General features: G+C 41.6%; 58 protein-coding genes and 1 tRNA gene (1 of these 59 cut by a window edge). 33 read left to right on the top strand and 26 right to left on the bottom strand.

What is annotated here, in order from left to right:
* Positions 1 to 433: 433 nt before the first annotated feature.
* From AAW12_RS25245 to AAW12_RS25220, 6 genes are all read right to left on the bottom strand, one after another.
* Positions 434 to 1,600: an alpha-hydroxy acid oxidase gene (locus AAW12_RS25245; protein ID WP_046676335.1), complete on the bottom strand. Its 1,167-nt coding sequence runs from the start codon at positions 1,598 to 1,600 to the stop codon at positions 434 to 436.
* Positions 1,601 to 1,699: 99 nt separating this feature from the next.
* Positions 1,700 to 2,470 (bottom strand): SDR family NAD(P)-dependent oxidoreductase, encoded by a 771-nt coding sequence (locus AAW12_RS25240; RefSeq protein ID WP_046676334.1) that lies wholly within the window; start codon positions 2,468 to 2,470, stop codon positions 1,700 to 1,702.
* Positions 2,471 to 2,527: 57 nt separating this feature from the next.
* Positions 2,528 to 4,171, bottom strand: a complete 1,644-nt coding sequence (locus tag AAW12_RS25235) for a sodium:solute symporter (protein ID WP_046676333.1) — start codon at positions 4,169 to 4,171, stop codon at positions 2,528 to 2,530.
* 9 nt (positions 4,172 to 4,180) lie between these two features.
* Positions 4,181 to 5,401, bottom strand: coding sequence for an enolase C-terminal domain-like protein (locus AAW12_RS25230; protein ID WP_046676332.1), 1,221 nt, complete (start codon positions 5,399 to 5,401; stop codon positions 4,181 to 4,183).
* Positions 5,402 to 5,449: 48 nt separating this feature from the next.
* Positions 5,450 to 6,496, bottom strand: coding sequence for an alpha-L-fucosidase (locus tag AAW12_RS25225; RefSeq protein WP_046676331.1), 1,047 nt, complete (start codon positions 6,494 to 6,496; stop codon positions 5,450 to 5,452).
* A 45-nt stretch (positions 6,497 to 6,541) separates the two neighbouring features.
* On the bottom strand, positions 6,542 to 6,970 hold the full coding sequence (locus tag AAW12_RS25220) for an L-rhamnose mutarotase (RefSeq protein ID WP_197084175.1): 429 nt from the start codon (positions 6,968 to 6,970) through the stop codon (positions 6,542 to 6,544).
* Between the two features lie 186 nt (positions 6,971 to 7,156).
* Here AAW12_RS25220 and AAW12_RS25215 point away from each other — a divergent pair, with 186 nt between their 5' ends.
* Complete coding sequence (locus AAW12_RS25215; RefSeq protein ID WP_046676330.1) at positions 7,157 to 8,035, top strand: AraC family transcriptional regulator; 879 nt, start codon at positions 7,157 to 7,159, stop codon at positions 8,033 to 8,035.
* A 23-nt stretch (positions 8,036 to 8,058) separates the two neighbouring features.
* Here the strand turns inward: AAW12_RS25215 and AAW12_RS25210 are convergent, their stop codons facing one another.
* The gene (locus AAW12_RS25210) at positions 8,059 to 9,576 is read right to left on the bottom strand and encodes an FAD-dependent oxidoreductase (RefSeq protein ID WP_046676329.1); all 1,518 of its coding nucleotides are present in this window, start codon (positions 9,574 to 9,576) and stop codon (positions 8,059 to 8,061) included.
* Between the two features lie 218 nt (positions 9,577 to 9,794).
* On the opposite strand from AAW12_RS25210, the gene AAW12_RS25205 reads away from it, so the two are divergent.
* Both AAW12_RS25205 and AAW12_RS25200 read left to right on the top strand, forming a co-directional pair.
* Positions 9,795 to 10,568, top strand: a complete 774-nt coding sequence (locus tag AAW12_RS25205; protein WP_046676328.1) for an SDR family oxidoreductase — start codon at positions 9,795 to 9,797, stop codon at positions 10,566 to 10,568.
* A gap of 68 nt (positions 10,569 to 10,636) precedes the next feature.
* Positions 10,637 to 11,128, top strand: a complete 492-nt coding sequence (locus tag AAW12_RS25200) for a low affinity iron permease family protein (RefSeq protein WP_046676327.1) — start codon at positions 10,637 to 10,639, stop codon at positions 11,126 to 11,128.
* A 73-nt stretch (positions 11,129 to 11,201) separates the two neighbouring features.
* On the opposite strand, the gene AAW12_RS25195 is transcribed toward AAW12_RS25200, so the two are convergent.
* The 3 genes from AAW12_RS25195 to AAW12_RS25185 all read right to left on the bottom strand — a co-directional run bounded on the left by AAW12_RS25195 (position 11,202) and on the right by AAW12_RS25185 (position 13,159).
* Positions 11,202 to 12,194 (bottom strand): SDR family oxidoreductase, encoded by a 993-nt coding sequence (locus tag AAW12_RS25195; protein WP_084823325.1) that lies wholly within the window; start codon positions 12,192 to 12,194, stop codon positions 11,202 to 11,204.
* A gap of 83 nt (positions 12,195 to 12,277) precedes the next feature.
* Positions 12,278 to 12,508 carry a hypothetical protein gene (locus AAW12_RS25190; protein ID WP_046676326.1) on the bottom strand — a complete coding sequence of 77 codons (231 nt, stop codon included), beginning with the start codon at positions 12,506 to 12,508 and terminating at the stop codon, positions 12,278 to 12,280.
* Between the two features lie 54 nt (positions 12,509 to 12,562).
* Positions 12,563 to 13,159, bottom strand: a complete 597-nt coding sequence (locus AAW12_RS25185) for a ferritin-like domain-containing protein (protein WP_046676325.1) — start codon at positions 13,157 to 13,159, stop codon at positions 12,563 to 12,565.
* 262 nt (positions 13,160 to 13,421) lie between these two features.
* Between AAW12_RS25185 and AAW12_RS25180 the strand changes: the two genes are divergently transcribed.
* A complete protein-coding gene (locus tag AAW12_RS25180; protein WP_046676324.1) occupies positions 13,422 to 13,808 on the top strand; it encodes a hypothetical protein in 387 nt (128 codons plus the stop codon).
* A gap of 61 nt (positions 13,809 to 13,869) precedes the next feature.
* On the opposite strand, the gene AAW12_RS25175 is transcribed toward AAW12_RS25180, so the two are convergent.
* Positions 13,870 to 14,523 (bottom strand): response regulator transcription factor, encoded by a 654-nt coding sequence (locus tag AAW12_RS25175; protein WP_046676323.1) that lies wholly within the window; start codon positions 14,521 to 14,523, stop codon positions 13,870 to 13,872.
* Positions 14,524 to 14,925: 402 nt separating this feature from the next.
* Between AAW12_RS25175 and AAW12_RS25170 the strand changes: the two genes are divergently transcribed.
* Both AAW12_RS25170 and AAW12_RS25165 read left to right on the top strand, forming a co-directional pair.
* Complete coding sequence (locus AAW12_RS25170; protein WP_046676322.1) at positions 14,926 to 15,534, top strand: DUF4142 domain-containing protein; 609 nt, start codon at positions 14,926 to 14,928, stop codon at positions 15,532 to 15,534.
* Positions 15,535 to 15,610: 76 nt separating this feature from the next.
* On the top strand, positions 15,611 to 16,111 hold the full coding sequence (locus AAW12_RS25165; RefSeq protein ID WP_046676321.1) for a hypothetical protein: 501 nt from the start codon (positions 15,611 to 15,613) through the stop codon (positions 16,109 to 16,111).
* A 6-nt stretch (positions 16,112 to 16,117) separates the two neighbouring features.
* On the opposite strand, the gene AAW12_RS25960 is transcribed toward AAW12_RS25165, so the two are convergent.
* The 5 genes from AAW12_RS25960 to AAW12_RS25140 form a co-directional block, all read right to left on the bottom strand.
* Positions 16,118 to 18,238, bottom strand: a complete 2,121-nt coding sequence (locus AAW12_RS25960) for a mechanosensitive ion channel family protein (protein ID WP_053004017.1) — start codon at positions 18,236 to 18,238, stop codon at positions 16,118 to 16,120.
* Between the two features lie 68 nt (positions 18,239 to 18,306).
* Positions 18,307 to 18,513, bottom strand: coding sequence for a hypothetical protein (locus AAW12_RS25155; RefSeq protein ID WP_046676320.1), 207 nt, complete (start codon positions 18,511 to 18,513; stop codon positions 18,307 to 18,309).
* Between the two features lie 160 nt (positions 18,514 to 18,673).
* Complete coding sequence (locus AAW12_RS25150; RefSeq protein WP_046676319.1) at positions 18,674 to 18,910, bottom strand: hypothetical protein; 237 nt, start codon at positions 18,908 to 18,910, stop codon at positions 18,674 to 18,676.
* 25 nt (positions 18,911 to 18,935) lie between these two features.
* Positions 18,936 to 19,607, bottom strand: coding sequence for a DUF6766 family protein (locus tag AAW12_RS25145; RefSeq protein WP_046676318.1), 672 nt, complete (start codon positions 19,605 to 19,607; stop codon positions 18,936 to 18,938).
* Between the two features lie 61 nt (positions 19,608 to 19,668).
* A complete protein-coding gene (locus AAW12_RS25140; RefSeq protein WP_046676317.1) occupies positions 19,669 to 20,154 on the bottom strand; it encodes a DUF421 domain-containing protein in 486 nt (161 codons plus the stop codon).
* Between the two features lie 232 nt (positions 20,155 to 20,386).
* Here AAW12_RS25140 and AAW12_RS25135 point away from each other — a divergent pair, with 232 nt between their 5' ends.
* A complete protein-coding gene (locus AAW12_RS25135) occupies positions 20,387 to 21,130 on the top strand; it encodes a nucleotidyltransferase domain-containing protein (protein ID WP_046676316.1) in 744 nt (247 codons plus the stop codon).
* Between the two features lies 1 nt (position 21,131).
* On the top strand, positions 21,132 to 21,866 hold the full coding sequence (locus tag AAW12_RS25130; RefSeq protein WP_046676315.1) for a metallophosphoesterase: 735 nt from the start codon (positions 21,132 to 21,134) through the stop codon (positions 21,864 to 21,866).
* A 2-nt stretch (positions 21,867 to 21,868) separates the two neighbouring features.
* Here AAW12_RS25130 and AAW12_RS25125 read toward each other — a convergent pair whose 3' ends face one another.
* Complete coding sequence (locus AAW12_RS25125; protein ID WP_046676314.1) at positions 21,869 to 23,362, bottom strand: MFS transporter; 1,494 nt, start codon at positions 23,360 to 23,362, stop codon at positions 21,869 to 21,871.
* Between the two features lie 226 nt (positions 23,363 to 23,588).
* Between AAW12_RS25125 and AAW12_RS25120 the strand changes: the two genes are divergently transcribed.
* From AAW12_RS25120 to AAW12_RS25100, 5 genes are read left to right on the top strand one after another with little or no spacing between them, the layout of a single operon-like run.
* A complete protein-coding gene (locus AAW12_RS25120; RefSeq protein WP_046676313.1) occupies positions 23,589 to 24,545 on the top strand; it encodes a glycosyltransferase in 957 nt (318 codons plus the stop codon).
* Complete coding sequence (locus tag AAW12_RS25115; RefSeq protein ID WP_046676312.1) at positions 24,542 to 26,401, top strand: glycosyltransferase; 1,860 nt, start codon at positions 24,542 to 24,544, stop codon at positions 26,399 to 26,401. The genes AAW12_RS25120 and AAW12_RS25115 overlap by 4 nt, the downstream gene beginning before the upstream one ends.
* Positions 26,398 to 26,982, top strand: a complete 585-nt coding sequence (locus AAW12_RS25110) for a D-glycero-alpha-D-manno-heptose-1,7-bisphosphate 7-phosphatase (RefSeq protein ID WP_156167774.1) — start codon at positions 26,398 to 26,400, stop codon at positions 26,980 to 26,982. Before AAW12_RS25115 ends, AAW12_RS25110 begins: the two co-directional genes overlap by 4 nt.
* Positions 26,960 to 28,453: a PfkB family carbohydrate kinase gene (locus tag AAW12_RS25105; RefSeq protein WP_046676311.1), complete on the top strand. Its 1,494-nt coding sequence runs from the start codon at positions 26,960 to 26,962 to the stop codon at positions 28,451 to 28,453. The genes AAW12_RS25110 and AAW12_RS25105 overlap by 23 nt, the downstream gene beginning before the upstream one ends.
* A 1-nt stretch (position 28,454) precedes the next feature.
* Complete coding sequence (locus AAW12_RS25100; RefSeq protein ID WP_053004015.1) at positions 28,455 to 29,546, top strand: glycosyltransferase family 9 protein; 1,092 nt, start codon at positions 28,455 to 28,457, stop codon at positions 29,544 to 29,546.
* On the opposite strand, the gene AAW12_RS25095 is transcribed toward AAW12_RS25100, so the two are convergent.
* A complete protein-coding gene (locus tag AAW12_RS25095; RefSeq protein ID WP_046676310.1) occupies positions 29,500 to 30,477 on the bottom strand; it encodes a glycosyltransferase family 9 protein in 978 nt (325 codons plus the stop codon). The two genes, AAW12_RS25100 and AAW12_RS25095, sit on opposite strands and share 47 nt — an antisense overlap.
* A gap of 164 nt (positions 30,478 to 30,641) precedes the next feature.
* Here AAW12_RS25095 and AAW12_RS25090 point away from each other — a divergent pair, with 164 nt between their 5' ends.
* Positions 30,642 to 31,196, top strand: a complete 555-nt coding sequence (locus tag AAW12_RS25090) for a type 1 glutamine amidotransferase domain-containing protein (protein WP_197084174.1) — start codon at positions 30,642 to 30,644, stop codon at positions 31,194 to 31,196.
* An 88-nt stretch (positions 31,197 to 31,284) separates the two neighbouring features.
* Positions 31,285 to 31,536, top strand: a complete 252-nt coding sequence (locus AAW12_RS25085; RefSeq protein ID WP_046676309.1) for a Rho termination factor N-terminal domain-containing protein — start codon at positions 31,285 to 31,287, stop codon at positions 31,534 to 31,536.
* 108 nt (positions 31,537 to 31,644) lie between these two features.
* Here the strand turns inward: AAW12_RS25085 and AAW12_RS25080 are convergent, their stop codons facing one another.
* The gene (locus AAW12_RS25080; protein WP_046676308.1) at positions 31,645 to 31,848 is read right to left on the bottom strand and encodes a hypothetical protein; all 204 of its coding nucleotides are present in this window, start codon (positions 31,846 to 31,848) and stop codon (positions 31,645 to 31,647) included.
* 31 nt (positions 31,849 to 31,879) lie between these two features.
* On the bottom strand, positions 31,880 to 32,536 hold the full coding sequence (locus AAW12_RS25075; RefSeq protein ID WP_046676307.1) for a response regulator transcription factor: 657 nt from the start codon (positions 32,534 to 32,536) through the stop codon (positions 31,880 to 31,882).
* 214 nt (positions 32,537 to 32,750) lie between these two features.
* On the opposite strand from AAW12_RS25075, the gene AAW12_RS25070 reads away from it, so the two are divergent.
* The gene (locus AAW12_RS25070) at positions 32,751 to 32,966 is read left to right on the top strand and encodes a hypothetical protein (RefSeq protein WP_046676306.1); all 216 of its coding nucleotides are present in this window, start codon (positions 32,751 to 32,753) and stop codon (positions 32,964 to 32,966) included.
* A gap of 138 nt (positions 32,967 to 33,104) precedes the next feature.
* Here AAW12_RS25070 and AAW12_RS25065 read toward each other — a convergent pair whose 3' ends face one another.
* The gene (locus AAW12_RS25065; RefSeq protein ID WP_046676305.1) at positions 33,105 to 33,665 is read right to left on the bottom strand and encodes a DUF4230 domain-containing protein; all 561 of its coding nucleotides are present in this window, start codon (positions 33,663 to 33,665) and stop codon (positions 33,105 to 33,107) included.
* Positions 33,666 to 33,867: 202 nt separating this feature from the next.
* On the opposite strand from AAW12_RS25065, the gene AAW12_RS25060 reads away from it, so the two are divergent.
* Positions 33,868 to 33,941, top strand: a tRNA-His gene (locus AAW12_RS25060).
* 62 nt (positions 33,942 to 34,003) lie between these two features.
* Here the strand turns inward: AAW12_RS25060 and AAW12_RS25055 are convergent.
* Positions 34,004 to 34,783, bottom strand: coding sequence for a class I SAM-dependent methyltransferase (locus tag AAW12_RS25055; RefSeq protein ID WP_084823323.1), 780 nt, complete (start codon positions 34,781 to 34,783; stop codon positions 34,004 to 34,006).
* A gap of 173 nt (positions 34,784 to 34,956) precedes the next feature.
* On the opposite strand from AAW12_RS25055, the gene AAW12_RS25050 reads away from it, so the two are divergent.
* The 12 genes from AAW12_RS25050 (at position 34,957) to AAW12_RS24995 (ending at position 47,215) form a co-directional block, all read left to right on the top strand.
* Positions 34,957 to 35,913 (top strand): helix-turn-helix domain-containing GNAT family N-acetyltransferase, encoded by a 957-nt coding sequence (locus AAW12_RS25050; RefSeq protein ID WP_046676304.1) that lies wholly within the window; start codon positions 34,957 to 34,959, stop codon positions 35,911 to 35,913.
* Positions 35,914 to 36,044: 131 nt separating this feature from the next.
* Complete coding sequence (locus tag AAW12_RS25045; protein WP_231585353.1) at positions 36,045 to 36,599, top strand: RNA polymerase sigma factor; 555 nt, start codon at positions 36,045 to 36,047, stop codon at positions 36,597 to 36,599.
* Positions 36,580 to 36,852 (top strand): hypothetical protein, encoded by a 273-nt coding sequence (locus AAW12_RS25040; RefSeq protein WP_046676303.1) that lies wholly within the window; start codon positions 36,580 to 36,582, stop codon positions 36,850 to 36,852. Before AAW12_RS25045 ends, AAW12_RS25040 begins: the two co-directional genes overlap by 20 nt.
* Positions 36,853 to 36,864: 12 nt before the next feature.
* Positions 36,865 to 37,548, top strand: a complete 684-nt coding sequence (locus tag AAW12_RS25035; protein ID WP_046676302.1) for an ATP-dependent Clp protease proteolytic subunit — start codon at positions 36,865 to 36,867, stop codon at positions 37,546 to 37,548.
* Positions 37,549 to 37,643: 95 nt separating this feature from the next.
* On the top strand, positions 37,644 to 38,054 hold the full coding sequence (locus tag AAW12_RS25030; protein WP_046676301.1) for a VOC family protein: 411 nt from the start codon (positions 37,644 to 37,646) through the stop codon (positions 38,052 to 38,054).
* Positions 38,055 to 38,132: 78 nt separating this feature from the next.
* Positions 38,133 to 39,233 carry a DNA alkylation repair protein gene (locus AAW12_RS25025; RefSeq protein ID WP_046676300.1) on the top strand — a complete coding sequence of 367 codons (1,101 nt, stop codon included), beginning with the start codon at positions 38,133 to 38,135 and terminating at the stop codon, positions 39,231 to 39,233.
* Positions 39,234 to 39,351: 118 nt separating this feature from the next.
* The gene (locus AAW12_RS25020) at positions 39,352 to 40,893 is read left to right on the top strand and encodes a M20/M25/M40 family metallo-hydrolase (RefSeq protein WP_046676486.1); all 1,542 of its coding nucleotides are present in this window, start codon (positions 39,352 to 39,354) and stop codon (positions 40,891 to 40,893) included.
* Positions 40,894 to 40,959: 66 nt separating this feature from the next.
* Positions 40,960 to 41,376, top strand: a complete 417-nt coding sequence (locus AAW12_RS26420) for a nuclear transport factor 2 family protein (protein WP_046676299.1) — start codon at positions 40,960 to 40,962, stop codon at positions 41,374 to 41,376.
* A gap of 237 nt (positions 41,377 to 41,613) precedes the next feature.
* Positions 41,614 to 42,966: a DUF3472 domain-containing protein gene (locus AAW12_RS25010; protein WP_046676298.1), complete on the top strand. Its 1,353-nt coding sequence runs from the start codon at positions 41,614 to 41,616 to the stop codon at positions 42,964 to 42,966.
* 233 nt (positions 42,967 to 43,199) lie between these two features.
* Positions 43,200 to 44,393 (top strand): serine hydrolase domain-containing protein, encoded by a 1,194-nt coding sequence (locus tag AAW12_RS25950; RefSeq protein ID WP_053004008.1) that lies wholly within the window; start codon positions 43,200 to 43,202, stop codon positions 44,391 to 44,393.
* 245 nt (positions 44,394 to 44,638) lie between these two features.
* On the top strand, positions 44,639 to 46,159 hold the full coding sequence (locus AAW12_RS25000; RefSeq protein ID WP_053004006.1) for a glycoside hydrolase: 1,521 nt from the start codon (positions 44,639 to 44,641) through the stop codon (positions 46,157 to 46,159).
* A gap of 336 nt (positions 46,160 to 46,495) precedes the next feature.
* Positions 46,496 to 47,215 carry a DUF3575 domain-containing protein gene (locus AAW12_RS24995; RefSeq protein ID WP_053004005.1) on the top strand — a complete coding sequence of 240 codons (720 nt, stop codon included), beginning with the start codon at positions 46,496 to 46,498 and terminating at the stop codon, positions 47,213 to 47,215.
* Positions 47,216 to 47,562: 347 nt separating this feature from the next.
* Here the strand turns inward: AAW12_RS24995 and AAW12_RS26560 are convergent, their stop codons facing one another.
* On the bottom strand, positions 47,563 to 47,760 hold the full coding sequence (locus AAW12_RS26560; RefSeq protein WP_046676297.1) for a hypothetical protein: 198 nt from the start codon (positions 47,758 to 47,760) through the stop codon (positions 47,563 to 47,565).
* 207 nt (positions 47,761 to 47,967) lie between these two features.
* On the opposite strand from AAW12_RS26560, the gene AAW12_RS24985 reads away from it, so the two are divergent.
* Entirely contained in the window at positions 47,968 to 48,204 is a 237-nt protein-coding gene (locus AAW12_RS24985; protein WP_046676296.1) for a hypothetical protein, read from the top strand.
* Positions 48,205 to 48,873: 669 nt separating this feature from the next.
* A complete protein-coding gene (locus AAW12_RS24975) occupies positions 48,874 to 49,719 on the top strand; it encodes an alpha/beta hydrolase-fold protein (protein ID WP_053004004.1) in 846 nt (281 codons plus the stop codon).
* 10 nt (positions 49,720 to 49,729) lie between these two features.
* On the opposite strand, the gene AAW12_RS24970 is transcribed toward AAW12_RS24975, so the two are convergent.
* Together AAW12_RS24970 and AAW12_RS24965 are read right to left on the bottom strand one after the other, a co-directional pair.
* On the bottom strand, positions 49,730 to 50,815 hold the full coding sequence (locus tag AAW12_RS24970; protein WP_156167773.1) for a hypothetical protein: 1,086 nt from the start codon (positions 50,813 to 50,815) through the stop codon (positions 49,730 to 49,732).
* A 357-nt stretch (positions 50,816 to 51,172) separates the two neighbouring features.
* Positions 51,173 to 51,673, bottom strand: coding sequence for an RNA polymerase sigma factor (locus tag AAW12_RS24965; protein ID WP_046676293.1), 501 nt, complete (start codon positions 51,671 to 51,673; stop codon positions 51,173 to 51,175).
* Between the two features lie 408 nt (positions 51,674 to 52,081).
* Here AAW12_RS24965 and AAW12_RS26415 point away from each other — a divergent pair, with 408 nt between their 5' ends.
* Positions 52,082 to 52,234, top strand: a complete 153-nt coding sequence (locus tag AAW12_RS26415; protein ID WP_115048587.1) for a lmo0937 family membrane protein — start codon at positions 52,082 to 52,084, stop codon at positions 52,232 to 52,234.
* 300 nt (positions 52,235 to 52,534) lie between these two features.
* Complete coding sequence (locus AAW12_RS24960) at positions 52,535 to 53,008, top strand: ankyrin repeat domain-containing protein (RefSeq protein WP_046676292.1); 474 nt, start codon at positions 52,535 to 52,537, stop codon at positions 53,006 to 53,008.
* 94 nt (positions 53,009 to 53,102) lie between these two features.
* Here the strand turns inward: AAW12_RS24960 and AAW12_RS24955 are convergent, their stop codons facing one another.
* On the bottom strand, positions 53,103 to 53,314 hold the 3' portion of the coding sequence (locus tag AAW12_RS24955) for a catalase (protein ID WP_046676291.1). 1,978 nt of this gene lie beyond the right edge of the window; only the last 212 of its 2,190 coding nucleotides appear in the window; the start codon falls outside the window, past its right edge; its stop codon occupies positions 53,103 to 53,105.

Genomic DNA, 53,314 nt, shown 5'->3' with positions numbered 1-53,314 from the left:
TAACGATAAGCATTATGAAGGAAAAATACTCATGCCAAATGTGATGAATCAACAATATTTAATCAATAATTGGACAGTAATTAGTCATTGTTCATTCAGTCTTCACTGAGCAAGCACTGAACGAGCACTCAACAAGAACTGAATGAGCACTGTACAAGCCCTGAACGAGCACTGTTCAAATAGCGAATTTAGTCACCGACTGATTTCCGTTTGCTGTATATAGAACTTAAAGGAGAAAAAGCGAAATCATGCCAATTATCTAATCCGAGAATTTCATATTAAGTGAAAGCTAACGACCTTTTATGTCAAACTATAAAATAAAAAGCATGTCTCCTACATTTGCTTCATACAAACATAAGAGACATGCTCTCTTTCTATGGTAGGTTTGATTCCCACCTCAACGCTGGATCGAAAACTCGACCTGCTACAACGGTTACAGGACAGCCTGTAGTCGTTGCGGCAAATCTTCAATCTTTGAAAGACTCAATTGCTTCATAACCTGATACAAATGTGTCTTGAACATATTGATTGTATGTTCCCCACCTTCATTGCCCAATGCGCCAACGCCATACATAAATGGTCTTCCCATAAAATTGAAATCCGATCCAACCGCATGGGCGCGGGCTAGGTCAACTCCCGATCGAATACCACCATCTAACATGATTTTTATCTTATTTTTATATTCTGGGTTGCTCGCCAAATGGATCAATGAATTGATCGAAGATTCACTTGCGTCGAGCTGTCGTCCACCATGATTTGAGACAATGACTCCATCCACGCCCAATGCGATAGAAGCCTGCATATCTTCGTCGGTGGCAATCCCTTTAAGCACCAATGGCCCTTTCCAAAGATCCCGAATAGCTTTAATTTTCTCAACATCTACCTTACCGGTAAATGTTCTATTCATAAACTGTCCCAGCTGAGCTAAATCAAGACCTTTTTCCATATAAGGCTTCAATGTTGCAAAAGAAGGAATTCCATGTCTTAATGTTTCTATCCCCCAAGTCGGGCAGGCAAAAGTTTGCAAGATATTGGCGATACTCATTTTAGGCGGCATAGACAATCCGCTTTTTATTTCGCGATAACGAAGTCCAAAAGCAGGAACATCGACCAAAACTACCAATACGGGACATTCAACAGCCTGTAGACGTTGAATAATATCATCGCGCAACCTGTTTTCTGTCGGATGATAGAGCTGGAACCACGCTTTCCCATCAGATACCTCGGCAATACGTTCAATACTACTTGTTGATACAGTACTCAAAATATAAGGAACATCATTTTTTGCAGCCGCTTTCGCAAGAATCTCTGGCGCATTCGGCCACATCAATCCCTGAAGTCCAATAGGCGAAACCCCAAAAGGCGCACTGTAACGGCGACCGAATAGTTCGACCGAAAGGTCTATTTCTTCACTCGCAAGCAGATATTGAGGCTTCAACAGAATATTATCAAAATCGTTTTCATTTCTGGCAAGGTTCAATTCTTCATTGGCTCCTCCGGTCAAATAATCAAATGCAAATTTGGGAATCCTTTTCTTCGCTTTAATCTTTAGATCTTCAACAGAAGGATAACGGGTATTATATATAAATTTCTGGCTCATGATTGATGTATTATTTGTAAGCAGTCTACAACTGCGCGCCAAACTTAGATAAATTGCTTTTCAAATGCAAGCTAATTATAGTTAATATAAAAAAATCTGTCACACATTTCTGCGGTAGCCCAACTCAGCACCTCCACTTACAGGTAGATTTACCCCTGTAATAAAGCGCGCTTGGTTTGACAGCAGAAACACACAGGCATCAGCAATGACATCACCTTCAGGGCAGTATCCAAGCAAATGAATATCTTTCAAAAAATCAAAAACCTGTGTCGGCTGTGTTTGCTCCAGTGTCCATTTGTTGAGCATGGGTGTCATAACAGCTGCAGGCATAACCGAATTGACACGTATGCCGACAGACGCATAGTCTATGGCCATCGATTTTGTCAACGCATTGATAGCCCCTTTTGTGGCAGCATATGCCGCATGGTTCTCCTGGCCTATTTCCCCTACCAAGCTACTCGTATTTAGAATACAACCGACAGATTCCTTTAAATGGGGGTAGCCATACCGTGTAGTCAAAAGAACACTTTTCATGTTGGTATCCAGTAACCTTATCCATTCATCGTCCGTCGTTTCATGCAAAGGTTTTGATGGACTTGCCAAGCCAGCATTGTTATGGATTGCATCAAGCCGCCCAAAAATAGCAACGGTCTTTTGGATAGCTAATTCAACATCCCTGGCCTGCGTGACATCCGCACAGATGCCCATATGTGGTGCTCCGATCAGTTCAGCTGTTTCATCTACAGATGCTTGATCGAGACCAACAAAGGCAACCTTTGCCCCTGCTTTGACATAGGCTTTTACACATTCCAAACCGATACCAGCACTTCCTCCGGTAACCAATATGATTTTATCTTCTAAGGTTTTCACGTTTTATTATTCTTGTATTTAGCATCAAGTTCCAAAGCATTGGAACAAATTAAAAAATCAGTTGAAAATTACATATAAAATCACGACAATAGCGAGTAGCAATGTCGACAAAATGCGGTAACTCCCGATACCCGACCAGGCTTTACCCCGAAGTGGGTCCATGGGATTCTTCCAGTACAAATCCCGACTTTGTGCAGTGTGCTGTACGGGATACTTATACGATAGTAATACCTGAAGTACCATACAGATCAAAAACAGATAAAAAGCCATCATCATAAATGGAGTCTGGCCTATCCACGAGTCAGGCAGCAGCTTGTTCAGTAAAAATACGGCAACCCCCAAAACAGAACCTATCCACAAGGTAAGTTTTGCAGCTGTTGCCGATGCCCCTTTCCAAAACACACCTAAAAGAAATACGCAGGTTATTGGTGGCGCAATGTGTGCTATCACATCATTTATGCCGTAGAAAATACTCTCATAGCGATCCAATAGTGGCAAAAGAGCCAAAGAAAATCCCATGGCAATAACTGCAGCAATTTTCCCGGTACGAATCAACTGACCATCGGAAGCAGTAGGTAACCGCTGTCTAAAGATATCGTAACTCACCATGGTCGATATCGAATTTAGCGCACCCGATATCTGACTCATCAGACCCGACAGGAGCGCTGCGACCAAAACACCGATCAATCCGGAAGGCAAAAGTTGTGTAATCATAAGTGTATAGATGCCTTTTGAATTGACCTGCCCTTGATGGTCCACGCCGAGACTGCTTAAATCCAATTGACCTGTTCTAAACAAGGTATACGCAAATAGGCCTGGAAGCACAAAAATAAAAACAGGCAAGATTTTTAGAAAACCACAAAAAAGAGCGCCCACACGTCCATGGTTTTCATCTTTCGCCCCTAAAACACGCTGAACAATGGTCTGATCGGCACACCAGTACCAAATACCCAAAATCGGATAGCCAAACAAAACGGCATACCAAGGCATTCCACTTCCATCATTGCTACTGCGAAGCATAGATAGACGATCAAGAGCATTGTCCTGTTCCAGTACAGCTTTCATTGGCGTCCAACCGCCCATCTTGTCAAAAGCCGCAAAACTGATAATGAAAGCCCCCGCAAGCAACACAATTGTCTGTATAGATTCCGTCACCACAACAGCACGCAATCCGCCCAAAATCGTATATATTCCAGTTATCACACAGATTACTGTAATACTTAAATACATATTAAATCCAAAAAGTGTGCGCAGCACAATCCCTCCGGCCAACATCGAAAAAGCGATATGAATAACAATTGCCGACAGTATAGAGATAAACGTAAGCCAATCTCTGCTGGCACGATCATAGCGTCGTTCCAGAAAGTCGGGCAAGGTGGCAACACCCGACTTGAGGTAAAATGGCACAAAAAAAAGCGCCAGTAAGATTAAAGTAAAGGCCGCCATCCATTCAAAGTTGCCATTAAGCAAACCGGTATCGAATCCGCTCTGTGCCAAACTGACCAGATGGACTGTTGAAATATTGGTTGCAAAAAGCGCTAGTCCAATAGCTGGCCAACGGAGCGTCTTTCCAGCCAAAAAATACCCCTCTGCGCTTGTTTCCTTCACTTTCTTAAATCGCGCCGATCCTGCCAATACGCCGACAACTAAAATCAACAGTATATAAAAGATGGTGATACCTAAATCTAAATTTCCTAACATAATGTCAACTTATAACAAATCACAACTGCTTCCCACATCCATTGGGGTACGATAAACGCCATTCTCTATAGCCACTGGATGTACAAAATGAGACTTTAGATGCGGAATATGCTCCAAAAACAAAGCCTCATGCCCCAAGCTTATGTGGTTAAATAAAACCAGGTGCTGATGGAGCTGCCCCATATCCCCAACATGTGGTACAACAGGGATATTATATTTTCGACAAAGTAGACTCACGGATATAAACTCGCTTACGCCGCCAACGCGAACAGCATCGACCTGTACAAATCCCGTCGCACCCATTTGAAGATAATTTTTAAACAAAATGCGGTTCGGCACATGCTCACCCATGGCAACTTTTATCGGCGCAATGTGTTCGGCCAAGCGTTTATGACCAACAATGTCGTCCGGGTGTGTCGGCTCCTCTACCCAAAACGGGTTCATCTCTTTAAGCTCTTGACAGATGGATAGCGCCTGCGGCAGCGTCCATTGCTGATTCGCGTCGAGCATTACTTTAGCTTCATCACCAGCAACCTCACGCACGATATGCGCACGACGAATATCCCGCAAGGGATCTTCACTGCCCACTTTGAGCTTCATTGCGGAGAAGCCGTTTTCTAAAGCACGCTTACAATTCTCCCGTACCTTTTCATCAGAATAGTTAAACCAGCCTACTGACGTATCATAGCCCACATAGCCCTTTTCAATAATCCCCATTCTTTTATGACCTGTAGCCATATTTGACTCCAGTAAGCTGATGGCCTCCGCCTTTGTCAACTCATCTTCCAAATAGGAAAGATCCAGCGTATTGACAATCTCTTCGGCGCTGAGGTCCGTTAACAGTTTCCAAAGCGGAACTCCTCTTGTTTTAGCCCAAAGATCAAAACAGGCATTTGTTACCGAAGCTAAGGCCAAATGAACAACCCCTTTATGGGGACCCAACCAACGATATTGCTGTTCATTGCTCAACCTATTAAACAATTGACCAAAATCTGCCATAAGATCCTCAATTGGAATCCCTTTCAGTCGTTCGGCATAAAAAGCTGCGGCACGACAGACCAGCTCGTTCCCTGCACCCAGTGTAAAAGCCAGACCTGTCCCAACGCGCCCTTTATCATCGGCCAATCGGGTCACTGCATAGGAATAGATCGGATCTTTGTGTATCGCATCACTGCCTGCACCTGTAGCCAAAGGAAATCTTCGATCCTGAATATCAAACGTCTTTATCATAAAATCGTAACGTGCTTATTTTTAGTAGTTAGGTTAATTTATTTTGAATTATAACTTTAATCTCTCTTTTAATTTGCGTAAAATGTCAACATCCGAATCCTTTATGCGTCCCATTCGATTGGGACCAACGTTTAAGATCAAGATATTGTCTTGCGCAGTTGCCGTCTGATAGATCCCCGCAAGCTCTTCCAAAGGCTTATACTTCTTGTCTGTGGTATTATAGAACCAGCGTTCTCCAAGTACCACTGTTGTCTCAAAAGGCATATAATAGGTATTCCCCTGTGCCATAAAAAGCTTAGGGTCAGGATCGACCGGAAGATAAGGGTCGCCTAGCCTAAAGTCACTTGGAAAATAACGTATTGGGTAATAATTCTGCTGGTCTTTCGGCAAAACAATGTGTTTGTCCGTATTCTCAGGCGATCCGATGCTCCAGTTTATACCAATTTGACATCCAGGAACCTTTTTCTTGATTAAATTATAGATCTCCTGCGTGGGCCATCGATAATTCTCTTTTTCCCAGCCTCCATCCAGCCAAAGCTCAACGATATCCGTATACTTTTTGGTCATATCCACCAGCTCACTGAGCTGGTTCAACATATATTGATTATAGGCTGCATCTGCAGACCTGTCTTTAACATTGGGGTTCTGCTTTCGGTCCCATAAAGAATAATACAAGCCGAGTCGCATTCCCTGTTTGGCGCATTCTTTAGCCAGCTCCAGTACAACATTTGTTGCGTTCGAAGAGTTCGCTACATCATAATCCGTATACTTGCTATCCCATAAACAAAAACCCTCGTGGTGTTTCGTTACCAAAATCATGTACTTCATCCCGGCTTCCTTTGCTGTCGAAACCCATTGTTTAACCTCAATTGCTGATGGAGCATATGTGCTGGCGGGTTTAGATCCGTCTGTCCACTCCTGATCATGAAATGTATTCATGCCAAAATGAACGAACATGCCATATTTTCGGTCAATCTGCGCCCGTTGATATGCATTGGGCCGTACCGATGGAACAGGTACAATAGCCTTTGTTTGAGCACCGACATGTATACCTAAAACAGCGAGTGCCAAACTAAATATTATTTTTTTTCTCATGGTTACATTCTTTTGGTTATTACAGCGTTTATTAATTTTCTTTCTTTAGTCCGTATGGAATACTTCCGCCATACCAAACCAAATCTCCCCTTTCTCCTGTGCGTCGGCCAAGGGTTGCTGACAAGGATCCGTTTCCTTCCACCAGCGCTGTGTCTCAGGATCGGAAGCCATTTTTTGCATATCAAGCTTGAAATTTTGTCCTGCATATTCAAAATAGCTGAAAAGAAAAAATTGACCATCTATCTCCTTCAAAAAAATAGAATAATTGCGGATATGACATGCCTTGATCTTTCGAAGTACTGTGGGCCAAACTTTGGCATGAAGCTTTTTATAATATGCTACTTTCTCAGCTTTCAACCCTGTTATAGATGCATAGCGAGTCACCGTGCCACTTCTTTCCGCAGACCGAAAGGCTGTTATACAGAGTACGACAAAGAAGATTACAAGGATATAAGGATATAATTTAGGATACATAAGTTCTGCGTTATTGTATAGTTATACGTAGTTGTATAGTACTACTAAATTACGCGCTTAGCAGGACGGAGACTACTGCTAGATTGCTCATTTCTCCCACTATATTAACAATTTTACACATGTTTACTTATTTTTAAGGCAAAATAGGCTATATTGCTTGTTCTTAATTTAAAAATAACCAAACGCATGAAACCTGTTTTCGCCAAAATTTTGGAAGGTGCAGCTATCACCACTTTTGCAACCAAAGATGTGCAGCGCCCTCTCTTCTCAACTGAATTTCACTTTCATAGCGCCTGCCAGATGACCTATATTGTGGAAAGTGAGGGAAAGCGGATTATTGGCGACAATGTGAGTAACTTTGTTTCCGATGAACTTACTTTTGTAGGACCTGATCTGCCACATGTCTGGCACAATAACACTATAAATTGCGCAGGCTCTACCATTGCGGAGACAAGAACTTCCCGTTCTTTAGCCTTGTATATAGAACCTAAATTAATGATCCAACTTTTAGGGTATTTCTTTCAAACACACAAAGTCGAAGCCTTCTTTTCGGCCTCTAAACGTGGTCTTCTCTTCCGTGGCGCAACAAAGGAACAATTGAAGGTAAAGCTGAAAAAGATCGTCCAGCTCGATTATGGCTTTGAGAAAACTATTTTGTTATTAGAGATTATGGAGCTAATGCTGTCCACTGATGAATTTGATTACCTCTCCAGCGCTGGATACACCCACAACTATAGCCCTGTCGATAATAGTAAAATTGACAGCATCTTTAAATTCGTATTCAACAACTATAGAGGAGAAATTCAATTAGAACAGGTTGCGCAGCTCGCTAATATGTCAAAACATTCCTTTTGCCGTTACTTCAAATCCCGTACGCAGAAAACCTTCGTCCAATTTGTCAATGAGGTTCGCATTAGTGAATCCTGTAGATTGATTGTCGAAAACAAGCATCAAATCACACACATTGCTTATGCCTGTGGCTTCAACAGCCTTTCAAACTTCAATAAAATTTTCAAATCAATTAAAGGGATCACGCCAAGCCAATATAAGTCCCAGATATGTTAGGAAAGCGTCTAAACAAGGTTGCATTAATCAAAATTGACACGACCAAGATCTACACTAGCAGGACCATTCAAAAGCTTTCCATTCATTCCGAACCGCGAACCATGACAAGGACAGTCCCAGGACATTTCGGATGGGTTCCAGCTTACCGTACACCCCATATGTGGACAGACTGAGTTTACAGCATGCAACTCCCCTCCCATATCTCGACAAATAGCCAGTTTTCCGTCCTTATAGTGAACAATTTTACCTTCCGCTGGCTGTAAGTCTTCTATTTGCTTAAGCGTTTCAGCCGAAAATTTGTCCATGATAAAATGTTTTGCAGCATTGACACCTTCCGATAATACCTGCTGTGCGCTCGCAACAGGTTTGATACGGCTTGGTGACAGCAATTCAGCCAGCGGATTCTCCTTTCCTTCCAATAAGTCAGGGATCACAAGCGACGCCATTGACCCAAATGTCATTCCATTACCGCCATAACCGGTGGCTATATACACATTATTTTCATTTGGCATACTGCCGATAAAGGGTAAGCCATCTGCTGAATCATAATATTGCGACGACCAACTTGCAGTAATTTCATCATAGTCGAAATGCTGATCAACCCAAAGTTTTAGGTCGACAAAATGTTGCTCTGTTTGTTGGTCGTCGCCAGTTTTATGATCAAAACCACCCACGATGAGGTAATGTTCTCCTTTATCAGACCGATGATACCTAAAATAATGGTAGGGATCATACAGATCCGCAGCTTGTCCCAATGCTTCAGGTTCTCCATGAAGCTTTAACGTCAGGACGTAACTTCGATAAGGTGCCAGCAAAAAATTGAATCTGTTTTTGCCTGGTGGCACATGGGTAGCCCAAATGATATTCTTTGCTGTATAAACCTCTTTTCCACTCAGCTTCAATTTGACCCTTCCATCTTCATTGCTATAGGCTTCAATTCCTCGACCCGTCAGTATTTCGCCGCCCTCACGACGATAGGCTTCGATCATGCCCGAAATATATCTCATGGGATGAAATTGTCCTTGTCCCTCAATGCATATTGCTTTTTCGAAAGGTATATCAAAAGGTATGGTTTCGACATAATGGGTAGGCAATCCCAATTGCTGATGGGCCGCGTAAATTTGCTCAAGCTGCTCGTTCTGTCCAGATTCTGCGCTAAAGAGAAAAAAGTCACATGTCGAATACGCACACTGTATGGAATATTTGGAAATGTTATCTTTTATATAATCTAAGACCTCAAGCGTCGCATTCAGAAGCAGTTGAGCGGGATCCTTTCCAAAATTTTCAATAATCTCATTGTAAGAAGCGTCATAAAAGTTATTGATATGGGCGGTGGTTCCTCCGGTTGTGCCAAACCCTGGATTCTCCTTGTCCAACAGTAGGCATTTTATGCCTCTATTCTGAAGTTCCTTGGCCAATGTTACACCAGTTATACCTGCCCCCACAATAATGGTATGGAAATCTAAAATGGCAGGGGCAGTCGAAAAATTTTCAATGTCAACATCCTGCCAAAAGCTCTTGTTCGTTCCGTCACGCTTCATAATCATTATATTAAATTCAAAGAATCAGTCTCTGCTTTATTGCAAATACAACACATCCAAGATAAGAACCATGCTATTTCACTTTCGTTTTAGCGGTTAAATACGTAAAAAAAAGAAGAAGTACGTCTTCCTTTGCGCACCCAAACCAATGTATAAAATAGGCTGTTCCTTCATGAAATAACGAAGTGCTTCATTGCACATTTAACACGATATACATTATGAAGATAAATGCGAAGGATTACGTCAACTCTATTTTACCGAGTTGGGTAAAAAATAAGAAAATAATTATTACTGGCGGCACCACCGGGATCGGCCGGGCGACCGCCCTACTTTTAGCCGCGATGGGTAACGATATTTTAATTTGCGGCCATCATCAAAACCAATTGGACGATACGCTCCGTGATTTTAATCAATTGGATTGCGCAGGTAAGTTGGAAGGGATTGTAGTAGACCTAGCGACGGAAGAAGGCATACACACGCTCTTCAGGACATTTGACGAACAATATGATCGTTTGGATATTCTCATCAATAATGCGGCTATAGCCTTTCAATCGGTTAAGGACGGAAGTTATTCGGATCAAGCGTACCTCCTTCACATCAATGTACTGGCTTATTTGGCCTGTACTCAAGCCGCACTACTACGGATGGAACCACGCGGGTCAGGCCATATTCTTAATGTCGGATCAATGAGTGCGGATGTACGCGAAGCGCAGAGTTCTGTCTATGTCTGCTCGAAAGGAGGTATTCAAGCATTTACAGAATCGTTACGGAAGGAAGCGAACCCCAAGGGTATCCAGGTGTCGCTTGTTGAACCCGGATCAGTTGGAACAAATATGCAACCTTTTTCACCGGAGGAGCAGCAGGAAAAAATTGATCATTTAGAAATGCTCTATGCCGAAGATATCGCGCGTACCATAGCTTATATCCTATCTCAACCACTACGTACTTCCATCGTGCATACACAGGTTAAACCTTTGAGACAAATCATATAAGTCATCTGCGATTTTATCAACAAGAAAACAAATCCACTTAGCTGAACGTCCTTATAAAAATTTGTGTCATGAGAAAAAAGAAAAACTTGTTTGAACGATTCTCAAACTGGGCAACGCATGCCACCGGTAGTTCAGCCGCATTTATTATCGCAACTTCGACGGTGATCATCTGGGCCGTGAGCGGCCCCATATTCAATTATTCTGAAACCTGGCAACTGGTCATCAATACAGGTACGACCATTGTTACTTTTCTAATGGTATTTCTCATTCAAAAATCCCAAAACAAGGATTCCAAGGCAATCCACCTGAAACTCAATGAACTGATAGCGTCCCATGAAGGCACCAGCAATCGAATGGTCAATCTGGAAGACTTAAGTGAAGAAGAATTGGATCAGCTCGCTAAGTTTTATGCGCACGTGGCGAAGCTCGCTCTGGAAGAAAGGGATCTCACTTGCACACACTCCATAGATGCCGCAAAGGAAAACCATGATTATAAAGTAAAGGTTCAAAAAGAAAAACACAACCGCTCAGCAGATAAAAAACCGAACACGACGGACTAGTATTCAGCTTACAGCGTGATGAAAAAAATCCCCTTGAATGGGATTTTTTTCATCACGCTGTGAGCGCTAATTTTTAGGGCTGTCCACCGCCGCCCGCGGCCCCATAAATTTGTCCGTTTGCATAACTTGCATCTGCCGCAGCCAATTGCACATAGATTGAAGCAAGTTCGGCGGGTTGCCCCGGACGTCCCATGGGGGTATCACCTCCGAAATTCACCAGCTTTTCCTGCGTAGCACCACCACTCACTTGTAGTGCAGTCCAAATTGGACCGGGAGCCACGCCATTGACCCGTATGCCCTTTGGACCGAGCTGCTTGGCCAATGACCGAATATAGTTGGTGGTCGCAGCTTTTGTCTGTGCGTAGTCGTACAAATCTTCCGAGGGGTCTGCGGCCTGTACCGATGTCGTACCGATAATTACAGATCCAGGTTTAAGATGAGGCAAGGCTGCCTTAATAAGCCAGAAGGGCGCATAAATATTGGTTTTCATCGTAGCATCAAATTCCGCAGTGCTGATATCCAATATCGATGGTTTTGTCTGCTGCCGTGCCGCGTTACTGACCAAAATATCCAGGCCGCCGAGTTGAAGTACGGCGTCCTCAATCAGCCGAATACAAAACTCCTCTTTACGGAGATCTCCCGGAATAGCGACTGCCTTCCGGCCCGCCGCTTTTATCAAAGCGATGACTTCCTTCGCATCTTTCTCCTCCTCGGGCAAATAATTGATGGCAACGTCGGCCCCCTCGCGGGCGTAGGCGATGGCTGCTGCACGTCCCATTCCCGAATCGCCCCCGGTGATCAATGCTTTGCGCCCTTGGAGCCGTCCTGAACCTTTATAGCTATCCTCGCCATGATCCGGCCGAGGGTCCATTTCACTGCAGAGTCCAGGCCAAGGTTGAGACTGGCTCTTGAACGGCGGTTTTGGGTATTCTTTAACCGGATTGACCAGTCTGTCTTGGGTTTGGCCCGCTGAGCGATCGGGACTTCCAATGATACTTAATGCCAAGATTCCAGAACCTATTTTACCGATAGCAGCTCTTCTTCCCATATTATCTGAATACTTCATAGCTTTTTTCGTTTTTGGAAAAGGCCCAATGAAATTGAGCCTTTTATATTTATTCTACAGATGTGTTTTACAAAAAATGCACGTTAATCATGTCCTTCAGTTTTCACAATCTTGTTATAGATGCCCAATAGAAGGAACGGTGCAGCCCATTGGCCTACAAATAGGGCGTTTTTATCGTTCGACATGCATTTTAATGCGGCAGATACACCCATCGCCAGCAATGCAGCGCCTAAAAATACGGTGGATGGTAGTTTAGAAGTTTGATCTTCTATCTTTTTGGTGATTTCACCTTCGTTTCCTGTATTTAATGCCATAACTTAAATTTTTGATTTTTAATAGTTTTCACGCTAGTCTATACTATTGCACACTTATTCGGCTTTTGAATTGAGGTTTGTATCGGCCAGCGCGCTAAGGTCTTCATCACATTTCTTTTCTTCACCCAGTGTTTCAAGTAGTAATTTTAAGGCGTCCTTATGTGTTAACACTTTCGCAAAAGCTGCCAATGTGCCATACGTGGCAATTTCGTAATGCTCCACCTTTTGGGCGGCAGCAATAATTGCTGCATCTCGGACAGATCCAGCTTCTGTTTCTTTCATAAGGCTTTCCGCCTCTTCAAGCAGCCCCGCCATAGCTTCGCATTTTTCGGCTTTTGCTTTCACTCCGATAAGCTCAAAACATTGCTCTAGGCGATCCACATGTGTTTCCGTCTCTGCCAGATGTTTAGAAATAGCAGATTTTAATTGTTCTGAACTTGCATTTTTCTCCATCTTAGGAAGTGCTTTCGTCAGCGCTTTTTCTGCCCAATAAATATCCTTTAATCCATCCTCAAATAATTCGGCTAGATCCTTCGCTGCCCCCGCTTCGGCAGGTACTTTTTTTCCTTCCGAATTAGCGCTTGCAGTTGCTGTGTTACCTGATTTTGTGCTTGTTTTACTTTTTTCTGCTGTTGCTGTTGTTGTTGCCATAATACTAAGTTTTTATGCTCAAACGAGCGGTTCGTCAAATAAACAGATCTCAAACTTTTTTCGTTCGCCAGAACTTTGTAAATCCTGCAAATCACGCATATACCACATTTTATAAGTAAAAACACGTTTTTCCAACATGTGAATGATAGCGAACAACAACGCTATAATTAACGTACAAATCATACGACAATGCGTACTAACACAGTTAACGATCTGGCAACAACAGTGGTTCATCAACAAACGATTATAAATTAAACGCAGTATGAATAAAAAATGTACAGTTCAGGATGTCCATCCAGGTATGGCCATCCTCGCTTTAGCGATTGTAGCACAATCAGGCTCCCAAAATCTACCGAACGATATTCCGGAAGAGCATGAAGAAGAATTACCGGAAAATATGCCGGATCAGAATCCGGAAATTGATCAGGAAGATTTGGAAACGGATGAAGAATTAGACTTCGGAGTTGATGCAGAAGAACCTGAAATACCCCGCCAGGATGATTTCGGTTTCGATGAGGAAATTGGTTCAGCGGATGAAGATGAATTTCCAGAAGAAGAAGATAATGAAAACGAAGGTGCCAACGACGCAGAAGGACTGCCCACGCAACCGGTGACAACACCTTCTGATTTAGATGAAACAACCCTATAACGTGGACAAAAAAAGAAGAACCCCGCTCTTTTTCCAGTGTCGGGGTTCATTGAGCCCTATCCTATCTCAATAACTTTTTCTGAAAACCAAAACGGACAAGTCCCGCCGTATTCTTCGAACCGGTTTTCTCAATTAATTGCTGCCGATGGCCCTCCACGGTCCTTTTGCTCAAAAAAATTTGATCAGCTATTTCCGCATTTGTATGTCCTTCCGCAATCAATTCCAATACAGACAGTTCGCGTTCAGAGATGTCGTATCGTGCCATTATTGCTGTACGATCAATATCCAACTGCGCATACTTTGATAAGTTTCGGATCAAATCAATACTTAATGCTGCACTGATATATTGTTGCCCACGTTTTACCTGCTGAATTCCGAATAAAATCTCTTCTACATTGGAATCTTTCGATAAATAGCCATCAGCGCCAAGATTTAAAACCTCCTGAACAATCTGGATATTGTCTTCCATAGATAAAACAATGATTTTTATGGCTGGATAATGTTTTTTTACTTCTTGTATAAACTGAATGCCATCCATCACCTCCATATGGATATCAGTCAGGATGATGTCCGGTTTGGCTCCCTTGAGAAATTCCAGTGCTTTTTGACCATTCTCCATCCCCGCAATTACAGTTATATCTTCTTGAGCCTCTAATATTAATTGGAAACCGGATCGTACCAACGTATGGTCATCTACCAAAAGCAACTGTGTCATAGCTATCTGTTTTTCTTTCTTTTTAGTTTAGCGATTGATTTTTGAACGAAACAGCTTTCAAGCCGAAAATGTTTTAAAAAATAGATTTTGGCAAAATCAAGCCCGCCAAGAAGAGTTCGAATTTCAAAAGAGTGCGCGCTATTCTTTTATAAACGAATTAGTACGATATGTTTGCGTAAGCACCACAATTTTCGCTTTAAATACGCAAAATAGGCTCTTTTCAAACGCTACCTTCCTCGCCACTGTTCACTTCAAAACACAACGAAAGAAAAGCATATGTTTACATCCATCATTATCGGCATCGTCTTTATTTTCTTAGCATCCTATATCGTCATCAATTATAGAAGAAAAGGAAGTAATACACGAAACAGAAAAAATCGTTAACATTTAAATAAAAGTATTATGAAAATCATTTTAAAAACCCTGGGGATATTACTAGCCACCCTCGCCTGTATAGTTGTCGTTCAGGCGCAAGACAGTAATTCCGCTCAGCCACAGTCTGGAGATCTGGACTTTGCCAGCAAAGCTACGGCCAGCAACAATTTCGAACTGCAGGCGGCAAGTATTGCTCTTGCTAAATCACAAAACCCAACGATCAAACAATATGCACAGATGATCACTGATGACCATACCGCTGCAGGAAATGAACTATCGACCATTGTAAAAAATAAAAATTGGCAGCTGCGTACGAGTGACGATCAAAATTATAAAGCCATGATCGACCAACTCAATAAGGCCGACACAGCCAATTTTGACCGCGTTTACACAGATCTGATGGTTAAGAGCCATCAAGATGCAATTTCACTTTTCAAAGATGCAAGCACAGGCACAGCAATTACAGATGCTGACCTGAAGAAATTTGCCACCGATAAAATTCCGGCATTCGAAAAGCACCTTGATCAGCTTAAAAATTGGCAACCTTCCGATCCTTCGATAAGTGATATGCCCATTACACCAAATGCGCCATCTCCAGCGATCAAGAATAAGGTACCAAAACCGACATTAAAATAACAACGTATTTTTTCCAATCATTCACTCCGGAGGACAAAGCCATTACGGCTCTGTCCTTCGCTATTTCATACATCACATGGAACAGACATTCGACTACATACACGAACTTCTTAATAGGCAAATGGCGCTACGTGCCAAAATTGAAGAAAGCCCCATTGCAGGCGAAATAAAAATGAGCTATGGTCGCGATTTTTATCAGGAAGAAGTGCGCTCCATGGGGTTAGCGATGATTCGCGACGGCTGGGATATGGAGGGCGAACAACTGATCCTCGATTTTGTGCATGAACACTACCCGATGCGGGTTAAAGATGAACTTACCTGGATTAATAAAATGATGCATTACCTAGCTGCTGTTACCGACACCTTTATCGATAATCTACACGCCGAGGGTTACCGTTTTTTACAGGGAAATGTGGACATGCCCAATGAACACGCCATATTCTACCCTGTCCATGAACTAGATGCATTCGGAAAATTATCCCAAGAACTCGGAATGAATACCCTCGTAGATCTGAAAATACCAAATCAATTAGAACAATTGCAAGGCTGGATCTATTACCGTTCGGAGAGTACATAATTTTGTTTAGGCCGAAGTCACTTTTGAATCATGAAGTGCGGCTTCGGCTTTAACTTGCTCAAGAAACTTACTCCTAAAACGTTCGATGTGCTGCACGTTTTGTATACCCACCTGAATTGATACGATATAGGCATCGGCTGTAATATCCTTTGTTAAAATTTTCATGGGCAGGCTTCTGTCGATCTCCTTAAAGCTAGTAATGGTATCTTCCAACCACTTTTTCCAATCTTCGATGCTGCGTCCCGTAACGATGGTCAACTGAAGATTCAGACGGATATCCGATTCTTCAAACGTCCAGTTGACCAGGCGACCGGAAAGGAGATCGCCATTTGGTATAATAACTTGGGCCCCTTGGTCTGTTAATAAGGTGCTCGATCGGATACCCACCTGCATGACCTGCCCTTTTTTATCAGCAAGTTCCACATAATCTCCCACTTTAAACGGACGTTCAAATACCAAAATCACACCTGAAACAAAATTGTTGATAATATTCTGCAGGCCTAAACCTATCCCCACACTTAATGCGCCAACAATGACGGTCAGCTTGTCAACTCCCAACCCCAGAATACGTATTCCTATGAGGAAGCCAACAATAAAAATGACAACACGAACGAGTGGTAATAAGGCTGTTCGACGCTGATTTTTTTTCGCGTCGGGCTGATCAAGAAGGTCTTTTAAATTTTTTTGTATCCAATTTGCTGTCCATATGACTGCAAATGCTAAAAGCACATCGCCATACGTATAATTAACACCACCAATGGTGTGGGTATTATTTAACAAGCGATCCCCAAGTCGACGAATTTCACTTGTGATATGCAAGGTGTTGGCCCAGATAATAATGACCAATATACTAGCAAATAGGCCAATAATACGATGGAGTGCGGCAAGCATCTTCTGCTTATCAAAGCGATTTATAAAACGGTCTTCTTTCGAATTTTCATAAGAATTGAGTAAATCATGAGAAAGCATGTCGCGGAATGCATGTAGGGAGAGTGCTTGCAATAACCCTACAGCTGCTGCGATGCTGCATGTACGGGCCAGATTTAGAAAACCAAACAGATTAAATATAATGGCTGCCATACTGATAATTAGCAGTAACCATCGTGAAAAGGGGCGCAGATAATCAAAAGGTATTTTTCCGTCGGCCTTCCGCCCGAGGTGCCAAAGCAGGCAAATACCCGATAGATTGATCAACATGACAATAATTCGCGACATCCAACCTGTATCCAGCACTAGATTGCTGGCAAGTACCAGTAGATAATAAAAAAACACATACTGCATCATCTTCAGATGCTGATTGGATAACTCCGGGCGAATCAAAAGATATAGAAAGCCGAAAATGAGCAGATAGCTCAATTCGAGCACGATCACGGGGATTCTAAGGGAAGTCAGCGGCAGGAGAATAAGGAAAAAGACCGTAAACTTGAGGACAGGAATCCACCACGGTTGATTGCGATGTAAGGGCAATGTCTCTTCGGCCCCTATGGCACGTCTGCGCATCTGGTAAAGCCAATAAAAATAAATAAGGCTCAGTAGGATAAGGAGGAAACGACCATCCCAGGCACTATCGTAGTAACGCTGCGATAGTCCATCCTGCTCCAGGTTCTTTTGTATTATACTTTTCCAGTGATACCAAAAGGTTCCTTCTTGCGCTGCCTGAGTTACATTCTGCTGCTGCTCGGCCTTATTGCCTAGATCTTGCATATCTAGGAGGAGCGATTCAATATCCCGCTCCAATGTTGCCGCACTATCTTGCACCGCTCGCCATGAGTTGGCCGTGGAGTCCTGGGGCACCGTTTGCTTGCGCAACACAGTAACTTTTCCCTGTAGATCGTGCACAGCGGGTTTAACTAGGCTGATATACTGTTGTACTTGACTGGGTACGAGCCGACCATCATCCGGCCGCTGCCAGGCGACTCCTCGCTTTACGCTGTCCAATCCAGTATAATAACGATCAACCTGCTCACGCCATTGTTCCAAAAAGTTTCTCGCCGAGGCCAGTGGATTACTCGGCAATGAATCAAGAATACTGACCGAATCCTTCGAGCGCTGAACAGAATCGGCCTTTTGTGCGTGCACCGTATAAAAAAATAGGCTAAGCTGGATGACCAAGCTTAGCCTTAGCATGGCGCAAATTATTGAGCCCGTTATCTTTTGCATACCCCTAATTACGTTTTAAATATCCTCTTTTATGTTTAATCGGGTTTAGCCGGAGAAGGTTGCCGCTGCAAAGAATCGGTGCTGTCCCGGCCAAGCGAGTCATTTATACCAACGCCGACCTGCCCATCATCGGGTGTATTGGAGGAATCATAGCTGCCGTTTGCCTGATTGCCTTTATTGCTGCTATTGCCGCATCCCCATAGTCCAAGGATTGCCAATATCAATAAACTAATCTTTTTCATATGTTTTGAGTTTAAGTATGAAATTATTCGAAAAGTGAACAGTGCAAAAAAAACAATGGTTCTCTTTAGTTCGCATTTAAGTAAAAATATCTCCCTATCGTAGAAGTACGCAACAGGTCAAACGTCGACAAACACGTGTTCATGTTACCACAACGCCTGCTCAATCCTTACCTTTAGTTCGATCCAAATTGTCTAATGGTACAGCTTCCTGTGCGGTCCCAGCCTTATTTTTAGTCGTATCTTTTCCACGGCTACGGTGAATATTGTCTAATGGTAGACCATTTTGGTTGACAGCTGTATCTACTTTCTGCTCCTCTTCGCTACTTTTGGTTCTATTATCGCAAGATGTTACTGCCACAGCTGCGAATGCGATGGCCAAATACAAATATTTAATCATAGTCTTTACCTTTTATTATTATTCGTTACCCCTTCCCCGTTTCGCTATGTGGAGCATCAACGGGCTTTGATTCAGGTGATCCTTTTTGACGTAGGAAAATGGTGAATACAACGATTGCCAAAACAGACAAAAATTCACTTTGCCAGTTCTGAAAAGTTTCAAACCAAAATTGAGGCATAATGAGATACGTCCATGCGTCATCTACCGGTAAACCTTCAAGCCGCTGTTCGGTGTTGTGCTGTCTCCAGCTTCCATAAAAGTGCATAACCCAACTCCCCAAAAAAAGTAGCGCAAAGCAAATGAATAGCGATGAACTATATAATTTCAACAGCCAGCCACCTTTTCTAACAGGATAAGGCGTATTCGGGCCGGGCTGCGGTTCACGGTCTACCTCTTCTTTTTCCCCTATTTTTTTTGATTCAGCAGAGCCCCATTGGCGTAATCCCACCGTCAGAATCACATACATCGCCATCTGAAGAAATTCACTCTCGAAATTTTCAAAAGTTGCGGATGTAAAATGTCCTGTGCTCAAATAATCAATGATGTCCAGTGGTGCACGATTGGCCTCCAGCAACTCTTCATTATGTACTTTCCAACCCGTAAAACATTGCATGCCTAGAGAAAAGACAAAAAGCGCTGCAAACACCAGGCTTAGGCCATTACGATAAAAAAAAGAATAATTTTTCTTGTTTTCCATAGCAGGATTTATTTTATTATTAAGTACATATAACTTCAATAACGACTTAACTATTAAATATTTATGCCTGTTCCTTGAGTATAAAACTTATTCGCCCATTCGGCTCCATCAAAGCCATATCCACTTCATCGAGGTGCTTACTATTTGTCTCTAACCGCAAGCTCGTCAGTAGATCAGTACGGCTTACCCCCAACCGGTCCATCTGATCCCATTGGATTTTACCGTTCTTGTATAAAACAGCGGGCTTACCTTTTACCATATTACCCAAATACGGAAGCCTGGCCGATACCTGGGCTAGGATTTTATTGACAATGATCATCACGAACCCGGCAAACACGGTTGACAGAAATGGCGAAGCGCCAACTATTCCCCGCGCTAATACCGCACCTAGCATAATAATGATGACGAAATCCACTCCGGACTTTCGTCCAAGAATTCGAATTCCGCCCAATCGAACCAAAAAAAGTGCAATGATAAACATCATAAACGCACGCGCCCCCATTTGTATCATCGTCAGGTCTTCACCAGAGCCAAAAAAACTGTCCATATTTTTATACCGTTTAGATCGTTGTTATACGCCCACCTTCATCATGAAGCAATGTGCTCTTTATTTATTTCAAAATAGCCTATTTTATCTCAGAACATCGGTAGGAGCCTTCCCTGTTCCCTCATTTTTCAAATTGAGTACTTTTACCTATTCAACAGGCGGATAATACGTTTTCATCGACAGTCAACAAACTACTGCATTTAATTGACTGTCTTTAAGAAAAGCAAACGATATGATTCATTTAGATAATCCACCTGAAGATTGTCTCGCCTTCTTTCAGGATACATTGCGGCTGCTCCAGGATAGCGGAGCTCAATTTATGGTGGGCGGTGGTTTAGCCATGTTTCACTACACGGGGATCATACGGCCTATCAAGGATATGGATATCTTTTGCAAAAGCAGCGAATACCCAAAAATTCTTAAACACCTTGCCGCTAATGGTTACGAGACCGAATTGACAGATGTGCGATGGCTCGCCAAGATTTACAAAGACCCCTACTTCATTGATATTATTTTCGATAGTGTTAATCACAATTGCACTGTTGAGCAGGATTGGTTTGGCAGAGCACCTGAAGGTACTCTTTTTGATGTTGATGTGCGTTATATACCAGCAGAAGAGCTAGTATGGTGTAAGCTATACGTACAAAACAGAGAGCGGCATGACAGCGCCGATATTAACCATATTTGGCTAAAATATGGAAAAAGCTTGGACTGGAACCATTTATTAATGCGAATGGATCAACATTGGCACCTCTTGCTGGCTCAAATGATCATCTTTCAGTTTACTTATCCGCATGACTATCGCGATATTCTCCCAAAAGACTTATTTGATGAGCTCATTAAACGCGCAGCGGATCAATATGAATTGCCTCCTTGCCTGGAGAAAGTTTGTCTGGGACCTTTAATAGATCAAACGCAATATGAAATTGATATTAAAGAATGGGATTATAAGTCATACACAATAAAAACTGTTTAATATGAACAAGAAGACAACCATAGCCGCATTGGGCGATATACATATGAATGCAAACCAGCACGGAAAATGGAAAACCAAATTTGAGGAGATTTCGGAAAAGGCTAAAGTCCTTTTACTTTGCGGTGATCTAACGGATACGGGGGATGAAGAAGAAGCAGAATTACTTGTTGCTGAGCTCCAATCCATTAAGGTTCCAGTCATCGCCGTATTGGGAAATCACGACTATGAGAAAGGACGGCAAAAGCAGATTCGCCAAATTTTGACAGACAGTAAAATTACGGTCTTGGATGGTGAAGCTATCGTGATCGAAAATATTGGTTTTGCTGGCGTAAAGGGCTTTGGCGGTGGTTTTGACCGTTATATGTTATCAATGTTTGGTGAAGATGCCATGAAAAGTTTTGTGCAGGAAGCTGTAAACGAATCGTTGCTTTTAGATCGAGCTTTGGCGCGCCTCGAACAAGAACATGCAGACATAAAAAAAGTCGCCTTACTGCATTACGCGCCCATTGCTGAAACTGTTTTAGGTGAACCCGAACAGATTTATCCTTTTTTAGGGTCAACGCATTTAATGGAACCTTTGCAACGACGTAAAGTAAGTGCTGCCTTCCACGGACATGCGCATGCCGGAAAATTCAAGGCCCTGTCCCCCACCGGAATACCAATTTACAATGTGGCAGTGCCCGTTTTAATGGCCCAGCATGGAAGTGAGGCCGGCTTTGCACTCATTGACATTTAGCATTATTTTTTCTCGTCCGAAATTGCTTTATCTGATGCGATGACTTTTCGTTTAACAATTTGCTTGAGTTGGGCATGAAGCGTAATAATATTCCCCACAAGTAGACTTTCTTTTAATCCGGCACGAAAACGTTTTTTCATAATACGTTTGACAAGCTGTGGACTTACTTCGCCATTTTCCTGTACCTTTCCCAGCCAACGAAGCGATATAAATGCCAGTAGTGCGGCAATAAGGAATAGGAAATTCCATTCATGCAGATAGATCAGTTTGGCGATGGTCTGGAGGTTAGGACTTTTCCAGGAGATACTGATCTGAAGCTCGCGAGTTGAAAAATAATCAACTAGCAATCCTCCTAAAATAGGCCCCAAGGCTGTGAAAAACGAAGCGACCATATTTTTTACGGTGATATAGACAATTGCATCTGTCTTAGGAGCGAGTTTCAGGCCAATGTTTGTCAGGGCGAGATTAATGCCTCCGGTGGAGATTCCCGTCATGACATGCAGAAATAGGAGTAAAAGTAAATTGGGCAACGCACGTGAATAGATTCCGACAAATATCCATAACAAAATGCAACAAATGTAAATGGGTGCTGTCAGGTAGATAATACTTTTGTTACTATAACGATCCGAAAGGTTTCCCCATAAGCGTAGGCCCAGGACACTGGCTATCTGACTGACAACAGTGAGCAGGATAACTATTTTCATCGAAAGCCCCAGTGTTTTTAACATAAAGACCGTAAAAAAGGGTATCGCTAAATTGATCGCCAACAACCAAGCCGCATTGAAGATCAATAAATTCTTGAAATTCTTATTTTTAAGTGGCTCTAGGAGCAAACTCCCCAAATGTCCCCCGGACATTTGTTGTTTAGGTTCTTTGGCCTGTACCAAAAAAAAGGCACCAACTGCTCCTACAGCACCAGCGATTAAAAAGTATATGCCGTAGAGCTTTGGTAGCTGCGTAGCGGCATGATTGGTATAATAGTCAACTAACGCTGCGACAATGAGGCTGACCGTAATATTCGTCAATTGCATGATCCCCGTTCTCTTGGAAAAATATGTACCCAGACGTTCCTCAGGAACAAGGTCTTTAATCCAGGAATTCCAGCCTGCGCCACCTATCGCGCTGAGAAGATAGTGGATAAACATAAAACTGAGCAAGGTCGTAAAAGAGAGATCAACTTCCCGCCACATCATAAGCCCAACCATGACCAAAGGCATTTTTGCAAGAAATACAGCGAATACGGTTATTACTTTCCGATTCGGGTAAATCTGCATGACGAGAATGGTCAACAGCTGGGCAAGATTACATAAGGTTGGAAAGGCCGCCAACAGTCCCAGCTGAAAGTTACTTGCTCCCATCAACAAACCTGCTCCGACCAAAATAACACCGCTGCTCAAACAGACAACAACTTCTGAACATACACCGTCTATGATGATCATTCGGAGGCTTTTGTCAATATCTTGTGTTTCGAGATGATGTACCGGTCTGAGATCCATAGCCTTTTCTCATGTAACAGCTGCTCCAGGATGTTAGTTCCCTTAAAATGAATTAATGAGCTTAATACGTTCGGCGAAGTACTTCCAACATACAATTGGGTATTAGTCCATCCAACCAAGTCGTTACCGCAGCCGTTCATTAAGCAAAGGTTAAAAGCGCGTTTCCTTCTGCGAAATTGAATCGCTAAAAACGGCGTTTTTCCATTGTTGAAATTAAAAATTGTTTATGACACACAAACCACGCGTATTAACATGGCATATCCATGGATCGTACTTGTATTATTTATCCCAAGGTGACTATATCTTATATATTCCATATACGCCCGAAAGAGGACCTCGCTATGGCGGACGGGGAACAACCTTCCCTTTTGGCGACAATGTGATTGAAGTTCCTGCCAGCGAAGTGCGAAACCTCGACCTTGATCTTATCCTTTTCCAATGCGACGAAAATTACCTGGAAGATCAATATAAGATCCTGTCAGAAGCGCAGCAACAGTTACCTCGTATCTATATTGAGCACGACCCGCCATGGCAGCATCCCTGTGATGAAGTTCATCCAGTCACCAACCCAGCCGTTACACTGGTGCATGTTACACACTTCAACCAGTTAATGTGGAAGGCAAATATTCCGGATGTACGTGTCATCACACATGGTGTAGATACACACGATGTCGCTTACAATGGTCGATTGGAAAAAGGGATTGTCGTTATCAACAATCTTCCCTCCCGTGGACGCATGCTGGGTAGCGATATTTTCAAGTATGTACAAAAGCAGGTACCATTAGATCTCATCGGAATGGGCAACGAACCTTTTGGACTTCGGGAGGTACTGCATCCGCGCTTACCCGAATTTATTAAAGACTACCGATTCTTTTTCAATCCAATACGGTACACAAGTTTGGGCTTAGCAATTTGTGAAGCTATGATGGTAGGTCTTCCCATTGTTGGCTTGGCTACCACTGAGCTTTCCACCATTATTGAAAATGGAAAAACGGGCTATATCGGCTTAGAGGTCGAGTGGCTCGTCACCAAAATAAAAATGTTGCTAAACAATCCCCAACATGCACAACAGCTTGGTGCAAACGCACAGCAGAAAGCAAAGGAGCTTTTCAATATTGCTCGATTTGGGCAACAATGGGAGAATTTAATCAATGAAAAAATTCATCAATATACACTATCATGAAAAAAAGAATAGCTTTTATTAGTGATCATGCCTCACCCTTAGCGACCCTCGGAGGCAAAGACAGCGGCGGCCAAAATGTTTATGTTGCCGAGGTTGCCATGCAGCTTGCCTTGATGGGCAATCAAATAGACATTTATACGCGATGTGAACATCCCAGCCAAGAAGAGGTTGTCCTTTGGAAACCAAATATAAGGGTCATTCATATTGCCGCAGGCCCCAAAGGCATACTCCCAAAGGAAGAGCTTTATGGACACATCCAGGAATTTACCGCCCATACAATCGAATTTATGACCGCTAACCAGCTGCGCTACCAGTTGGTACATGCGCATTTTTGGCTGTCAGGTATGGTGGCCATGGAAATCAAGAAACAATTGCATATCCCCTTTGTTATTACTTTTCATGCCCTAGGTGCGGTGCGCCGCTTACACCAAGGAGGCTCAGACAAATTCCCGAAAATACGTGAAAAAATTGAGAAAGATATCATTTGGGCAGCCGAACGCGTCATTGCCGAATGCCCAAACGATCTGAAGGACTTGATTCAACATTATCAGGCGCCACAGGATAAAATAGAAATTATTCCCTGTGGTTTTAACCCAACCGATTTCCATCCAATAGATCGCACCGAAGCAAAAGAAAAGCTTGGGCTTGATTCCGCATACACCTACATTTTGCAACTTGGTCGCATGGTGAAACGAAAGGGAATAGACAATGTGATCGAAGCCTTTTCCCATGCGCACCATGCGCTGCCCGAATTGCGGCTATTGGTCGTTGGTGGAAATCTGGCGACCGCGGAAGACCGCGCAGAATTTGATCGTCTGCATCATCTGTGTATCGAGTTAAAAGTCGAAGATAAGGTCATTTTCACGGGACAACAGAGCCGTGATCTACTCAGGTACTATTACGCTGCAAGTGAGCTTTTTATCACCACGCCGTGGTACGAACCATTCGGGATTACTCCGCTGGAATCCATGGCCTGTGGTACGCCCGTAATTGGTGCCGATGTGGGCGGTATATCGTTTACGGTAAGGCATGAAGATACCGGCCTTTTGGTAGCGGCACAACAGCCACAACAATTGTCTGCTGCGATTGTTGACCTGATAAATAACGACCGTAAACGATTGAAATTTTCTGTTAATTCTCTACGCCATGTTAAATCCTTTACGTGGAAAGTGGTCAGCGAAAGTATTGCGCAGCTTTATGCACAATGTTTGCCTCAGGATGCCGAAAAAGAAACAATTACGCAGATCAGGCAGAGCTTTTTGGGTTCCTCAAAGACTTTCGAAAAAGCGGCAGAATCTTTGGCGCTTGGCATAGCCAGGCTGTCGTCCAAAATGGTCTCTGTATTGCATGAAGGTAAAAAAATCATGATCTGCGGCAATGGTGGTAGTGCCGCGGAGAGCCAGCATTTCGCTGCCGAGCTCGTGGGTCGATTTGAAATACCACAGCGTCCCGGCTATCCAGTGATCTCGCTTAACGCTGATGTGGCGGTTCTCACCGCATGGGCAAACGACTTTGGCTACGAAAGCGTATTTGCAAGACAGGTACAGGCACTTGGGCAACCAGGAGATATGCTGATCTGTTTAAGTACAAGTGGCAACTCGCCCAATATCCTAAACGCATTGAAAGAAGCCAGTAAAGCTGGGGTGATTTGTGCAAATTTGCTGGGAAAAGATGGTGGCGAGGCCACGCAATTCGGAGATCATAATCTCATAGTTCCTTCCGATCACACGGCCCGTATTCAGGAAGTACAGCTACATATTATTCACCAGCTCTGCGCACTGGTGGAACAGCGGATGGCAAATCTGAGCAGGAAAAATGAACACTTCGTTATACATAATAAATTGATCGCATCATGATGGAGAGCGCTGTATTTCTGGATAAGGATGGAACGCTGATTAAGGATGTTCCCTACAACGTTGATCCCGCACGCATCGTTTGTTATTCCGACATTTTTGAGCCTTTAAGAGGGTTACAAAAAAGTGGCTATAAGCTCATTGTTATCAGCAATCAGTCGGGTATAGCCCGACGTTATTTTACAGCTGAAGATTTGGATGTCGCTTTTTCAGCATTGCACGAACTACTCCGCTACGAGCACATCCAATTAGACGGTATCTACTATTGTCCACATGGCGATGTCATGGACGAACCGCAATGCTCCTGCCGTAAGCCTTTACCCGGCATGCTCTATCGGGCTGCCAAGGAGCTGAACATAGATTTAAAAAAATCCTGGATGATCGGCGATATCCTAAGTGATGTCGGCGCCGGCCGTGCGGCAGGCTGCAGGACCATATTGGTCGACCGAAGCCAGAAAGAAAGGAAACAGGAGCGAATTTCTGATCCTAAATATACACCAGATTTTATAGTAGACGATTTTTACGGATTGGCTCAACTTATCAAATCAGAAAAAGTAGATTATGAAAGATATAGCATTAAATAAACTTGTCGAAAATGGTTTCAACAATCCAAGGGTCCTTGTTTTGGGAGATTGCATGCTGGATATTTATCTGGATGGGGAATGCAAGCGGCTTGCTCCCGATATCGCCGTACCCGTGCTTGATGTCCAATCTGTAGAACATTGCCTTGGCGGAGCCGGGAATGTGATCACGAACCTCAGCAATATGGGGGCTGTCGTGTCCGTCGTTAGTCTGTTGGGTGACGATACCAGTGGACAGACAATAGCACGCAATTTGCAGCGACAGGGAATTGACACGGGTGGCCTGCTCTATAATGAAAGTTGTCAGACACTAACAAAAACGCGATTACGTAGAGATGGACACTGTCTGCTGCGTTATGATATTGGTCAGAAGTATCACTTTAGTGCAGCGCTGGCCAACCAGTATCTGACAGCGGTTAAAAAAGCCCTTCAACATGTCGATATTGTTTTTATTGCAGATTATGGAAAAGGTAACATTACGAATGAGCTCATCCTGCTGCTTGCCGAAGAACAACAGATTGAGCCAAAAATTATTGCTATAGATAGCAAAGATTACGACAAGTATGCATGCCTAAATCCCGACTTAGTTAAGCCCAATTATGAAGAAGCAAGAAAAATCCTGAGCCAGGAAGAAGAGGATGACCGTTTAACGCAAGCCTTGAAATGGCCAGAAAGTCTAGCTGCCTTATCGCAGGCGAACTGGGTGGCATTAACGCTCGATAAGGATGGTGTCATCCTGTCTAAAAAAGGTGGTTCAGCAAAGCACTACCGGGTCCCTGCTTTAAAAGAAGGTAATTTCTCCGGCGCTGGCGACACCTTTCTGACTGTGCTTTGCTTGGCTTACTATAATAAACTTGATGCGGATATTGCGATAGCACTGAGTGTAAAGGCAGCACAGATCGGTATACAAAAAAATGGTACTGCACATTGTAGCTGCACGGAATTAGCCCAGCGCCTTATGAACAAAGATGATAAATTAATTACCGATCTGAATCATCTTGAAGTACTATGTGATAGACTTCGGAAGGAAAACAAACTCGTATTCACCAATGGTTGTTTCGATATTTTTCATGCCGGTCATGCCCATTACCTCGGTGCAGCTAAAGCACAGGGCGATATTCTGATTGTTGGCATCAATACAGACGAGAGCATCAGACGTTTAAAAGGGGCAACAAGACCTGTCAATTCGCTTGACGATCGAATCGAAGTATTGCGGGCGCTTGGAGCTGTAGATTATATTGTACCGTTTGGTGATGAATTATCGGACAACCCTATCCCGATCATCGAAAAGGTTAAACCGCATATCTTTGTAAAAGGTGAAGCATACCAAAACAAAGAACTGGCCGAACAAGGGCTACTGCAAATACTAGGGACACAACTTGTGTTTATTCCGCATGTCCATCAGCAGTCGACCACTAAAATCATTCAGCGGGTGCAAAAAAAGGACAATCAACTGTTAAAGAAAATCAGCTAAGATGGGTACATGGAAAGATTGTAAAAATATGCTGATCATTCGCTTAGACAATATGGGCGATCTGATCATGAGTAATGCAGCGCTTCAGGAAATTAAATCAGCGAATGGAAATTGTAAAATCACATTACTTGCGTCAGAAATGGCTGTTCCCATTATCCCCTACCTTGGTACCGTTGATGACTATATACAATATGATGCCCCTTGGATGAAATTGAGCGCGCATGACACGGTTGCTTCGACTGAAGCATTGATTAAAACCATTAAAAAGCGGCAATTTGATAGTTGTATTATCTTCAATGTATACAGCCAAAATCCAATGGCTTCGATCATGCTGGCGTATCTAGCGGAAATCCCCCTGCGAGCGGCTTATATGCGAGAGAATCCCTATGCGTTGCTTACCCATTGGATACCAGACAGAGAACCTCTCTTTGAGGTACAGCATCAAATAGCACGTGACCTCGAACTGGTGAGACTGCTTGGCATCAGCCGGTCAGTCAATCGATTACCGAGCCTAATTGTGCCGCGAGGTCAGTTATCGAATTTAATTCCATTACGTCGGGGGAAACAGATCATTGTCAATTGTGATGTTTCGGAGCAAAAACGACGAATTCCCCGTACTGTCGCACAACAATTGACGCGGCAGCTGCTTGATTCGGCATTTCAGGTCATACTTGTTGGCAAGGAATACAACGAATACCTGAGATCATGTTTTTCAGAAATCGTAGGGAAAAATCTGATCAACCTTATTGGAAAGACGACAATTGATGATCTCCTACTCCTCGTAGCACATGCAGATGCTGTACTCACGGTCAACACGGGCGTTGCTCATATTGCCTGCGCGCTACAAAAACCAACGTTGGTTCTTTACGCTCAGACGAACCCACAGCATATCCCATGGTCGCAGGATGCTGACTTTATCCTTTACCCTGTCGATCCTGCTTTGCGCTCCAAAAATACGATTAACAGCTTTGTCGATAAGCAGAATGGATCGTCTGGAATGACACCGTTAAGCGTTGAAAATATCATGGATAAATTGAATTCATTGCTTAAGCATTCCTCCCAAAAACAGACAGCACTGGAAGGACGCGCCTGATTTCGCGTACAATATCCTCCATGGCGATAGGTTTGGTCAAGTCAAAAGTGGTATGCAGTGCCGTGTTGAGTGGTCCCCAACGCTCGGGCTCACCATCTAGACTTATGACCACACTTTTTGCTTCTAAGGCAGCGGCAATATGGGAAACTCCTGTGCAGTTGCATACAAGTAAAGTCGATTCCTTCAAAAGACAGCCAAGTGTACCCAAATCAAGTCTGGAACAGAGGTTAAGCACAGGTTGTTCAAGTATGCGCTGCAGTTCATTGACCAAAGATTCTTCAGCACTTACCCCAGTCAGGACAATCTGATATCCCATTTGCTGCATTAGGGTTGCAAGAAATCCGAAGTTTTCAACAGGCCAGCGGCGTTTGGCGTCCCGACTGCCCACATGGATAATGACGAAAGGATATTTTATTTCAGCTTTTATTTTCCTATAGGCCTCCCAATCCTGGGGAAATAAGGGGAAATACATGGTACGATTTGGAATTTTTAAACCTAGAAATTCCATAAGAGCTAGGTGCCTGTTCACCTCGTGAAGCTTTCCTGGATAAGTCATCCAGTCGGGGTTGTCAATTGAAGCTGTTGGTTGAAATCCTACCAGTCGCTTTGCCGCAAAATTCTGTAAAAAATCATTCACCACAGTTCCATCTCCCTGCATCTGAATCAGAAGGTCAAATTTTTCCGCTTGCATCTGCTTGACGAATCGTTCAAGATTGTCGGGATTATATGCAATTTCGGGAAGCTGCGGATGCCCGGGAAAATCCACATATTCATCGATGCAATCAAAGCGTTCCATCAATGTACGCATATGGGGCAAGCCGATAAAGTAGAGCTTGGCATTGGGATAATGCGACTTCAATGCCCTGACGGCGGGGATGGAACACAGGAGATCGCCCAGCTGAAGGGCCCGAAAAATAGCTATCTTAAACATACCATCGATTTTAAGGATAGACAACCCCCAAAGAAATACGGTTTGATTTATTCCTTTTTATCAATCAAAACGCTTTTCCTACGCTAAATCATATTATTTCAAACCTTCGCAGATTTACATCCGTTCTCTTGAAGTATAGAAAGAACGTAAATAAAATTAGTGATATGGAGAATTTAAAGAATAAGCGGATAGCGATATTGGTCGCGGATGGATTTGAAGAAATTGAACTGACTAGCCCAAAGGAAGCCCTGGAAAATGCAGGCGCCAAAACAGACATTATATCACCGGCTAAAGGAAAAGTACGTGCAAAAAATGGGGATGAATGGTCAACTGACTATCCTGTCGATGTTGCTCTGCAGGAGGCAGAAGAGAATCGATATGACGGCTTGCTGCTACCAGGCGGGGTCATCAATCCTGATAAATTAAGGACGAATAAAACGGCTATTGCATTGATCAATGCTTTCTGGGAACGGGATAAACCGATCGCAGCCATTTGCCATGGACCCCAATTACTGATTAATGCAGATCTCGTTCGTGACAAAAAAATAACCTCCGTCGAAGCCATTCAAATGGACCTGATTAATGCAGGCGCATTATGGGAAGACAGCGAAGTGGTGATTGACGACAAACTTATTACAAGTCGCACGCCCGACGATCTACCCGCTTTTAATAAAGCCATCATCAAAGCGTTTGCGACAGAAAAAAAGAACAAAACGTAGTAGTACAGTCTCAATAACGTATTAAATCGGCCAACCTTTAGATCTTGTAACATGTTCAGCATATAAATAACACATAAAACAGCATATTATGAATACAACAAAAAGTTCAAGCCATACGACTGCCAAAGGGCAATCGCAAAGCAGCAACGCTAACAAAGAAAAAAAATCAGCGACAACAGCAGGAAAAGGTGCTTCAGCGTCTAAAGGATCGCAAAACGGAAGTTCTGATAAAACCAAAGCTGAACTCTTGGAAATGGCAAAGAAAATGGAGATCACCGGGCGTCACGATATGACGAAAGATGAACTTGCTAAAGCCATTGAGAAGCAGGGCAAAAAATAAATGTCATTCACGGACAAGTGCTGATTAGTCCTGAAAATAGATACAGATTTTCAGTGATTAGAAACTAAGCTTAAAAGAAAGACCCGCAATTTTAAATGCGGGTCTTTCTTATTTCTTCCTTTCTTTTGGCCTATCCGTAGGATCATTGGGCATCTCGTTCAACTGATCCACCTGCGGGTCTACTCCGGCCTCGGCATCGCCCTGATCCTTATCGCCTACATTTCGCAGTGTCTCTCCGTTTACACCTAACTTGACCTTTTTCTTTTTTTCCATTTCGGTTCCGACGACGCGGTTTTCATTTTTTGTTGCCATATTCCTCTATTTTTTGTTTTTATTGTTTAAATCAATGTAAGAGCATGTGATGAAAACCGAAGCTGACAAGACCAGCTGTATTTTTTGTATTCGTTTTCTCGATCAGTTTCTGTCGGTGCCCTTCTACCGTACGTTTGCTCAAAAAAATACGCGCTGCAATTTCGCCGTTGGTGTATCCCTGAGCGATGAGTTCCAAGACATGTAATTCGCGTTCTGAAATATCATATTTTAACAGAACACGGTTTAGGTCTGGAGCTCTGTCCGCAAAGTTTTTATAATCGTTAAGGCAGGAAACACTTAAGGAACCACTGATATATTTTTCTCCTTTGGCAACCTGCCGTATACCAAAAAGTACCTCATCACAACTACTATCTTTCACTAAATAGCCATCTGCTCCAGCACGCAATACATCTGCGGCAATGTGTTTGTCATTTTCCATCGTCAAGGCAAGGATTTTTATATCGGGGTATTTCTGTTTAACGAAATCAATAAGGGCTATTCCGCCCATTTCACCCATATTAATATCAGTAAGGATCATATCTGGTCGCTGATTGATTTTTAATACATCTAAGGCTGCTTCAGCACTTTCAACATCAGCCAAAACAGTAATGTCATCTTGCGTTTCTAAAATTAGCCGAAAACCACTTCTTACCAAATGATGGTCGTCGACAAGGACTATCTGAATCATAGCTATCTGTTTAATGAACTTATGTACTTCTAGGAACAGCACCCAATTGTAAAAAGTTTCTTACAATTGAATTTATCTAAAAAATAAAGAAAATAAGATTGATTTTCTTTTTCTATCATAATAGCAAATTTAGAAACCGAAACGCTTTTGACTTGAGCTTTGTTCTCCTACTAAGTGCATGCAGGTGGCATGCCATCATTAAACGATAGATAATATGAAAAACTCAACAAAATTAATTGCCGTCAGTCTATTATGCTTAGCAGCCTATGGATGTAACGGCGCTAAAACTGATGATCAAAAATCACAGGAACTGATGCGTGATTCCGTTCCCAACGATACCACGACGATACAATATCGCGACACCACATCTGCCGAATCCCGTGGAGAAATCCCGCCGACACCACAGCCGGATACAACGACAAAAAAATAAAACGAATGTAACTTGGCTATTGTTCTTGGCTTGATAATAGCATAATTATGAAGTCCTCCCGTCGTGAGATGGCTGGAGATTAGATTTATTGTAGAGAGCTAGACAATGTAAACATTGTCTAGCTTTTTTATTTGGGCACTATTCGAAGGTCAGATTGATTTTCGAAAATCCCAATCCCTGTAAGAGCGGTTTAAAAACGGTGGTTGCATTGGCCTTGGTCTGCTGCAGGATATCCGATTTCTTTACATCATCAGCAACAGCTTTTTCTGCAGCTTTATAAGCTTCATCCACGAGCTCTGCTTCGCGCAAGAAAGCCATTTTCGTATCATAGACTTTGGACGCCTCGTGGTCGATCTTGATATAACAAATTTCAGGAGCCGGCAATTTGATGGAGACCGAATCCCCCAAAACCGTGATATCTTCCGGACTAAGTTTCGTCAGATTCACACAGCCTACAGCATCTGCTTTCACGATGAGTAATACACTTGCATCCGGTAAAAAAGTGTTCACGTTTTTGTGCTCCACAACATCACTGTAGCGGTATTTAACCAATTCCAGTTTTCCCATGGCTTCAATGCGGTCCACCAACAGCTGATGTTTGCTTTCCACTGTCGGTCCGCTGTTATATTTATGATACACAAACCAAGCGCCCACTGCCAAAATGGCTACGATAATTAAAAATTTTAAAAATTTTCCCATAAACTATACTATACAAATTAAAGACCAAGCTGCTCATTTAGGTATTTAACCTGAAAATATTACCTCAATATTATTCTCTAGGTTCACTGAACGGGCATACTTGAAAATTATACCTTTTGATAGACAATTGTTTAGTTAAAAAGTTTAAAAAACATTTGGAACATATGAGCTATAATACTACTTTTGTGACATCAAAATCACGGTAGGTATAGCTCAGTTGGTTAGAGCACTAGATTGTGGTTCTAGGGGTCGTCGGTTCGAGCCCGATTACTTACCCAAAAGGCAGATCATTTGATCTGCCTTTTTTGTTTCTAGTCCCGTCTGTTTGCTCCCGTCTGTTAGCGCCACATAAATCCGCCAATACGGAAAAAGCGGAGCAACTTGTTGATCACGGTTAAAGCAGGTTTCTTAATCTTCCATTTTAATCCATCGAATCCTGTGGGGGCCGCATTGAAATCTTTCACTGTCGCCGCCCCTGTTTTCATATGTATCGGCGCTTCATCCCTTCGATGTTTCTCCACCACCAGGATGCTATCATAGTAGTGTAGAGACTCTACCGAACGCGTAAATCCGTTGACCTTCAATCCGCGTTGCTCGGAATGGTAAGCATTGATGTAATCAATAAAATTTTTACTATACTCAATAAAAGTGCCGTTCCTTTTATGGCCACCACCATAAAATACCTGGTAAGATGTATGTAAATCTTCACAAAGGTATACACCACTGTCTTTCACATGATCAAAAAGCTCCTCAAATGTCACAATCTGTTGTTTCATCGTATGGCCCCCATCATCAATCAATATATCGATAGGCGGAATAGATTCCTTTACCTGACGCAGAAACTTCCGGTCGGACTGCGAACCAATAAAGATCTCGACATTTTCTTCTTCGAGTTCCTTACAGTGCGGATTAATGTCTATACCGTATATTTTTGCACGATCACCGAAATAGTTCTTCCACATCTGCAGACTTCCACCCTGAAAAACCCCAACTTCCAACACCACGATCTCTTTGCCTTTGAAACGACTAAAATGTCTGTCGTATATATCGAAATAATGCATCCATTTATTGATTAGCTTCGCATTATTATTTCGGAAATAAGTTTCTAACTCGTTCATGTCCTTCGGTCTATTTTAAGGGGTTCTGGTTTTTTATGTGTTGAATTTATTGAAATATAACGAAAAAAGCAACGATATATTTTTCTTCCAGTCGAATTTTAAAATTCAATTTTAAAACATTCAAATTATTTTTCTACATTTACATAACTGGTTATATAATTACTTATAAAACGATGAAACTATTTGAAAAAACAGGAAAAATAGCCTTAGGTAGCAGATTGCGCTACATGGCTTCCAACATCACAGAAGAAGCCGCCCGGATACACGAGCTCTATCAGATTGAATTTGCACCCAAATGGTTTCCCGTATTCTTTATTTTATCTGAAGGTGATTCCAAGACAATTACTGATATAGCAACAGAGATTGGCCACTCCCAGCCATCGGTCACTAAAATCGTTAAAGAAATGATCGAGGCGGGCCTACTAGAAGATAACCTTCGCTCTATGGATAAACGGAGAAATATGGTTGGATTGAGTGATAAAGGAAAAATGCTATGGGAAAGAATGAAAATTCAATGTATCGATATCGATCGTGCCATTGATGGGATTATCCAGGAAGCTACGCACAATCTATGGGAAGCGTTAGCGGAATGGGAATTTCTCCTAGAACAAAAATCCTTATTGAAACGGGTGCAAGAGCAAAAGAAGATGCGTGAAAGTAAGGATATCAACATTGTGCCATACAATCCAGCCTACCGCTTGGCATTTAAGTCCTTGAATGAGGAATGGATTTCCACCTATTTTGAATTGGAAGAGGCGGACCATAAAGCACTTGACAACCCTGAGGAGTATATTTTGGCAAAAGGCGGCAAAATTATGGTTGCTCTTTATAATGACAAGCCCGTAGGTGTATGTTCACTTATCAGAATGAATCATCCCGATTTTGACTATGAATTGGCAAAAATGGTGGTTTCCCCAACCGTGCAGGGCAAAAATATAGGCTATCTTTTGGGAAAAGCAATTATTGAAGAAGCAAAGACGCTAGGGGCTTCAAAACTGTTTCTCGAGAGTAACACCATTTTAAAACCTGCGATCAATCTCTATCACAAGTTGGGTTTTCAAAAGATTAATGGCTTTCCAAGTACTTATCAACGATGTAATATCCAGATGGAACTGGATTTAAAAAAATAGCCTTGCGCAGTAGAAACATACACTGGAATGAGTCAACTCAGATAAACGAATGAATGCTTCCTTTTTTGGGGAAGCATTTTTGTTTAACTAATTTTTCAAATAAAAGGTGATACTTTTCGCTAAATTGGTACATGTCTATAAATGATATTGCTATGCAACAATTGATCAATTCAAATCGAACAATAGACCGGCAGGTGCTCTTTATGAACTTGTATAAAAGTACATTTCCTATCGTGGCTAAGTATGTCAGTCGCATGGGCGGTAATTTAGATGAAGCCAAAGATGTATTTCAGGACGCTTTACTGGTGTATTATGAAAAGATACATTTAACAGAAACACCACTAAACAACGCTATTGGTTATTTGGTCGGAACAGCCAAAAACCTATGGCTTAAACGGTATGGTCAATCCAGCCCAAACCTCCCCCTAGAGCAGGTGGATATTGCTTTGACAACCGAAGAGTCTCCTTCTAGCGCAAGGCTGTTTCGCTTTTTGGAGATTGCCGGGCGCAAATGTTTAGAACTTTTGAAAAGCTTCTATTATGATCAAATGTCCCTGCAAGAAATTGCAGATGAATATGGCTATTCGGGCGTAAGGAGCGCCACTGTACAGAAATTCAAATGCCTGGAGAAAGTTAGAGAATCCGTTAAAGAAAAATCACTGGTTTATGATGACTTCATGGAATGAAACCCAGCAGATAGAAGCATATATCTTTGGAATGGCTGAACCAGAAGATGCGTTGCTTTTTGAAGCGCGATTGGTATTAGACGAAGAATTGGCAGACAAGGTTATTGCGCAACAAAAAGCTTATGAAGCTATTCAGCAATTTGGGCGCAAACAATTGAAAATGGAAATTGAAGCGATAACGCAGGCATTATTTACACATCCTGAACATGTCTCTTTTCGAAAAACAATATTAAAGTTATTTCGCAAATCCTAAATTCTTAACATCATGACGATTGACAAAAATGAGTTCCGCAAATTTGCGGTAGGGCACTGTTATGTCCAAAAAGATCTGGTGGATCATTATATTTCCGGTATCGAGCAGTCACGCATGCCGCTGGCCATGACTCCATATATCACCGAAGAACGCGAACTGCGCGTATCACAGATGGACGTATTTTCCAGATTGATGATTGACCGTATTATCTTTATGGGTGCTGCCGTGGAATCCAACATCGCCAATATCGTACAAGCCCAGCTGTTATTTCTTCAATCTGTTGATCCCAAAAAAGATATACAACTGTATATCAACTCTCCAGGCGGTGAAGTTTATGCCGGATTAGGTATTTATGATACGATGCAATTGATCAGTCCTGATGTTGCAACAATCTGCACCGGTATGGCACTCTCTTTTGGCGCGATATTACTCTGTGGCGGCGCCGCCGGCAAGCGTAGCGCCCTGCAGCACGCACGGGTGATGTTGCATCAACCGCTGGGCGGTGTTCAAGGGCAGGCATCGGACATTGAAATTACAGCCAATCAAGTGTTGAAAATCAAGAAGGAGCTGTATGATATTATTGCCAAACATAGTGGACAGACCTATCAACGTGTACATGATGTTAGCGACCGGGATCACTGGATGGTTGCTGCAGAAGCAAAAGAATTTGGAATTATTGACGACGTACTGATCTAACGATGATCAGTAATTTTTTTGCATTTTCAACCGGGCTATTGACAGACTATTGTCAATAGCCCGGTTAATTTTGTCATCAATAAATTTAGCTCATAATGAAATTAACATCCATTCGACTGATTGCAAATAACATCCAGCAATCCGTCACATTCTATGAAGAAATCCTGGGGCTCACCGCACAATGGTTTACACCAGACTTCGCCGAACTTTCCACCAGTTCCATTACCATAGCTATTGGAAGTACCCGTACGATGCAAATGTTTAGCGACAGCCCCGCTATCTTTGGTAACACGGCCCCTATTATTATTGAATTTTTAGTGGAAAATGTAGATCATGAATATATTCGGATCAAAAATAGTGATTCAAAAATCGTTCAGGAGCCGACAACAATGCCTTGGGGCAATCGCTCATTGCTTTTTTGTGATCCTGATGGTAACCTGCTTAACTTTTTCACGCCACTGAGCCCCGAGGCCATCAAGAAATTTGGTTTAGACGCTACTAACTAGTCTGCTCATCGCACAAGATACTAACATCGAAAATATTATCTTGTCTTCATTAATTGACATTTAACAGCTATTCAGCTCATGGCCCTCATTAAAGATATATATACACGGGAATTCTATCAGTTTATTGCTGATCAGTTCCACCGCGTTGATAACAATTTTAACAGAGAACAGTTTATCAAACGTGTTTTTGCAGGCAGTTTTCATGAAATGGAATGGAAACAGCGAACAAAACATAGCACAGCGGTCTTACACGAATTTATGCCGACCTCCTTTCCTGAAGCAGCGGCCTCACTAAGACAAGTTGTGGAACATCTTCTAAAAACGAAGCATCCGGGAGGACTTGAATATGTTATTTTTCCAGACTATATCGAAACTTACGGCATCGAAGATTTTGAAACAGCTGTACAGTCATTTGAAATCGTCACGAGATTTATCAGCTGCGAATTTGCCGTTCGTCCATTTATTATCAACTATGGATCTCGAATGATCGCGGAAATGGAAAGATGGTCCAAAAGTCCACATGCTCAGGTACGACGCCTTGCAAGCGAAGGATCTCGACCCCGACTCCCGTGGGCGATGGCAATTCCATCGTTGAAAAATGATCCTACTCCTATCCTGTCCATCCTACAAAACCTCCATAATGATTCATCCGAGAGCGTCAGAAGAAGTGTAGCCAACAATCTCAACGATATCGCTAAGGATCATCCCCATCTTGTCTTGGATATTGCCCAGCAATGGAAAGGTATCAGTAAAAATACAGATGCTATCATCAAACATGGCTGCCGTACCTTACTCAAACAAGGCCATCCAGCAATTCTAAGCTTTTATGGACTGGATAGTAGCGATTTCGATGTTACCAATCTCAGTATTCATACACCGGCTGTTAAAATAGGTGAACATCTTATTTTTTCCTTTGAAATTGAGAATGGAAGCAGCACCGCTAAATCACTACGTCTGGAGTATGGGTTATATTATCAAAAATCAAATGGCCAGCTATCTCGAAAGGTTTTTAAAATTAGTGAACGAATTTATCAGGGAGCTGAGATAAACCGTATCGAGCGAAAGCAATCTTTTAAATTGATTACCACCCGGAAATTCTATGCAGGGAAGCATAAAATCTCCATTATTGTCAATGGGCGAGAAAGGGTCCAACAGGAATTTGAGCTATTGCACATTTAATGGGACATAAGAAACAAACGAAGGGCTTTCGTGTTCTACTAGAAACAATAGAATATGCGCTGGATGACTTTTTCCAAGGTATATGTGGTAGGTGGTTTATATTAATATGAAGTCTGTTATGAAGAAAATTCTCTTAATCTTTTTTGTCTTACTTATTCTATTTATCATTGGGCTTTTCATTAGAACGCTGACTTATCCGTTTACGCGAGTCAAAAAATCGGAGGTGGTGCCAATGCCGCCAGCGGTCAATGACAGCATTGTTGCCCGATTTGCCGGCGGTATCAAAATAGCCACCATCTCTATCGGCGACTCGATATTATTTAATCATGCTCCTTTTGAAGAACTTAATAATTATATCAGGTACAACTTTCCACTGATCTATCGCTCGCTGGAAACCTATACAATCAATGGTCATGCGCTGGTCTTTCGACTCAAGGGAAGCGACAAGAGCTTGCTTCCGCTACTCTTTCTTTCCCATACGGATGTCGTCCCTCCTGGTTCAGCTGCTATAAAAAACAACGATTCATCACTATTTCAGCCTAGCGACCAGGCGATACCACCTGTAAGCGAAATCGCCGAAGAGTGGGACTATGCACCTTTTTCGGGGGCAGTAGCCAACGGCCGCATTTATGGACGTGGAAGCTTAGACATGAAAGGCATGCTTTTCTCCTTACTTGAAGCGACAGAACAGCTGGTTCGAGAACAGGTACAGCCCAAGCGGGATATCTACCTCGCTTTTGGTTTTGATGAAGAAGTTGGGGGCGTACGTGGCGCAGCCAAAATAGCAGACTACTTCAAAGAAAAGGGCCTTAAATTCGAAGCCGTTTATGACGAGGGTGGACTCATTCTGGAAAAGGGCTCGGTCGAGGGAATCAGCTCGGATGTAGCGTTGATCGGTTGCGCGGAGAAGGGATTTTTATCCCTGAAAATAAAGGTTAAAGGTCTTGGTGGGCACTCTTCGATGCCCCCAACAACGAGTGCAATTGGTCAAGCGGCAGTCATCATGCAGCGCTTAGAAAATCACCAGATGAAAGCACAGATCAACCCCATTATCCAAAACTTCTTTCAACAGGTTGGTGGCAGCATGCCTTTTGCCTCCCGATTTGCGATCGCTAACCGCTGGCTTCTTGAACCTTTACTTCTGGCTCAACTAACGAAAAACCATTCGACTAATGCTCTCGTGCGAACAACTACGGCACTGACAATGATGAAAGGCAGCGATGCCCCCAATGTCCTTTCGCCTGAAGTTGAATTTGTTGTCAATTTTAGACTGCTACCCGAAAACACCCTACAGGAAGTTCGAGATCATGTCGAGCAGGCTACAAGCGGGTTTGATGTTGAGATCGAACAGGTCGACAATGCCCGAGAAGCATCCAAAGTCTCACCAACAGACGCTAAAGCCTACAAAATGATGGAAATTGCTATCCGCAGACTATACCCCGATCTTATTATTACGCCCTACCTGACGGTGGGCGGAACCGACGCCATCAAATATCAGCATCTCAGTGATCATATCTATCGTTTTATGCCCATTAAAATTAATCACGCGGAACAGCAGAGTATGCATAGTACCAATGAATACATCAGCATTGAAAACTACCTGAAGATGATAGACTATTTTTATTACATGATGCGTCACTACGACGATGAAACGATTTAACCATGGACAATCTTCGCAATTACATTCACACATTGGTTTATTTTTCAACAAACACAGATAAGAGATATGAAAACAGACAATAACGCACTCTTGGAATTCGAAAAATTTATGGCTATCCGATTGAAGTCCTCAACAGATTTTGTGGAGGGCCATTTTGACTCTCTTAAAGACATTTCTGTCTCGAATGAGCCGGCAACAATTTTTCCGCCCAATGGAATATACATCTCTGGGGTATCCGAGGTCAATGATTTTAATCAAAAAGGAGCTTCCAATTTCCTTCCGGGTGCAGAGAACAAATTTGAAGTGATCCATCAAGATGCATGTGATTCGCTAGCTTACTGGACGGGTATACAACGTTCGACAGTCAACGTAAAAGGGCGAGATACAGCAGTGATTTTCAATCTCAGAATCACCGAAATCTTCAGAAAAGAGCAAGGCAATTGGAAGCTTATGCATCGACATGCCGATAAACTGGCCGAATAATCGAGATGGCTTAGCAAATCGTCAGATAAAACGGCTGTGTGCAGCAAACCACTAGAGACTATTTAAGCTATTGCGCATTGCAGCATTTACCTAATGATAGTTCATTAAATAAACAATGGCGACTATCTAACGTATCCCTTTTGTTACAAAAGCAATTCACACAAACGATTGCATTGAATAATTTTCGTTTAATTTAATTGTATTTATAAAATTAGAGTCAACAATTAAATTTAACTTATGAGATATCCCAAATTTACACTACTGCTTTGTGCAGTAGTGGCAAGCTTTCTGTCTTGCAAAAAAAGCGAGGTGCAAATCAATTTAGAAGAGAAATTATCGCTCCGTGCTGCATCCCCTGGAGCAAGCGGATACGAAGTCCCCTTAGGTGGTAATGCCTTTGTTACTTCAGCACCTTCCGGTGCAGTTGAAGTCATCAATAGCAATGGCCTGGCAAACTGGACCAATGCCAATAGCGTGATCAGTACCTATGCCAAGGTCCCCCAAGCAGGCGCTTTACGTGTTAAAATAAGGGCTAAAGTGTTACCTTCAGGCGATAGCAGTACGGTGAAGTTAACGATCAACGGTGTAAGCAAACAAATCAAGCTTAAGGGTGGAACCCTTAAGGATTACACTGTTGGTACCTATTCGCTAAATGCGGCGGGTTATATAAAAATGGATCTTCAAGGTGTATCCAAGTCAGGTGGTTACTTTGCCGATGTATCCCACTTGATTTTAGATAGTTCGGCAACGAATGGCACAGTAATTTATAGTGACAATAATGTAGATAATACCTACTATTGGTCGCGACGGGGTCCATCCTGCCATTTGAGTTATACCATTCCAACAAATCAGCAAGTTTCCTATTATTATAGAGAGGTGAAAGTCCCCGCTGGAGAAGATAAAATAGGATCTTACTTTATGGCAAATGGCTTCGGCCAAGGATATTTCGGAATGCAGGTCAATTCAGCGACAGAGCGCAGAATATTATTTTCTGTTTGGAGTCCATATAGCACCGATAACCCATCACAAATACCTGCAGAGGACCGCATTACATTAAATAGAAAAGGTGCAAATACCACGACAGGAGAGTTCGGTGGCGAAGGTTCTGGCGGACAAAGCTACCTCAAGTTTAATTGGACTGCCGCTACTACCTATAAATTTTTATTAAAGGGAGAACCTGATAATAATGGAAGTACTGATTTTACGGCATGGTTTAATGATCCTTCGACCAATACTTGGATACTCATTGCAAGTTGGAAACGTCCCAAAACAAATACTTATTTAACAGGATTTCATAGCTTCCTCGAAAATTTCAACGCCGACAACGGCTTCCTGGGACGTTCTGCCGAATATAGTAATCAATGGGTTCGTACAGTCAGCGGAACTTGGCTGAAAGTCGTGGAAAGTACCTTTACGGTTGATGCAACCTATTCCAATAACCAGCGGATAGACGCCATTGGCGGAATAACCGGGAATAGCTTCTTCCTGAAAAATGGCGGTTTTTTCAATACTGTCGTAAATCCCGGAACGAAATTTACACAAGCAGATACTGGCACAGCACCTTCAATAAATCTAACAACACTGCCGTAATACGCATGTTTACAGTAAATTATTAGTAGTTTATATTCCATTTAAAGGGGCAATACGTTCAAATGAAGTATTGCCCCTTTAAAAACTTTACCTTGTGATATTTAAACAACAATTCGTACCTTTCACTAACACTTTAATAAAATTAGCTATCCCCCGCCTTGGGCAGGTTGTAAACCCAATGCTTTTCCGAATACCGACGATAGATTCCAGCATCAAGAACGATTAACTTGTTTATGAATATACTATCCAAACCCTTATTTATCCTATTGAGCACCTTGTTGCTAATCAATAGCCTTTCATCAAAAGGACAGTATCTTTCACCCATTAAGACTGACCATAAACTTAAAAACCAACTCGATACAATCGTAAACTGTTCCGTTGTTGATTATCTTTCCAACAACAATACATTTAGTGTGTCTATTGGAATTTATACAAAAGGGCACAAAACAACCTACACCTACAGTAAAGAAAAGCTACCAAACGCCGATAACTATTACAACATTGGATCGGTAGCGAAAACGTTTGTCGGCGCTCTACTTGCGCAAGCGGTCCTTGATAAGAAAATCAACCTCGATGATGATATCCGTAAATACTTGCCGGGAGACTATTCCAATTTACAATACAGCGGCCATGGAATCCGCGTTAAGCATCTAGCAAATCATACTTCTGCCCTTCCAAAGACTTTCAGATCGCTTCCTACCAAAGTTGTCGATAGTTTAAGGGGGCTCACTATTCCGGAACAAGTAGACTATCTTGGAAAGTACAGTCGTGACAACCTATTTGACGATCTGAGGAAAGTCAAGCCCGACACCATCCCAGGTACAAAGTTCAGTTACAATAGCACGGCTGTGATGGTACTTATTGCGCTATTGGAAAGTAGCTATAAAGATTCCTATGAACATCTTATCAGCGCATATCTGAAGGGACACCTTGGTATGCACTATACAACGCCCTATTTAGATGAGTCACAAATAAACGACGTCGTACAGGGCCATGATAATAAAGGTCAGCCTGTTCCATTTGCGAATTTGAGAGGGTTTTACTTTGGCCCCACAATGAATTCAACGATCAATGATATGTTGATCTACATTGAAGCCAACCTCAAACTAAACGATAGAGCCCTTGGTCTAACACATCAACTGACTTATGGAAAAGACGATGGATTTGGTATGGGGCTCGGTTGGATGATCAATCGGGATGAACGTGGGGTTCGCTATTTCTATCACGATGGAAATACTAAAATAGGCTACAATACCTTATGTGTGCTGTATCCCACAGATGATTATGGTATCGTTATTATGGTCAACGACACCGTTGATCAACGCAAGGTCAGTGAACTTGAAAATGACATTAGACATCAGTTATTACTGTATAATCGACGACAGGTTCAGCCTTCAAGTTCCTACAGAAAAGAGGGACTAAAATAAAGTTATCATTAAAAAAATATGTATTTATTTTTAATTCAATAAAAAATAAAATTAAAATAAGAGAAGTAATAATAAATTCTCCCAAAATATTATTAATTTTCGGAAACTAACCAATGTGGAAATCGGTGAATGTTTATTTTTTTAACTAAAGAAAGGAGGCAAACAAAACAACGACAATGAGAACCGCTTGAAAAACCAAGCACAATTAAATTAATGATTCATTCACAAATCTTAAAAACTAAATTATGTTAAAATTAACCAGTCGCTGGAACAGGCTTTATACTGTTTTGGCCGTAGTTTCCACATTTTCTATTTTTAGTTGCCAAAAAACTTCATTAACTCTTGAGAGTTCAGAAGCACAACTGAACAAAAAAGCTGCTGTATCCGCGCAAGCAGGAGCGACAATTGCAACATTAAATTGGGATCAAACCTATCAAAAGATTGATGGATTTGGTGCATTCGGAGGCCGGATCGTTCCATTCTTTGAATCCGCAAAAAGAGATAGTATTCTGGATTATTTATGGGGAGGCAGTGGATTGAAACTGAATATCCTTCGTGGTAAGGTACTTCATACCTATCCATTTAATCAACAGACCAAAGTCGTTACCATTAAACCAGCAGGAGTTTCGATTGATGTAGACCCCAATAGTGCGACTTATCAGAATTTGACAGCTGATGAAAAAGAACAGCTTGGACAGGTCTGGATTATCAAGAAAGCTAAAGAGCGCCACGCGGTTCCCTTCGTTATGGCAAGTACTTGGACTCCACCATTGTACATGAAGACGAATACGAGCAGTATTTCTGCGAAATGGTTTAATGGACTTAATTTTAATACTTCTTCCACAGCTTTTGCGCGCTATCTGACTGGATTTGTAAAATCGTTTCAAAATGAAGGAATTACAATCAATGCCATCTCCCCTTCAAATGAGCCTGAAAATGTCTTTTCGGATTGGGATGCGTCTTATTGGGATGCTTCGCATCTTGGACAGTTTATTACCAACAACCTCCGCCCAGAATTAAATAGCGCTGGTCTCCAATCCACCAAGATCATATCTTCGGAAAACGCGGCCTGGGGAACAGCCGATAATTTTCTTTCCGGTATGGACAGAAGCAATGTTGATATCCTTGCGGGACATGGCTATGTCGAGATAAGTGGTATCATTACCGGTCAACGTGGGTTTAATCAGAGTCCCTCCATGTGGAATTTTAGTATTGGTGGTAAACCAATGTGGGTAACAGAAGCGTCCGATGATGGCGGCAATTATGACAGTGGCATTGAAGGCGGCTTGAAACTGGCCGTTAATATGCACAAACTACTGGCGGATTGTAACGCCAATGCCTATGTATTTTGGCTAGGGATGCTGGCATTTCAAAATAATGAGGCGCTTATTTGCACAAAAAGTAATGGTTCTTTGGAGTTTCCAAAAACGTATGATGTGATGGGACATTATTCCAGGTTTGTCAAAGCAGGTTATATGCGCATCAATGTAGCGGTTCAAAATGGAAATGGCTTATTGATTTCGGCGTACAAAGATCCTCAATCGGGTAAGTTTGCCTTAGTTGTCACCAACACAGGTACTGCAGCTGTTCCATTGGATATCAACCTCACAGGTTTTGCAAGCGGTGCGTTGAACAATTACCAAACAACGGCAAGCAGTTCTGGCCATTGGGGTAACGTCGGAGCTGTAACACCAAACAGCTCAGGTGTCTATTCCTTAACAATACCTGCTAAAAGTATAAGCACTTTAGAAGGCAACAAACTTTAATTTGTTCATCATACTGAGGGAGCTGTCCTCCCTCAGTGTATTGTTCAAAACACATATTCTAGTTCTAAATTTTGTGCCATTGCCTGTTTCCCTTTATCTTGAAAACTTAACTTTCCATAGCATCTGAAGATATGCCTTCGAAAGCACAAAAATTTGAACGACTTCTAAAAATAAAAATTTAAAGAACAAAATCCAGCTGGCTTTCGTTCTTTAAAAAATCAATTCTAAATCATTAGGAGATATAATGTTTAAAAAACAAATTGAAGAACGCACCTGTTCTTTCCGAACTAAAATATATTCCAATATCTTTGCTACCTATATTTTGGAAAAACTACTATGAAATTGCGCTACCTTACGATGCTTACTCTTGGGATGTGTACTATCTCTGGATTAAAAGCACAAGAAAAATCAAATCTTATCAAACTAAATCTTTGGCCCCTATCTGTCGGGAATATTGCATTGGAGTATGAAAGATCGCTCAATGAGCACCTATCGATCAATGGAACGATAAGTTATCGTCCAAAAACCAACTTACCCTTTAAATCCCTATGGGAATCTGTTTTTGATGATGATAATAATATTTTGGGTGAAGCTAAATTAGGCGCTTTTTCCGTTACCCCCGAAGTACGTTTCTACCTCGGGAATAAAGAAGTGTCAAAAGGATTCTATATCGCGCCCTTTGTCAAATACGCCAATTACAGTGTACACACAAAGATTACCGTCGATGAATCAAATTATCACCGTGAAGTACCTCTATCAGGCAGTTTAGATGCTTTTACCGGTGGGGTAGCTGTCGGTAACCAATGGAAACTTGGACAAAACATCTATTTAGACTGGCGCATTGTCGGTCCCGGTTATGGCTTCAACAATGGAAAGTTCGAAGGGAAAACTCCATTAAATGCAGACGAACAACGCGAAGTAAGGAGACAACTGGATGAATTTGATAGTAATCTCATGAAAATCAAAAAAGAAGTAAATGCGGATGGCGTAACACTAAGCACTAGCGGACCGTTTGCCGGTATTCGCACCGCATTATCCATAGGCTACCGGTTTTAATTACAAGATCCTAGGTTCCTCGTATTATCTTTTCCAATAAGCGCACAATATTGGTGCGCTTTTATCTATAGCAATCGCTAAGGATCCTTTATGCTGTTTCATTCCAGTTTCGGAAAGAACTAGATCAACTTTTTAGTAAATACTCAAGGATTTCTATCTTTGCACCACAGATAACCAGAATATTTAACTAATTAATAACGATTATTTCGTCGCGAGGTTGGTATCAGACTGGTTTAAACCTAATTTGATTATGTACGCCAATTTTCAAAGTCAGCTAAAGTCTACAACTAAAACCGCCATTATCTTGGTGAGCACTATTAAGGAATAACATCCCTATCGCTAGTTTTTTAAATTAGATTATGCTCACGGGCATACTTAAGCATTTGTCCTATGGTTTGACATTCTGCTTTTGCCATCATCTTCCTGCGATGTGCAACAACTGTATGTGGGGTCAAAAAGGTGTAAAAAGCAAATAAAAGACCGTTTATTATCCTATAAAAAAGCAATGGAGCGAGACCTGAGCTATTGACCTCATCTTGCTCCATTGTTTTCTTTAAATCATGATTTTATGCAGTTATTCTATCCCGGATTCTGGTAGTTTCAACAATCAAATCAACTTAGTCTTCTATCCGCTATTTAGAACGGTCACTGGGAGGTGTTTTCCAGAATTTTAATAAAATGTCCCTAATTTTATTTTTAATATCATTTTCTCCAAATACTCTTGCTACCTTTGTCCTTCAAATTAAATTAACATGCCAAAAGAGACAAGAACAGGGCTTTATCAGGGAATCATCGAAAAAGATGACAACGGGAATTACTTTTGTGGTCCCTTCCTACTGGATTATCAGACCGTAGAAACTTACTATAAATTGGGCGATCGCGTTAGTATCAAAACCATTATCAAAAATACAAGCCGCAAGAGTATGGAAGCTTATCCGCAAAAATCAGTTAAATTTTCCTATGCGTCAGAGGATCATGGAAATGATTAAAACCCATTTAGATTGAACAATATAAATAACAAGGCCAGTTCTACAGAATTGGCCTTGTTATTTTCAACATTGTTTTTGACGTGAGGCGAAAAATAAAGCCTCTGATTTTTGGTAAATCGAGAGGCTTCAACATAATCAAATGGATCGATTACTTTATAAAATAGGTATATTTTTTTCAGCATAAAGAATGTACATTCGATAACTTATCTAAACGATGCATCTAAAATTCATTTTCCATAAAAGCTATTCTAAATTCACATTCTTTTTGAGCGATTCAACCCGTCGTCGCTACCATTTAGCGTAAGTGTCATTACTGATTTATGCTTCAAATATAAAAAACTAGTTTAATAGCTTCCGAGCGGAGATAATTGCTTGTGTCTAATTTTCGTTGAAATAGCGATTCAGTACGATGAAATTAAAGAGCGAAGTAAGGCGATATATCTCGATAATAAAATTATATTTGCAAAAAACAATTAACCTAGCAATGAATAATAAATGTCTTAATTGCAATTGTGTGATAGAAACCAATTTTTGCGGCTATTATGGACAAAAAGCTGCAACGCACAGAACACGATATTAATGCCGTAATCAATACCATTGGATTACGCAATCTAAGTTATATTGGAATTAACATATAAGTATACACGAATCACTAGCCAATAAGGTCTTATGCTACAACAACGATCAAGTTTTTTTCTACAATTTGGTATTCTATTAAATTTAATTACATGTAATTTTTGTTTTGCACAAAAACACAAATACGATAATAGACGAATAGATAGTGCAACATTTGTTGAAACTAGAACAATATTAAGCCAGTTAAGCACGGATCAATATGAGAAAAGGATATTCACCAATGAGTTCGTTACAATACCTTACCGGCTTCTCTTACCAAAAAATTTCAATTCAAAAAGAAAATATCCTGTTGTCATTACATTTCATAATTCATCTAGAATGGGTAGCGACAATGAAAACCAATTAGAGCATTTGGCAAGAACCTGGATTAGAGAAGATATTTATACAACGTTCAACTGTTTCGTTGTTGCCCCACAGTTTGAAAAGCGTTCATCAATCTACGAATTGAATAAGAATGGTATACTTGAAGCAAGACCTTCAAGAGATGCGCGGCAAATTTTAGAATTGATAGAAAATATTGAAGACGAGTTTAAAAATATCGATAAAAATCGAATTTATCTCGTCGGTTATTCTATGGGAGCGTCAACAGCACAAAACCTCATGAGCCTGGCCCCAGAAAAATTCGCAGCAATGATTTCTATCGCCGCTGTACCAGATCTATCTAATATCAACGCACTTGTCCATAAAAACATTTGGCTTATCCATGGTGAAAAAGATATAGAGAACCCTTATATCGGAAGCGAAGTTTTGTACAAAAAGCTGCACGGAAATCGTAAACTCAATTTCACAACTTTTAAAAATTTACAGCATAATAATATTGTCATTCCATTCCTACTAACAGACGAACTCCAAAAATGGTTATTCACTAAGCATAATTAACTTAATTGGACTAGTACCGAGTCTTCAGGGCAATAGGTTGTAATTCCTCATTCGGTATCTGAGGAACATATACGGTCTGTCCTCCCCTTTCGTCGATCAACAAGGCCAATAAACTACTGATGTCGTCGATCGTGTCCAATCCTATAGGGCTGTCTACTATCGCTATATCCCGATCCGAAAGAATCTTTACGGCCTGATGGAAGCTTTCTTGCACCACCAAGATATCCCCGCGGCCATCCTGACAGGCGCGATAGATTTCTTGAAGATCAGTGATCACTAAGCCCTTGCCCACAGCTGTTTCCAATTCTTTAAAGTAGTCCTCATTTTTTCGTACAAGCTCCTGTTTCATAAAATTCCAGGCACGGCTCTCCAACTGATGTGTTTCAATGTTGTTATAATCAATAGGCAGGTATCCATAATAGACCGAGGGGCGATCTGCAACCTGTAAGAGCTTACTATAGTTATCTTCTGTACAGAAAACGAGCGTGACAATCCTCTCCTCACCAATAAATCGTAAAAGGGCTTTATCAACCCGATTAAGATATTCCCTGAGAAGATCATCAAGATGTTTCGCATCACTACTCTTATCCGGAAATGTGTTATGGAATTGATTTTCCGGAATCGGGAACTCTTCGCTACTGATATCCTCAACAATGCGACCGTTGATGGCTCGAAAAAGGTGGACACCGCTTTGCGAAAGGAGCATCACAAGATAACTGGTTTGACGGCCAATCTCCTTCACCAACGGGCGTACTGCAAATGTATTGCTGATATGGACTCCTTCTTGGTTTGTCTCCCAAGAGGACTTGAAAACTTCACTGATGGTATCAGAAACGAAAATATGTAGACTTTCAAGATTATAATTGATATCGAGCTCCTGCTCTATTTTTTCCAATTTTTCAATCAGACCAACAACATCTTTCTGATCATGTTTATCCAACAACCTATCGATCGCTTCCCTTTTAAAGTTTTTGATTTTTATGCGATCATTGAGATTATCAGGATGTGTTCGATGGGTATTAACAGAAATGGTTAAACATAATTCATCCTGAACCCGAATAAGCGTTTGCAGAAGTTGTTTTTCGAACATTACCATAAAGAAATACGTTAAGAAGTAAATACAGTTATATGTAACAACAATTGCAGGAAGCTTCTTGTTTGGATAAAATTGAAGTGAAACAGTTTCCGAGAACTAATCTTCAAAAAACAATACATCCCCTTGACAGTTATGCTAGGTAAAAAAGCATCTACATGAAAAATAATTTTATCGCGGAGCGACAGGTTGGGTCTATCTCCAACACTCCTGTAGATACGATAAAAAGCCATTGAGGATGTTGATTTTGATATTCTGATTGACTTTACCACAGCGTTTATCGCAAAGTAAAATGTCCTCTTTCGAGGAATAAAAGCTAGACAATTTAAGCCTAGCTTTTATTTATAGTCGTCGAAACAGTTAATTTAAGCGGTAAACTTTGAGCTGTTTTTGCAGCTTTTTACGTACCATGTGAATTCTGGTCTTTATAGTGCCTTCTGGCATATTAAAATAGGAAGCGATTTCATGGTATTTATAACCATCTAAAAATAGACGGAAAATTTCATAATTTTCGGGCGTAAGACTGGTCATCGCTTTTTCGATGTCTTCGGCCATAAACTTATTGATCCCTTTATTGAGTTCAGACGTGTTGGTACTTTCTAAGGCAATATAATTATCCTGAATTTCCGTTACGCGCTTGGCTTTTCTATACTTATTAATATACGTATGCTTCATAATCACATATAGCCAGCTCATTAACTTCGGATGCTGCACAAAGTTGTCTATGGACTTCAATGCCCTTATCCAGGTTTCTTGGATCAAATCTTCCTTTTCATCCGGATCAGCTGTAAATTTAGCAGCAAAATGATTAAGCAAACTTCTTTTTTCGTTGATGAGTACATTTAAATTGTAGTTGTTCATAACTTATCCTCTTTCTTTTTTCAACTGATTGTTTAAAATGGTTTTACATGAACAGAGGTAACAAGAAGGATGCTAGGTTTGAAGCTCCCTTTGCGCTCAAAAATAAATAGCAGCATTGAGGGTAGAAATACGTTTTCCTATTTTATAAAGCTAATTAAGCAAAGTTTAATAGCTTTTTGACATTTATTTTAAATAATGATCAAAAAATAAGCAACTAATAAAAAAAGATAATAAGGTATTTATTTACTGCTGAAATGTTAGAAATACGTTTATTCTGCGTTCTAGCAATTTATACTCAGATGAACATTGTATACAGTTGTTGAAAAAACTGAACACACAATTGATCGAAATACAATATCAAAGCAAACTATCACTCTTCGAATGCTGTTCTAATAAAAAAATCAAATTATGGGAAATCTATTGTACATCATCGCCGTTATATTGGTCATCATTTGGGCGATAAGTTTTTTTGGAGGTTATGCTACGGGAAATATCATCCACGTGTTATTGGTCATTGCCATTATTGTCGTTTTGTTACGTGTCATTCGTGGCGCTGCTTAAACCAAACTCAAACGATGAACAAAGCCGAACGTAAAATACGTTCGGCTTTGTTTGTTTTAAAGATTTACAGACTCGCTATTCAATCCATGGCAGAAAGAATAGTCTGATGCTGTCGCTAACTTTATGTTCTTCATCAGTAGCTGAGGTAAGAAAATTACCTTGACATTTTAATTAAGCTTTTCAAAACGTTGAATGAGCGCAAACGTTTCAGTCCTCAGCTTTGTTCAAATTAAAAAGGAACGCCAGGAAGCATTTTTGCCGATCCCATTTTACGCTTTTTACGATATAAACTGAACCACTATGACACAAAACTCAGAAATCATGATTCATGCCGCCCGATTGGGCAATCTCGAAGTCTTACGTGAATTGATCGATCAAAACACCGATGTAAATACACGGGATGGCAAAGGCTATACGCCATTGATCATTGCTTGTTATAACAATAAGCTGGCTGCGGCCCAATTGCTATTGGAAGCTGGTGCCGATGTAAATGCACAGGATAATGGTGGAAACACAGCCCTCATGGGTGTAGCTTTTAAAGGTTATCATGATATTGCCAAATTGTTAATCGGTTATGGCGCGAATTTAAACCTACAACATGGTAACGGTGGGACAGCTCTGATGTTTGCAGCCATGTTTGGCAGAAATGAAGTACTTAAGCTTTTACTTGATAATGGTGCAAATACCAGGCTACTCGATACACGTGGCTTGTCGGTGTTAGATCTTGCAGCGCAGCAGGGGAATGATACCGCCCTCACACTGCTACAGCATTAGTGTTTATTTAAATAGGATGGCACCATAAATATGCCCCAAATAGTACAAAACTTTTTGGGGTATATTTATTTCTACGTTGGCTATCATTTATAAACTAGGCAGGCACTCTGCGCGATTTTTCCCGCTCCCAAAACCGGTGTTGGGCTATTGCTTTAATGAATTTATCCACTAAGGACTTTGGATCCTCATCAACAATAATTCCATCATCAAGTACAGTCTCTGCTGAAAGTTCTTGGTATACCTTGCTAAAAAAATAGGTCGCTTCCAAAACCGGACTTGCCTCGACATCCGCGGCAATTGCTTTAC

This window comes from Sphingobacterium sp. Ag1 (assembly GCF_000988325.1).
Taxonomy (GTDB): Bacteria; Bacteroidota; Bacteroidia; order Sphingobacteriales; family Sphingobacteriaceae; genus Sphingobacterium.
The sequence above is the reverse complement of the archived record's forward strand: the minus strand, read 5'-3'. Positions and strand labels throughout refer to the sequence as shown.

Bases quoted from the DNA above. Each gene is read 5' to 3' on its own strand.
- AAW12_RS25950 (WP_053004008.1), top strand. From the start codon at position 43,200: ATGAATATACTATCCAAACCCTTATTTATCCTATTGAGCACCTTGTTG.
- AAW12_RS25150 (WP_046676319.1), bottom strand. From the start codon at position 18,910: ATGATTAAATATTTGTATTTGGCCATCGCATTCGCAGCTGTGGCAGTA.
- AAW12_RS25120 (WP_046676313.1), top strand. From the start codon at position 23,589: ATGACACACAAACCACGCGTATTAACATGGCATATCCATGGATCGTAC.
- AAW12_RS25165 (WP_046676321.1), top strand. From the start codon at position 15,611: ATGGAACAGACATTCGACTACATACACGAACTTCTTAATAGGCAAATG.
- AAW12_RS25195 (WP_084823325.1), bottom strand. From the start codon at position 12,194: ATGAAGTATTCAGATAATATGGGAAGAAGAGCTGCTATCGGTAAAATA.
- AAW12_RS24985 (WP_046676296.1), top strand. From the start codon at position 47,968: ATGCCAAAAGAGACAAGAACAGGGCTTTATCAGGGAATCATCGAAAAA.
- AAW12_RS25145 (WP_046676318.1), bottom strand. From the start codon at position 19,607: ATGGAAAACAAGAAAAATTATTCTTTTTTTTATCGTAATGGCCTAAGC.
- AAW12_RS25020 (WP_046676486.1), top strand. From the start codon at position 39,352: ATGAAGAAAATTCTCTTAATCTTTTTTGTCTTACTTATTCTATTTATC.
- AAW12_RS25960 (WP_053004017.1), bottom strand. From the start codon at position 18,238: ATGCTAAGGCTAAGCTTGGTCATCCAGCTTAGCCTATTTTTTTATACG.
- AAW12_RS25085 (WP_046676309.1), top strand. From the start codon at position 31,285: ATGAATACAACAAAAAGTTCAAGCCATACGACTGCCAAAGGGCAATCG.
- AAW12_RS25095 (WP_046676310.1), bottom strand. From the start codon at position 30,477: ATGTTTAAGATAGCTATTTTTCGGGCCCTTCAGCTGGGCGATCTCCTG.
- AAW12_RS25190 (WP_046676326.1), bottom strand. From the start codon at position 12,508: ATGGCATTAAATACAGGAAACGAAGGTGAAATCACCAAAAAGATAGAA.
- AAW12_RS25070 (WP_046676306.1), top strand. From the start codon at position 32,751: ATGAAAAACTCAACAAAATTAATTGCCGTCAGTCTATTATGCTTAGCA.
- AAW12_RS25170 (WP_046676322.1), top strand. From the start codon at position 14,926: ATGAAAATCATTTTAAAAACCCTGGGGATATTACTAGCCACCCTCGCC.
- AAW12_RS25050 (WP_046676304.1), top strand. From the start codon at position 34,957: ATGAAACTATTTGAAAAAACAGGAAAAATAGCCTTAGGTAGCAGATTG.
- AAW12_RS25220 (WP_197084175.1), bottom strand. From the start codon at position 6,970: ATGTATCCTAAATTATATCCTTATATCCTTGTAATCTTCTTTGTCGTA.
- AAW12_RS25040 (WP_046676303.1), top strand. From the start codon at position 36,580: ATGATGACTTCATGGAATGAAACCCAGCAGATAGAAGCATATATCTTT.
- AAW12_RS25080 (WP_046676308.1), bottom strand. From the start codon at position 31,848: ATGGCAACAAAAAATGAAAACCGCGTCGTCGGAACCGAAATGGAAAAA.
- AAW12_RS25155 (WP_046676320.1), bottom strand. From the start codon at position 18,513: ATGAAAAAGATTAGTTTATTGATATTGGCAATCCTTGGACTATGGGGA.
- AAW12_RS26415 (WP_115048587.1), top strand. From the start codon at position 52,082: ATGGGAAATCTATTGTACATCATCGCCGTTATATTGGTCATCATTTGG.
- AAW12_RS25215 (WP_046676330.1), top strand. From the start codon at position 7,157: ATGAAACCTGTTTTCGCCAAAATTTTGGAAGGTGCAGCTATCACCACT.
- AAW12_RS25245 (WP_046676335.1), bottom strand. From the start codon at position 1,600: ATGAGCCAGAAATTTATATATAATACCCGTTATCCTTCTGTTGAAGAT.
- AAW12_RS25075 (WP_046676307.1), bottom strand. From the start codon at position 32,536: ATGATTCAGATAGTCCTTGTCGACGACCATCATTTGGTAAGAAGTGGT.
- AAW12_RS24960 (WP_046676292.1), top strand. From the start codon at position 52,535: ATGACACAAAACTCAGAAATCATGATTCATGCCGCCCGATTGGGCAAT.
- AAW12_RS25210 (WP_046676329.1), bottom strand. From the start codon at position 9,576: ATGAAGCGTGACGGAACGAACAAGAGCTTTTGGCAGGATGTTGACATT.
- AAW12_RS25065 (WP_046676305.1), bottom strand. From the start codon at position 33,665: ATGGGAAAATTTTTAAAATTTTTAATTATCGTAGCCATTTTGGCAGTG.
- AAW12_RS25105 (WP_046676311.1), top strand. From the start codon at position 26,960: ATGAAAGATATAGCATTAAATAAACTTGTCGAAAATGGTTTCAACAAT.
- AAW12_RS25000 (WP_053004006.1), top strand. From the start codon at position 44,639: ATGTTAAAATTAACCAGTCGCTGGAACAGGCTTTATACTGTTTTGGCC.
- AAW12_RS25200 (WP_046676327.1), top strand. From the start codon at position 10,637: ATGAGAAAAAAGAAAAACTTGTTTGAACGATTCTCAAACTGGGCAACG.
- AAW12_RS25230 (WP_046676332.1), bottom strand. From the start codon at position 5,401: ATGATAAAGACGTTTGATATTCAGGATCGAAGATTTCCTTTGGCTACA.
- AAW12_RS25185 (WP_046676325.1), bottom strand. From the start codon at position 13,159: ATGGCAACAACAACAGCAACAGCAGAAAAAAGTAAAACAAGCACAAAA.
- AAW12_RS25090 (WP_197084174.1), top strand. From the start codon at position 30,642: ATGGAGAATTTAAAGAATAAGCGGATAGCGATATTGGTCGCGGATGGA.
- AAW12_RS24995 (WP_053004005.1), top strand. From the start codon at position 46,496: ATGAAATTGCGCTACCTTACGATGCTTACTCTTGGGATGTGTACTATC.
- AAW12_RS25135 (WP_046676316.1), top strand. From the start codon at position 20,387: ATGATTCATTTAGATAATCCACCTGAAGATTGTCTCGCCTTCTTTCAG.
- AAW12_RS25235 (WP_046676333.1), bottom strand. From the start codon at position 4,171: ATGTTAGGAAATTTAGATTTAGGTATCACCATCTTTTATATACTGTTG.
- AAW12_RS25175 (WP_046676323.1), bottom strand. From the start codon at position 14,523: ATGACACAGTTGCTTTTGGTAGATGACCATACGTTGGTACGATCCGGT.
- AAW12_RS25100 (WP_053004015.1), top strand. From the start codon at position 28,455: ATGGGTACATGGAAAGATTGTAAAAATATGCTGATCATTCGCTTAGAC.
- AAW12_RS25025 (WP_046676300.1), top strand. From the start codon at position 38,133: ATGGCCCTCATTAAAGATATATATACACGGGAATTCTATCAGTTTATT.
- AAW12_RS25010 (WP_046676298.1), top strand. From the start codon at position 41,614: ATGAGATATCCCAAATTTACACTACTGCTTTGTGCAGTAGTGGCAAGC.
- AAW12_RS24970 (WP_156167773.1), bottom strand. From the start codon at position 50,815: ATGGTAATGTTCGAAAAACAACTTCTGCAAACGCTTATTCGGGTTCAG.
- AAW12_RS25030 (WP_046676301.1), top strand. From the start codon at position 37,644: ATGAAATTAACATCCATTCGACTGATTGCAAATAACATCCAGCAATCC.
- AAW12_RS24965 (WP_046676293.1), bottom strand. From the start codon at position 51,673: ATGAACAACTACAATTTAAATGTACTCATCAACGAAAAAAGAAGTTTG.
- AAW12_RS25115 (WP_046676312.1), top strand. From the start codon at position 24,542: ATGAAAAAAAGAATAGCTTTTATTAGTGATCATGCCTCACCCTTAGCG.
- AAW12_RS25180 (WP_046676324.1), top strand. From the start codon at position 13,422: ATGAATAAAAAATGTACAGTTCAGGATGTCCATCCAGGTATGGCCATC.
- AAW12_RS25225 (WP_046676331.1), bottom strand. From the start codon at position 6,496: ATGAGAAAAAAAATAATATTTAGTTTGGCACTCGCTGTTTTAGGTATA.
- AAW12_RS25045 (WP_231585353.1), top strand. From the start codon at position 36,045: ATGTCTATAAATGATATTGCTATGCAACAATTGATCAATTCAAATCGA.
- AAW12_RS25055 (WP_084823323.1), bottom strand. From the start codon at position 34,783: ATGAACGAGTTAGAAACTTATTTCCGAAATAATAATGCGAAGCTAATC.
- AAW12_RS25130 (WP_046676315.1), top strand. From the start codon at position 21,132: ATGAACAAGAAGACAACCATAGCCGCATTGGGCGATATACATATGAAT.
- AAW12_RS26560 (WP_046676297.1), bottom strand. From the start codon at position 47,760: ATGGAGCAAGATGAGGTCAATAGCTCAGGTCTCGCTCCATTGCTTTTT.
- AAW12_RS25035 (WP_046676302.1), top strand. From the start codon at position 36,865: ATGACGATTGACAAAAATGAGTTCCGCAAATTTGCGGTAGGGCACTGT.
- AAW12_RS24975 (WP_053004004.1), top strand. From the start codon at position 48,874: ATGCTACAACAACGATCAAGTTTTTTTCTACAATTTGGTATTCTATTA.
- AAW12_RS25140 (WP_046676317.1), bottom strand. From the start codon at position 20,154: ATGGACAGTTTTTTTGGCTCTGGTGAAGACCTGACGATGATACAAATG.
- AAW12_RS25110 (WP_156167774.1), top strand. From the start codon at position 26,398: ATGATGGAGAGCGCTGTATTTCTGGATAAGGATGGAACGCTGATTAAG.
- AAW12_RS26420 (WP_046676299.1), top strand. From the start codon at position 40,960: ATGAAAACAGACAATAACGCACTCTTGGAATTCGAAAAATTTATGGCT.
- AAW12_RS25125 (WP_046676314.1), bottom strand. From the start codon at position 23,362: ATGGATCTCAGACCGGTACATCATCTCGAAACACAAGATATTGACAAA.
- AAW12_RS25205 (WP_046676328.1), top strand. From the start codon at position 9,795: ATGAAGATAAATGCGAAGGATTACGTCAACTCTATTTTACCGAGTTGG.